General features: G+C 56.9%; 55 protein-coding genes (2 of these 55 running past the window's edge). 25 read left to right on the forward strand and 30 right to left on the reverse strand.

Annotated features, from left to right (window positions below):
- Positions 1-314, reverse strand: partial view of a uroporphyrinogen decarboxylase/cobalamine-independent methonine synthase family protein gene (locus tag BMZ01_RS05495; RefSeq protein WP_092285263.1) — the 5' portion only. 706 nt of this gene lie to the left of the window's left edge; the window shows 314 of its 1,020 coding nt (coding positions 1-314); its start codon is at positions 312-314; its stop codon lies beyond the left edge, outside the window.
- Entirely contained in the window at positions 311-1,411 is a 1,101-nt protein-coding gene (gene mnmA, locus BMZ01_RS05500; protein WP_092285405.1) for a tRNA 2-thiouridine(34) synthase MnmA, read from the reverse strand. The genes BMZ01_RS05495 and mnmA overlap by 4 nt, the downstream gene beginning before the upstream one ends.
- A gap of 117 nt (positions 1,412-1,528) precedes the next feature.
- Between mnmA and BMZ01_RS05505 the strand changes: the two genes are divergently transcribed.
- Positions 1,529-2,422 carry a spermidine synthase gene (locus BMZ01_RS05505; protein ID WP_177180075.1) on the forward strand — a complete coding sequence of 298 codons (894 nt, stop codon included), beginning with the start codon at positions 1,529-1,531 and terminating at the stop codon, positions 2,420-2,422.
- A 7-nt stretch (positions 2,423-2,429) separates the two neighbouring features.
- On the opposite strand, the gene BMZ01_RS05510 is transcribed toward BMZ01_RS05505, so the two are convergent.
- Both BMZ01_RS05510 and BMZ01_RS05515 read right to left on the reverse strand, forming a co-directional pair.
- A complete protein-coding gene (locus BMZ01_RS05510) occupies positions 2,430-5,171 on the reverse strand; it encodes a bifunctional lysylphosphatidylglycerol flippase/synthetase MprF (protein WP_092285265.1) in 2,742 nt (913 codons plus the stop codon).
- Between the two features lie 53 nt (positions 5,172-5,224).
- A complete protein-coding gene (locus BMZ01_RS05515) occupies positions 5,225-6,496 on the reverse strand; it encodes an alpha/beta hydrolase (RefSeq protein WP_092285266.1) in 1,272 nt (423 codons plus the stop codon).
- A 115-nt stretch (positions 6,497-6,611) separates the two neighbouring features.
- On the opposite strand from BMZ01_RS05515, the gene BMZ01_RS05520 reads away from it, so the two are divergent.
- Positions 6,612-7,277, forward strand: coding sequence for a lipase family alpha/beta hydrolase (locus BMZ01_RS05520; RefSeq protein ID WP_177180076.1), 666 nt, complete (start codon positions 6,612-6,614; stop codon positions 7,275-7,277).
- Between the two features lies 1 nt (position 7,278).
- Here the strand turns inward: BMZ01_RS05520 and BMZ01_RS05525 are convergent, their stop codons facing one another.
- From BMZ01_RS05525 to BMZ01_RS05545, 5 genes are all read right to left on the reverse strand, one after another.
- A complete protein-coding gene (locus BMZ01_RS05525; RefSeq protein WP_092285270.1) occupies positions 7,279-8,433 on the reverse strand; it encodes a cysteine desulfurase family protein in 1,155 nt (384 codons plus the stop codon).
- Positions 8,434-8,435: 2 nt separating this feature from the next.
- Positions 8,436-9,395: an electron transfer flavoprotein subunit alpha/FixB family protein gene (locus BMZ01_RS05530; protein WP_092285272.1), complete on the reverse strand. Its 960-nt coding sequence runs from the start codon at positions 9,393-9,395 to the stop codon at positions 8,436-8,438.
- A 69-nt stretch (positions 9,396-9,464) separates the two neighbouring features.
- The gene (locus BMZ01_RS05535) at positions 9,465-10,271 is read right to left on the reverse strand and encodes an electron transfer flavoprotein subunit beta/FixA family protein (RefSeq protein WP_092285274.1); all 807 of its coding nucleotides are present in this window, start codon (positions 10,269-10,271) and stop codon (positions 9,465-9,467) included.
- Between the two features lie 144 nt (positions 10,272-10,415).
- Entirely contained in the window at positions 10,416-11,276 is an 861-nt protein-coding gene (locus tag BMZ01_RS05540) for an NUDIX hydrolase (RefSeq protein ID WP_177180077.1), read from the reverse strand.
- A gap of 305 nt (positions 11,277-11,581) precedes the next feature.
- Positions 11,582-12,385: an ABC transporter ATP-binding protein gene (locus BMZ01_RS05545; protein WP_177180083.1), complete on the reverse strand. Its 804-nt coding sequence runs from the start codon at positions 12,383-12,385 to the stop codon at positions 11,582-11,584.
- Positions 12,386-12,534: 149 nt separating this feature from the next.
- On the opposite strand from BMZ01_RS05545, the gene BMZ01_RS05550 reads away from it, so the two are divergent.
- From BMZ01_RS05550 to BMZ01_RS05560, 3 genes are all read left to right on the forward strand, one after another.
- Positions 12,535-14,592, forward strand: a complete 2,058-nt coding sequence (locus BMZ01_RS05550; RefSeq protein WP_092285280.1) for a maltotransferase domain-containing protein — start codon at positions 12,535-12,537, stop codon at positions 14,590-14,592.
- 266 nt (positions 14,593-14,858) lie between these two features.
- Complete coding sequence (glgB, locus tag BMZ01_RS05555; RefSeq protein WP_092285282.1) at positions 14,859-17,063, forward strand: 1,4-alpha-glucan branching protein GlgB; 2,205 nt, start codon at positions 14,859-14,861, stop codon at positions 17,061-17,063.
- A gap of 909 nt (positions 17,064-17,972) precedes the next feature.
- Positions 17,973-18,989: a Fic family protein gene (locus tag BMZ01_RS05560; RefSeq protein WP_244887593.1), complete on the forward strand. Its 1,017-nt coding sequence runs from the start codon at positions 17,973-17,975 to the stop codon at positions 18,987-18,989.
- Positions 18,990-19,117: 128 nt separating this feature from the next.
- On the opposite strand, the gene BMZ01_RS05565 is transcribed toward BMZ01_RS05560, so the two are convergent.
- The gene (locus BMZ01_RS05565) at positions 19,118-20,701 is read right to left on the reverse strand and encodes a peptide ABC transporter substrate-binding protein (RefSeq protein ID WP_092285286.1); all 1,584 of its coding nucleotides are present in this window, start codon (positions 20,699-20,701) and stop codon (positions 19,118-19,120) included.
- Between the two features lie 648 nt (positions 20,702-21,349).
- Here BMZ01_RS05565 and BMZ01_RS11535 point away from each other — a divergent pair.
- From BMZ01_RS11535 to BMZ01_RS05590, 5 genes are all read left to right on the forward strand, one after another.
- Positions 21,350-21,664 (forward strand): lactococcin 972 family bacteriocin, encoded by a 315-nt coding sequence (locus tag BMZ01_RS11535; protein ID WP_092285409.1) that lies wholly within the window; start codon positions 21,350-21,352, stop codon positions 21,662-21,664.
- 294 nt (positions 21,665-21,958) lie between these two features.
- A complete protein-coding gene (locus tag BMZ01_RS05575; RefSeq protein WP_092285288.1) occupies positions 21,959-22,402 on the forward strand; it encodes a hypothetical protein in 444 nt (147 codons plus the stop codon).
- A gap of 936 nt (positions 22,403-23,338) precedes the next feature.
- A complete protein-coding gene (locus tag BMZ01_RS05580) occupies positions 23,339-24,355 on the forward strand; it encodes an ATP-binding cassette domain-containing protein (RefSeq protein ID WP_223845822.1) in 1,017 nt (338 codons plus the stop codon).
- A complete protein-coding gene (locus BMZ01_RS05585; protein ID WP_092285290.1) occupies positions 24,352-25,101 on the forward strand; it encodes an ABC transporter permease in 750 nt (249 codons plus the stop codon). The genes BMZ01_RS05580 and BMZ01_RS05585 overlap by 4 nt, the downstream gene beginning before the upstream one ends.
- Positions 25,094-25,870, forward strand: coding sequence for an ABC transporter permease (locus BMZ01_RS05590; protein WP_092285292.1), 777 nt, complete (start codon positions 25,094-25,096; stop codon positions 25,868-25,870). Before BMZ01_RS05585 ends, BMZ01_RS05590 begins: the two co-directional genes overlap by 8 nt.
- 54 nt (positions 25,871-25,924) lie before the next feature.
- Here BMZ01_RS05590 and BMZ01_RS05595 read toward each other — a convergent pair whose 3' ends face one another.
- Genes BMZ01_RS05595 through BMZ01_RS05620 form a run of 6 tightly spaced genes read right to left on the reverse strand, consistent with a single transcriptional unit; the run spans position 25,925 to position 29,103 of the window.
- Positions 25,925-26,809: a tetratricopeptide repeat protein gene (locus BMZ01_RS05595; protein ID WP_092285294.1), complete on the reverse strand. Its 885-nt coding sequence runs from the start codon at positions 26,807-26,809 to the stop codon at positions 25,925-25,927.
- Between the two features lie 52 nt (positions 26,810-26,861).
- On the reverse strand, positions 26,862-27,167 hold the full coding sequence (locus tag BMZ01_RS05600) for a thiamine-binding protein (RefSeq protein ID WP_092285296.1): 306 nt from the start codon (positions 27,165-27,167) through the stop codon (positions 26,862-26,864).
- A 38-nt stretch (positions 27,168-27,205) separates the two neighbouring features.
- On the reverse strand, positions 27,206-27,508 hold the full coding sequence (locus BMZ01_RS05605) for a hypothetical protein (RefSeq protein WP_092285298.1): 303 nt from the start codon (positions 27,506-27,508) through the stop codon (positions 27,206-27,208).
- A 49-nt stretch (positions 27,509-27,557) separates the two neighbouring features.
- Positions 27,558-28,250 (reverse strand): endonuclease NucS, encoded by a 693-nt coding sequence (gene nucS / locus BMZ01_RS05610; RefSeq protein WP_092285300.1) that lies wholly within the window; start codon positions 28,248-28,250, stop codon positions 27,558-27,560.
- 25 nt (positions 28,251-28,275) lie between these two features.
- Complete coding sequence (locus tag BMZ01_RS05615) at positions 28,276-28,824, reverse strand: DUF2550 domain-containing protein (protein ID WP_223845823.1); 549 nt, start codon at positions 28,822-28,824, stop codon at positions 28,276-28,278.
- 45 nt (positions 28,825-28,869) lie between these two features.
- The gene (locus tag BMZ01_RS05620; protein WP_092285302.1) at positions 28,870-29,103 is read right to left on the reverse strand and encodes a hypothetical protein; all 234 of its coding nucleotides are present in this window, start codon (positions 29,101-29,103) and stop codon (positions 28,870-28,872) included.
- 509 nt (positions 29,104-29,612) lie between these two features.
- Here BMZ01_RS05620 and BMZ01_RS11355 point away from each other — a divergent pair.
- The 6 genes from BMZ01_RS11355 (at position 29,613) to BMZ01_RS11460 (ending at position 33,553) form a co-directional block, all read left to right on the forward strand.
- On the forward strand, positions 29,613-29,876 hold the full coding sequence (locus BMZ01_RS11355) for a hypothetical protein (protein WP_244887594.1): 264 nt from the start codon (positions 29,613-29,615) through the stop codon (positions 29,874-29,876).
- A 28-nt stretch (positions 29,877-29,904) separates the two neighbouring features.
- Positions 29,905-31,389 (forward strand): molybdopterin-dependent oxidoreductase, encoded by a 1,485-nt coding sequence (locus BMZ01_RS05630; RefSeq protein WP_092285306.1) that lies wholly within the window; start codon positions 29,905-29,907, stop codon positions 31,387-31,389.
- Between the two features lie 13 nt (positions 31,390-31,402).
- Positions 31,403-32,116: a hypothetical protein gene (locus tag BMZ01_RS05635; RefSeq protein ID WP_092285308.1), complete on the forward strand. Its 714-nt coding sequence runs from the start codon at positions 31,403-31,405 to the stop codon at positions 32,114-32,116.
- 72 nt (positions 32,117-32,188) lie between these two features.
- The gene (locus BMZ01_RS05640; protein WP_092285310.1) at positions 32,189-32,476 is read left to right on the forward strand and encodes a CBU_0592 family membrane protein; all 288 of its coding nucleotides are present in this window, start codon (positions 32,189-32,191) and stop codon (positions 32,474-32,476) included.
- Positions 32,477-32,506: 30 nt separating this feature from the next.
- The gene (locus tag BMZ01_RS05645) at positions 32,507-32,770 is read left to right on the forward strand and encodes a CBU_0592 family membrane protein (RefSeq protein ID WP_092285312.1); all 264 of its coding nucleotides are present in this window, start codon (positions 32,507-32,509) and stop codon (positions 32,768-32,770) included.
- Positions 32,771-32,869: 99 nt separating this feature from the next.
- Positions 32,870-33,553: a TetR/AcrR family transcriptional regulator gene (locus BMZ01_RS11460; RefSeq protein WP_092285314.1), complete on the forward strand. Its 684-nt coding sequence runs from the start codon at positions 32,870-32,872 to the stop codon at positions 33,551-33,553.
- A gap of 186 nt (positions 33,554-33,739) precedes the next feature.
- Here the strand turns inward: BMZ01_RS11460 and BMZ01_RS05655 are convergent, their stop codons facing one another.
- The 14 genes from BMZ01_RS05655 to rho form a co-directional block, all read right to left on the reverse strand.
- Positions 33,740-34,114, reverse strand: coding sequence for a F0F1 ATP synthase subunit epsilon (locus BMZ01_RS05655; RefSeq protein ID WP_092285316.1), 375 nt, complete (start codon positions 34,112-34,114; stop codon positions 33,740-33,742).
- A 12-nt stretch (positions 34,115-34,126) separates the two neighbouring features.
- Positions 34,127-35,578 carry a F0F1 ATP synthase subunit beta gene (gene atpD / locus BMZ01_RS05660; RefSeq protein ID WP_092285318.1) on the reverse strand — a complete coding sequence of 484 codons (1,452 nt, stop codon included), beginning with the start codon at positions 35,576-35,578 and terminating at the stop codon, positions 34,127-34,129.
- 3 nt (positions 35,579-35,581) lie between these two features.
- Positions 35,582-36,571 (reverse strand): F0F1 ATP synthase subunit gamma, encoded by a 990-nt coding sequence (locus BMZ01_RS05665; RefSeq protein WP_092285320.1) that lies wholly within the window; start codon positions 36,569-36,571, stop codon positions 35,582-35,584.
- 55 nt (positions 36,572-36,626) lie between these two features.
- Positions 36,627-38,270 (reverse strand): F0F1 ATP synthase subunit alpha, encoded by a 1,644-nt coding sequence (atpA, locus tag BMZ01_RS05670; protein WP_177180084.1) that lies wholly within the window; start codon positions 38,268-38,270, stop codon positions 36,627-36,629.
- Positions 38,271-38,338: 68 nt separating this feature from the next.
- Positions 38,339-39,163, reverse strand: coding sequence for a F0F1 ATP synthase subunit delta (locus BMZ01_RS05675; RefSeq protein ID WP_092285324.1), 825 nt, complete (start codon positions 39,161-39,163; stop codon positions 38,339-38,341).
- Between the two features lie 5 nt (positions 39,164-39,168).
- Positions 39,169-39,732, reverse strand: coding sequence for a F0F1 ATP synthase subunit B (locus tag BMZ01_RS05680; RefSeq protein ID WP_092285326.1), 564 nt, complete (start codon positions 39,730-39,732; stop codon positions 39,169-39,171).
- A gap of 26 nt (positions 39,733-39,758) precedes the next feature.
- The gene (locus BMZ01_RS05685) at positions 39,759-40,001 is read right to left on the reverse strand and encodes an ATP synthase F0 subunit C (RefSeq protein WP_092285328.1); all 243 of its coding nucleotides are present in this window, start codon (positions 39,999-40,001) and stop codon (positions 39,759-39,761) included.
- Between the two features lie 115 nt (positions 40,002-40,116).
- The gene (atpB, locus tag BMZ01_RS05690; RefSeq protein WP_092285330.1) at positions 40,117-40,986 is read right to left on the reverse strand and encodes a F0F1 ATP synthase subunit A; all 870 of its coding nucleotides are present in this window, start codon (positions 40,984-40,986) and stop codon (positions 40,117-40,119) included.
- 375 nt (positions 40,987-41,361) lie between these two features.
- On the reverse strand, positions 41,362-41,787 hold the full coding sequence (locus tag BMZ01_RS05695; protein WP_092285332.1) for a Cg1360 family ATP-synthase-associated protein: 426 nt from the start codon (positions 41,785-41,787) through the stop codon (positions 41,362-41,364).
- Positions 41,788-41,831: 44 nt separating this feature from the next.
- A complete protein-coding gene (locus BMZ01_RS05700) occupies positions 41,832-43,013 on the reverse strand; it encodes an MraY family glycosyltransferase (protein WP_092285334.1) in 1,182 nt (393 codons plus the stop codon).
- Positions 43,014-43,673: an L-threonylcarbamoyladenylate synthase gene (locus BMZ01_RS05705; RefSeq protein WP_092285336.1), complete on the reverse strand. Its 660-nt coding sequence runs from the start codon at positions 43,671-43,673 to the stop codon at positions 43,014-43,016. It lies immediately after the preceding gene.
- 42 nt (positions 43,674-43,715) lie between these two features.
- Positions 43,716-44,555 (reverse strand): peptide chain release factor N(5)-glutamine methyltransferase, encoded by an 840-nt coding sequence (gene prmC, locus BMZ01_RS05710; protein ID WP_092285338.1) that lies wholly within the window; start codon positions 44,553-44,555, stop codon positions 43,716-43,718.
- A complete protein-coding gene (gene prfA, locus BMZ01_RS05715; protein WP_092285340.1) occupies positions 44,555-45,628 on the reverse strand; it encodes a peptide chain release factor 1 in 1,074 nt (357 codons plus the stop codon). The genes prmC and prfA overlap by 1 nt, the downstream gene beginning before the upstream one ends.
- Positions 45,629-47,383, reverse strand: a complete 1,755-nt coding sequence (rho, locus tag BMZ01_RS05720) for a transcription termination factor Rho (RefSeq protein WP_092285342.1) — start codon at positions 47,381-47,383, stop codon at positions 45,629-45,631. It lies immediately after the preceding gene.
- 501 nt (positions 47,384-47,884) lie between these two features.
- On the opposite strand from rho, the gene BMZ01_RS05725 reads away from it, so the two are divergent.
- From BMZ01_RS05725 to BMZ01_RS05760, 9 genes are all read left to right on the forward strand, one after another.
- Positions 47,885-49,627 (forward strand): long-chain fatty-acid--CoA ligase, encoded by a 1,743-nt coding sequence (locus BMZ01_RS05725; protein WP_092285344.1) that lies wholly within the window; start codon positions 47,885-47,887, stop codon positions 49,625-49,627.
- A gap of 65 nt (positions 49,628-49,692) precedes the next feature.
- Positions 49,693-50,883 carry a GTP 3',8-cyclase MoaA gene (gene moaA, locus BMZ01_RS05730; RefSeq protein ID WP_395890530.1) on the forward strand — a complete coding sequence of 397 codons (1,191 nt, stop codon included), beginning with the start codon at positions 49,693-49,695 and terminating at the stop codon, positions 50,881-50,883.
- Between the two features lie 60 nt (positions 50,884-50,943).
- Positions 50,944-52,257: a molybdopterin molybdotransferase MoeA gene (locus BMZ01_RS05735; RefSeq protein ID WP_092285348.1), complete on the forward strand. Its 1,314-nt coding sequence runs from the start codon at positions 50,944-50,946 to the stop codon at positions 52,255-52,257.
- 18 nt (positions 52,258-52,275) lie between these two features.
- Positions 52,276-52,788, forward strand: coding sequence for a cyclic pyranopterin monophosphate synthase MoaC (gene moaC, locus BMZ01_RS05740; RefSeq protein ID WP_092285350.1), 513 nt, complete (start codon positions 52,276-52,278; stop codon positions 52,786-52,788).
- A gap of 14 nt (positions 52,789-52,802) precedes the next feature.
- Entirely contained in the window at positions 52,803-53,384 is a 582-nt protein-coding gene (mobA, locus tag BMZ01_RS05745; RefSeq protein WP_092285352.1) for a molybdenum cofactor guanylyltransferase, read from the forward strand.
- 369 nt (positions 53,385-53,753) lie between these two features.
- Entirely contained in the window at positions 53,754-54,560 is an 807-nt protein-coding gene (gene modA / locus BMZ01_RS05750; protein ID WP_092285354.1) for a molybdate ABC transporter substrate-binding protein, read from the forward strand.
- Positions 54,561-54,673: 113 nt separating this feature from the next.
- Positions 54,674-56,632, forward strand: a complete 1,959-nt coding sequence (locus tag BMZ01_RS05755) for an ATP-binding cassette domain-containing protein (protein WP_092285356.1) — start codon at positions 54,674-54,676, stop codon at positions 56,630-56,632.
- A 256-nt stretch (positions 56,633-56,888) separates the two neighbouring features.
- Positions 56,889-57,092: a hypothetical protein gene (locus BMZ01_RS11155; RefSeq protein ID WP_177180078.1), complete on the forward strand. Its 204-nt coding sequence runs from the start codon at positions 56,889-56,891 to the stop codon at positions 57,090-57,092.
- A protein-coding gene (locus BMZ01_RS05760; RefSeq protein WP_177180079.1) for an Ig-like domain-containing protein crosses the window boundary here: on the forward strand, positions 57,073-57,443 show its 5' portion. The gene runs 346 nt beyond the window's last position; only the first 371 of its 717 coding nucleotides appear in the window; it begins with the start codon at positions 57,073-57,075; the stop codon falls past the right edge of the window. Before BMZ01_RS11155 ends, BMZ01_RS05760 begins: the two co-directional genes overlap by 20 nt.

Genomic DNA, 57,443 nt, shown 5'->3' on the forward strand with positions numbered 1-57,443 from the left:
ATAACTTGGGTTTTTAAGCTAGGAAGCCTTGTTCCCCAGGTTTCCTCGCAGGCATCCAGGTCAGCTTCTAGCAGGTCCCAGCTTCGGCGAGTAAGCAGTTGGGGGCGATCACGTAAGACCCAGGCGCGTGGCCCGCGGTCAATGCTGAGGTGGCGTATTATCGCTGCGCTTCGGCCCACCGCATCCGCGCCGAGGCCGCGTTCGCTGAGCTGCGGCAGGTGCGGGAAATCGGGGGTTTCCCCGGTGATGATATCGGCGGCTAGGTGAATATCGGTGCCGGGGAATTCACCAATCCCATAGGCCCGCACACTCATTCTTGGCTGCTTCTTCCGGTGGCATTAATGGTGCCTGAGCCCACCACAATATCGCCGAGGTCATCATCGGCTGGAAGGTAGAGCACCGCGGCTTGGCCTGGGGCCACGCCTTCAAGCGGCTGGTGTAGCTCCAGGGTTAAAGAATCTGCCGCACGGTCCACGGTGGCATGGCAGGGTGCTAACCCACCATGGGCACGTACCTGCACGGTGCACTCAAATTCTCCATCCATAGCTGGGTGTAAATACTTCAGGCGATCAGCATGAATGCGGGTAACAGCCAGGTGTTCGCGCGGGCCCACGGTAACAGTGCCGCAGGTGGGGTCCACCGCGGTGACATAACGGGGGCGGCCATCTTTAGCAGGGGTTTTAATATCCAGACCTTTGCGCTGACCAATGGTGTAGCCAAAGACATCGGTGTCTTCTTTCAGCACGGTGCCTTCGGCGTCTTTGACTACCCCAGGGCGCACCCCAATGGTGCGGCCTAAAAAAGCGCGGGTATCCCCATCGGGGATGAAGCAAATGTCATAGGAGTCTGGTTTATTAGCCACCGGGAACCCATGGCGGGCGGCTTCCTCGCGGATCTGCGGCTTGGGAGTATCCCCCACCGGGAAAAGGCAATGGTCTAATTCATGGCGGCCGAGTACCCCCAGCACATAGGACTGATCCTTCTTCGGATCCTCGGCGCGGCGGAGGTGGCCTTCATCATCAATCCGGGCGTAGTGTCCGGTGACAACCGCATCAAAACCTAAGGCGATGCCGCGTTCCAAAAGGGCGGCGAACTTAATGCGCTCATTGCAGCGCAGGCAGGGGTTGGGGGTTTCACCACGGGCATAGGAGTCCATGAAGTCGCCGATGACTTCGCGGCCGAAGCGTTCGGAGAAATCCCACACATAAAAGGGGATGCCGAGGATATCGCAGACGCGGCGGGCATCCGCGGAGTCTTCTAATGAGCAGCAGCCGCGGGAGGATTCCCGCACTGCGGCGGGGTCCTTCGATAGTGCAAGGTGCACGCCAATAACGTCGTGGCCGGCTTCAACTGCACGGGCTGCAGCTACGGCTGAATCCACTCCGCCGCTCATGGCCGCAATCACGCGCATGATCTGCTTCCCTTCCTCTTTCATATCCTTAGGGTTTAGTAACGGCGTGTCAGTGTACCTTCGTGGCCTCAGGGGCACATAGTCAGTGCCACCTGCGGCTTGTTAACCTTAAGCCCCATGGCCAGAAGATCGCGCGCCCACAAACATAACGCCGCACCGCAGTCACGTATTCCACTTAATGAAGATATCCCCATTGATACTGGCGTGGCTCGTGTGGAGGAAGATCCTTATCGCAGCGGTGGGCTGATTCTTTATATCAATGGGGTGCCCTCTTCGCATGTGGTAATCGGTGATCCACAGGCCCTGGAATTTGAGTACATGCGGTGGATCGCTGCGCTAATAAAAATTTTGGTGCATGCCCGCGAGGACTTGGTGGAAAGCTCCTTGAAGATCACGCACCTAGGTGGGGCGGGGTGTTCGCTGGCGCGCTATTTCGCAGACCTCTACCCGCAGTCGCGGAATACGGTTGTGGAATTAGATGCCAAGCTGGGGGAATTAGTGCGCGATTGGTTTGATATCCCGCGTGCCCCACACGTGAAGATCCGCGCAGCAGAAGCACGGGAGGCGACGGAAAATTTTTATCCCGCTAGCCGCGACATCATTATTCGCGATGTATTCGCCGGGGATAAAACCCCGCGCTCGCTGGCGACCGTGGAATTCTTCCAGGCGGTGAAGAAGTCGCTTAAGCCTACTGGGGTGTATGTGGCTAATTGTGGGGATCATAAGGAATTGCATGGTGCCCGCGCGGAGCTTGCTGGGTTGCGGGAAGTATTTGCCCATGTTGGGGTGGTTGCGGATCCTCCGATGCTTAAGGGGCGACGCTATGGCAATATCATTTTGATTGCTTCGGATGGGGAGATCCCAGCTGAGGATAGTTTCTTGCAACGCAAACTCGCCGGTGAGCTTTTAGGCGGTGCCGTGCCGGCGCAGTACCACGGGGATTCTTGGGTGAAAAAATTTGTGGGCCAGGCGAAACCTTGGCGTGACAAGGCGCCTGACCCACAGGGCTAGGGAAGAATTATTTCTCGGAAGTCGCCAGCATCTTCACGGCTTTGACGGCATCGCGCGGGGAGAAATCCGGCAGGTAGCAACCAGAGATCGCAATACCGATCTTCGGTAGTGCCAGCTCATCGTTGTAGCAGAGGAACCAATCATGGTGCTGGGGGTGGAACTTATATTTCGAAGCCGCCAGCGAACGGAACCCATAGAGCGGTTCCATTAGCTCCCCAAGTTTTTCTAGCCCCTGGTCAAGGAGCTCCGGGCGCAACACCGAAGGGATCTCCTCAGTGAGCATCGGGGTGTTATCTGCTTCCGGGTTGCTAGCGGCGAGCTGGTGCTCCGCTGGCTTGGCAGTGTCGGTGCTTGGGGCTTCTTTACTTGGTGCCTGAGTTCGGGCGAGCGGCGCGCCGGAAAGGGATACCCATTGCAGGCCTAATTCCGCGGCTTTCACTGCTGCTTCAGCCAATAGGTACTCGATTACGGGGCGGAAGCCTGCGGTATTGCGGCGCATAAAGTCCAGGGTGTAGCCCACAATCTGCCCATGCTCATAGACCGGCAACCAGCTGGTGACGCCGTGGACTTGGTTTTCTTCATCCACCGCCAAAAGCAGCATGGTGTCAGGGTCTTGAAGCTCCTCAATGCCACCTAAGGTAAAGCCCATTTCCGGTAAGGACTTATCAGCCACCCATTCTTCCGAAAGGGCAATAATGCGATCCTGTAATTCCGGGCTAGTGTCTGCCCAACTCAGCCACTCAGTGCGGATGCCCTCTTTCTTGGCGCGGTTGCGGGCGGTGCGAATATTTTGGAATTTCTTGCCCTTGAACTCAATGGCGTCGGTGCTTAGCACGGATTCTTCTGCCACCCGCACGCGATAATAACCACGGTGCAGGGCGCGGTTTCTGCTAAATTCCTCGCGCACCGAATACCAGGCCACATCCCAGCCTTGGCCGCTGGCAAATTTTTCAAACTCATCAGCCAACTGCGCCACCAAGCGCTGGGTATCTTCACCCACCAAGGCGGAATCGTGGAAAGGCTTATGGCTAGCAACGGGTTCACCAACGGTGACGGCAATCCCATTACGTACACGGTAGGCAACATAGCCGCGATCGTCTGAAGCAAACCAATAGCGGTTATCTGGCCACACCGTCATCCAGGACAAATGGTCACCACTACCGCGGCGGAGTAATTCCCTAGCGCGGTCGCGGTCTCTTTCTGCTGAGGGGTCCGGCACGCTCATGAGCATGAAGTACAAGGCCACCGCAATCGGCAACCACAACAGGTTGGTCACCCAGGCACTTAAGGTCAAGGTCAATGGGGTTTGGGCTACCAGGGCATGATCCAACATGGTGGCAAACACCGGCGGCAACCAGATGCCGGGGAGGTCTTGTAATAACAACCCCACCGTGGCGGTAGGCCGGAAGCTGCTTTTCACCGACAACCCCACGAGGATCCACACTGCAGCGCTAAAGGCTTGGGCGATGACAAACCACAATGCGAACCAGCTAATACTTTCCAGGCGGATCGGTACCCGGAAATAATGCCGGGTGGTGATCAAGGTCAGCAGGCACACAATCCAGGGCAGGCAGATGAAGCAGCCCAAAAGAACCCAAATATGAAGATCAAGGCTTTCGCCGCTGACAGTGGCATTGCGTTGCAAGGTAAGATACAGCTGGCTCATGGCCACACCCATGGTGACTAGCTGCGCCACGATGGCCAACCACCATGCCACATGCCGTCCGCGAGCTAAGCCCCAACAGATCACCGCCTGCACAATCAGCGGCATGAGATTAGCAATCGCTGCCCCTACCCCACTGAATTGGGAGTTGATCAACGCATTGCGGCAGGCCTCTGATTGTGCATCAGCGGTGCACACAACTTGGAGGTATTCCAAGGATACTTCCGGCTCCCATAAAAACGCGGTGGTCACTGAGAAGGGTCCATCGGCAAGGGGGTTTAAACCGGCGATCACGGGGCCGAAGGCAACCAGGAAACACAGCATGGCTACTAGGTTGCGGCCTTCGCGGTGGGATACGTGGCGGCCAATCAGCGGCAGCGGTTCTTTGCGCACCACCATGCCATCTAAAAGACCAAGCGCTACCGCCACAGCCGCTAGAACATCACTAAGGTTCCCGGAGTAGAGCACCATTGCGGCTACCAGTACCCCAAGGATGAGGCGCACGCGGCGACGCCACAACAGCGGCATGCGGCTCGTGGCAAGAGCCGCGGTACCTAAAATCCAACCCATGGGGGTCAGCAGGAATTCCTTCATCAAAGCCCCGCCCCAGAAATTCAGGCCGCTGCTATCTACCAGGTGTACCCCAACCATGACGATCGGCACGCCAATAACATGCAAGCCGAAGGCGGTAATAGCAAAGCGCACGCTGCCTAAAAGGCGTTCCGCGGGCACTGCGAAGATAAGGGCGGCGATGGTGGCTAGGATCGCCCCGGAGTGCAGCCCAGTGGATAAGGCGCTGCTAAAAAGATGCCAATCGAAGATCTTAAAGGGCATGCTCATTCCCAGGGCTGCCCACATGTTTTCTGGGTCAGGTCCAATGAGTGCGCGTAGCAGCCACATCACTGCGATAAGGGTGATGGTCACTGGGGTGCGCAGCACTTGGCCTAGGAGCCACTTCAACCCGAATACGGTACTGCGGTAAATCTCTTTGAGGGGGCCGGGCAGGCTGATTGTCTTGGCTGCAGGCTCCGCAATACTCGTAGTATTCACTGGATTCTCGGAAGTCATCTGGGTCTTTTCGTTCATGTTCTGGGGAAGAAAAATATAGCGGAAAGAAGCGTTACTCGGAGGATCGTCGATTAGGGGTTAATGCCGCCACGGCGCACCACCCAATCCAGGTTTTCTCTAAGAGCCACCCGCCACACCTCATAGGAGTGCGCGCCAGGCACGGTGGTGAACTCGGTGCGCATGCCCACCTGCTGGGTGAGATCATTGAGTTTGGCTAGTGCCTCACCGGAGGATTGATCGCGTTCACCGGCAACAAAACGCCCGGCGATACCGCGGAAGCGTTGATCTTTATCGGCTGCTGCGCGGGATAAGATAGTAGCCGGGTTGATCGCTTCGAAGGCCTGCTCACTGCCGCCGAAGAAGCGGTCCAAGGTTTCCTTGTGGCTCCCGATGGTTGGTTCGGCTTGACCGGAGAAATTCAAGAAACTGCCATAGGCCCGTGGGGAGTTAGTCACCACCTGTAAAGCGCAGGTGCCGCCGTAACTTAAACCACCAATGGTCCAGGAACGTTGATCAGGGTTAATCCGCGGGAAATGTTGATGGATAAGTTCTGGCACATCACGCGAGAGATAGGTCTGCACCTGGTCTTCTGGCCCATCAATGCATAAGGGGTTGGCGGTTAAAGAGCCAGTGGCATCGACGCTTACTATCACCGGGGCAATGCCATCGTGTTGAGCTTGGTAATTATCGGCGGTGATTTCTCCTTGGCCATTGGAAAACCATTGCATGGGTTGCCCGGGGTTTCCTGCCATAAGTACCAACACCGGGAGTCTGAGTTCCGGTTTAGTCCAATAAGCGGGCGGTACATACGCCACCGCATCCCGGGCTTTGAAGCCAGAAACCTCACCAGTTGCCGGAATTCTCACCAAAGCACCGGCTGCCTCGCCATCAATAGTCGGAGGCAGGGAAAGTTTTTGGAATTCTTGGTAATCCATCCGCACTGCCTGGGGTGCAGGATGTAAAGACGCCAGGGTTGGGTATTGCTGGTACACCAGATTCGCGCATCCCCACGCCGCGGCAATCGATAGCACTGCGGGCAGAATCAGCCTGATCCGCCAGCCGCGCACCACAAGGGCGCTCAGCACCACAAAGGCAGAAGCCGCGCTGGCTAGATAAACCCGAAGCGGTACGGGGTCTGGGAAGGGGCGCCAGATTTTTTCTAAAACTAGCCACACCACCGCGGTGAGCGCTAGGGAAATAATAAGCGTCCAGCTAGTGCGCGAGCGTTTTTCAGGGTCAAAAAACCCGAGGGCGGCAATCAGTGCGCAGATAGTCACGGCGCTAACTAGCACTATCGCTGCGGGGGTATCCACTAAAGAAATGGAACGGGCAAATTGGCTCACGCCATCCGAGCCTAAGGCAACAACAGCCCAGCTTAGGCACGGAAATGCACTTCCCCAGGAAACTCACAGCAAGCTCTGGGCACACCGCCACGTTGAAGACGCTAATCTCAGAAACATGTCCTGGATTACCCGGATTCCCACACATTTACCGCTACCGGATCCCGTTCCTTGGGATAAGGCGCACCGGATAGTGGTGGTTTTGCATGGTACCGCCAGCTCCCCGGGTATTTTCCGAAGGCTCGCCCGAGAAATGCGGGCAGATCACGTACGTGTCGAAGGGGTCCCCTACGCGGCTGCCGGTACTGGGGATTTACACCGCGGGATTGAAGAGGTAGCCGAAAAGGTCAATGAGATTATTGCCAAAGCACAAGGCCGCCGCGTAGATGTGGTGGGGCATTCTCTGGGCGGATTAATGGCGCTGCGGCTTTTGCATCGCCGCCCACATATTCGCCAACGCATCACCACCTTAATTGGTTTGGGGGCGTGTTGGCGTGGGGTGCCCACCATGCGCGCACGTTGGGCGGAGTGGATGGTGCGTTTGATCGGTGGGAAGGCTTTCACCCAAATCAAACAACCCCTCCCCTTTAGCCCGCAATTACCAGAGGGTGTAAAGGTGGTGTCGGTGGTTTCTGATGCCGATACGGTGGTGCCCGCGGATTCTGCCACCTTGGGCACGGTGGTTCCCATTAGTGGGGTGAGCCACCGCAAATTACCGGGAGAAACTGGGTTGATCCGCAGGCTCTTGGATCTACCCTCAAAAAAGCACGCGCACCAGGACTAGATTAAGCCATACCTGCTGCGCGGGCTTGTTCCACAATGCCGGGAAGTACCGCCAACAACTGATCAACCTCAGCTTCGGTGGTGGTGCGCCCCAAACTAAAGCGTACTGCCCCCCGTGCATCTGCTTCACTTACCCCCATTGCTAAAAGCACATGGCTGGGGCGATTCACCCCTTGTGAGCAGGCCGAACCAGTTGAAGCAGCAATTCCTTGGGAATCGAGCAGCATAATCAAGCTATCGCCTTCAGCACCGCGGAAGCAGATATGCACATGCCCGGGAAGCCCCTCACCACTGTCACTATCAGCACTGATGGTGAGCACATCCGGGATGCTCGCCTGAATACCGTGCAAAAGCCGATCGCGAAGTACTCGGCGGGAAGCTGCTTCTTCTACTTGTTCGGCGCAGGCTTCTTCTAAAGCAGCCGCTAGGGCGGCGGCAGAGGCCACATCGGAGGTGCCGGGGCGCAGCCCACGTTCTTGGCCACCGCCGTGTAATACCGGTAAGGGGGCTGGGGAACGTTTGGCTAAAAGCACCCCAATTCCACGGGGACCACCGAATTTATGGGCGCTTAATGCCAAGGTGGTGGCACCCAATTCATGGAAATTCACGGGAATGTGGCCCACTGCTTGGACGGCATCGATATGCACCGGCACACCATATTCTTGGCCCAGGGCGCATAATTCTTTGACCGGTTGGATTCGGCCAGTTTCATTATTGGCCATCATGCAGGCAATAAGTGCAGTGTCTTCGGGGAGGTGTTCGGGCACCTCAATAACTCCACAATCTCGCGCTGTGAGGAAGTCGGTGCGGGCCCCCTCAGCCATCAGGGTGCGCGCAGGTTCGAGCACTGCGGAATGCTCGATCTCGGAAAGCGCAATGCCGGGGCGTGGGGTGTCGCCTTGGCGTGCCCGCCATAGCCCCGTGAGCGCCAGATTATCGGCCTCGGTGCCACTACCTGTGAAAATAACCTCCATGCGGTCCGCGCCTAAGCAGGCGGCGATGCTATCGCGGGCATCTTCGAGGACCTTGCGGGCGGCGCGTCCGGCGGCGTATTGCCCGCCGGGGTTCAGCAGTCCGCTGTGGTGGACCCAGGTGTCGCGCGCGATGTCGCGCATGGGGGTGGTGGCGGCGTGGTCGAGGTAAATCTGAGTGTCCATAGTTAGGCTTTGCGTTCGCGAATTTCGCGGGCTAATTCGGGTGCCAAATCATGGACGTCGGCAACTACACCTAAATCCGCAATCGACATGATGGGGGCATCTTCATCATTGGTTACCGCAATAATCGTGCGGGAGGTTTGCATCCCGGAGGTGTGCTGAATAGCACCGGAAATACCCAGGCTAATATAAAGATCCGGCGAAATAGTAACGCCAGTTTGGCCAATTTGTAGGGCGCTGGGGCAATAACCCAAATCCACGGCATCGCGGGTGGCACCTACTGCAGCACCCATGGAATCGGCTAGGCCTTCCACCAATTCTGCGAAGCCTTCGGCCGAGCCCACGCCGCGGCCACCGGCGATCACGGTTTTTGCTTCCGCCAAGTCTGGGCGGTTGCCGCGCTCAGCGGGGCTAAAGGAGGTGATTTCCACGTTCTTTTGGTCCGGAGCGGGCAGCTCAATGGCCAGCAATTCGCCAGCACCCGGGGTGGCTGCGCTGGCCTCAATGGCGCCGCGGCGCACGGTATAGACAGGGCTTTCGCCACCGACGGCGGTATCCACGGCAATGGTGTCGCCGAAAATGGACATGGTGGCGCTGCGATCAGGGTTAATGCCGGTGACATCCACCAGCACACCGGAAGCCACGCGGGCGGCAACGCGCCCAGCGATCTCATTGCCGGCGGCGGTAGCGGAAATAAGGATCGGGCCCGCTTCACCCGCAGCCAGGGAGCTCAACGCATCCACTGCGGGGAGGATGAGGCGGCGGCTAGCGCCTTCAGCTTCAGCGGCGATAATGCGGGCCGCGCCGAGGGCTTGGAGTTCAGGTTGGAGGGCGGCGGCGGTGCCAGGTTCGCCGACGACCACCGCGGTGGCTTCGCCTAAACCTTGGGCGAGGGTGAAAAGTTCCGCTGCGGCGGAGTCAACGTGGCCATCATTGTGGTCGATGAGAATATAAACAGTGCTCATGGTTTTCCTTCAGGGGGCCTTTATCAGGCCTTCGGGGTTTTGAGGCGGGCGTAGTTCTGGAGGGCGTGCTTAAGAGAGCAGCTTTCGTTCTTCCAGGAAATCGACAATGGCCTTCGCGGTGGCGGCGGAATCATTGTCGCGAATCACTTCACCAGCCTGCCGCTCCGGGCGGCGCGCAGCATTGGTGACCACAGTTGCGGCGTGGGCTTGGCCAACCTGCTCGGCAGCCACCCCCAGATCAGCGATGCTGATAGCGGGGATCTCCGTTTTCTTCGCTGCCATAATGCCCTTGAAGTTGGGGAAACGTGGGCGATCAGCCTGATCGGTGACCGTCACCAGCGCGGGCAACCCGGCGCGTAGTTCATAGCTGCCTTCATTGCTCACGCGGGTACCGCTAATGCTGGCAGCCGCGGGATCTACCTGCATGCTGGTGAGGTGCGTAAGCGCAGGCAGCTGCAGGTATTCGGCGATAATGCCCGGCAGTGCACCGGTACCGGCATCGGAGGAAGCATTACCGGCAATCACCAGCTGCACATCTTCTAAGGAGTTAATGGCATTGGTCATCGTCCAGGCGGTGGCCAGCACATCAGAGCCTGCTAGGGCATCATCGAGCACATGCAGGGCGGAATCTGCGCCCATGGCAATGGCTTTACGCAGGGCTTCTTCGGCACCCTTGGGGCCAATGGTGATGGCGGTGACGCTATATCCGGCATCGGGGTGCGCTTCGCGGATGCGCAGGGCTTGTTCCATCGCGTACTCATTGATTTCGTCGATCACCGCATCGACATTTTCCCGGTCAAGGGTGTAATCATCCTTGAGGTCCTTGGTGGACCAGGTGTCCGGCACATTCTTCACAAGTACGGCAATGGTGGGCATCTCGGACATTCACCTTCACAAAATTAGGGTTCAAATACTTCAGGTTTGCTTAACCGCCATAGTCTAGCCTCCCCAAGCACTCGACGTTAAGACCCCCGTGGCCGCCGTCACAATACCGCTGATACTGCTGCCCTAATCCGCTGCTTAGTCTTCGCGCAGGTGTGGGGGAATATATTCGATTCTTTCGATCCGCTTGGTGGTATAAAAATCTCGGTATTTCGGGTCATCCACGGGATCACCAATAACGGGGCGCATATCAGCGAATTCCGCGCCGGCTAAGGCTTCTTCCACGGTGCGATAATTAGTTAATTCCTGTAATTGCGCCCACGTGGGAATCACAAATCGCACTAACCCGGCGCGCCACCCATCAAGTAATAGTTGGGGTGGGAACCACCCGGCAGAATCCGCCTCCGAACAATCCCCATCGGGGTACTGCCCTTCTGGCACGGCGGCAATAAAAGAGAAGGTATCAAACCAGGTTCCGGAATTAGACGGCCCCACCCACCTGGCCCAAGGCCGCAGTAAATCCGCATTTACCCGCAAATTATTATCACTTAACACATCGGTGAGCGAGAGCCGGTGACTTTCTAATCCGAGCCTTTCCACGTGATAAGAGTTCGCATCATCGACGGTATTGCCATCAGAATCAATAGCTAAAAGCAGCCCTGTTTCTTCAAATAGTTCCCGAACAGCCGCGAAAACTAAGGCATGCCCTTTTTCCTTCGTCGCCCCCATTCGCCGCGCCATCGAAATAACCGAAGGCCCCGCCCACAAGTCACCAGAATCCCAGGTTTTCTCGGGATAATCACGGTCATCTACTCCCCCACCCGGGAAAACAGTTATCCCCGGGTAATTCCGCATGGTGCTGACGCGTTCTTGCATCCACACTTCTAATCCGGATTCGCCATCGCGAAGTAATAAAACAGTCGCAGCTAATTTGGCGCCGCCTAGGCCCTCTAGGTTGGGGTGTAATTCATCAATCACGGGGCCTAGGTCACCTCCCATGTGGCCGCGACTTTCCGCTATTTCGCTGACTCCCCGCCGACGTGTTCACGCCCACTACTGCATTCTAGAAACCGCAACGCATAGTTTTGGTGAGTCAGACCCATAGTTATGTACGTACGCTTCAGAGTGTACTTCTCTTGGCTCGGCGGCTTAAAGGTATGTTCCCCCTTAGCGTTGAGCTTATTTCCGAGATCCGCCTCCCGAAGCTAAGGAAAAAGGGCATAGCCTCAGCAAAAGTGAAGCTATGCCGCACCTTAGGTTGTTTTCTACGCGAAATTGCTAGGCTATGCCAGCTGCGCTGTGATCTAGCGAACTCGGCGGGCGAAATAGCGCTCGCCAATGCGATCCACCTGAATGGGTTGGTGGAAAGTTTTTGTGAGATTCTCGCTAGTTAAGACAGTATTCAACAGCCCTTGGGCAATAATCTTGCCTTCGTCAATGAGCATCGCGTGGGTAAACCCAGCGGGGATTTCCTCCACATGGTGCGTGATCATCACAATCGCCGGGGCATCCGGGTCCATCGCAATATCGCTGAGGTAACCCACCAGGTCCTCGCGGCCACCCAAATCCATCCCGGCGCTAGGTTCATCCAAGATCAACAGCTCGGGGTTAATCATCAGCGCACGGGCCACCATCACGCGTTTGCGTTCACCTTCAGATAGAGTCCCCCAGGTGCGATCCGCCAAATGCTTCGCCCCTACTTGCTCTAGAATCTCATCGGCTTGGGCGAAATCTAATTCCTCATATTCTTCCCGCCAGCGCCCTAAAACAGCATATCCAGCGGAGATAACAAGGTCCGCGACTTTTTCCTCCGCGGGGATGCGGTTACCTAGCGCGGCGGAGGAGACACCAATCATGGCGCGCAGGTCGCGCATATCGGTTTTGCCGATCTTTTCACCCATGATGTATGCCTCCCCGGTGCTAGGGAACTCTTCGGCCGAGGCCATCCGAATAAGCGTGGTTTTACCAGCCCCATTAGGGCCAATAATTACCCAGCGTTCATCTAGTTCTACCTGCCAATTCACCGGCCCCACAAGGGTGCGGCCATCACGGATGAAGCTAACGTCACGGAAGTTAATGAGGAGATCCTGGTTATTCACATCCTCCATCATGCGCCATCGAGCGGGCGCATGTGGTGAAGGCACGCGGAGCTGCTGGGACAAGGGGGCCTATCCGCGCGGCACTGCTAAAACTTCAGTCGGCACACTAGCCTAGAAAGTGCCCTCCCCGCAGCCTCCTAAGTAAAGGTGAATCAGGCGTGAACCGCGAAGTAATCGGAAGACTAGGTATCGATGATGTCCGCCCCAGCATTTCTGGGCGCAGGCTCCCAGCAAAAGCAGTGGTAGGTGAGGTTGTTCCGGTTACTGCTTTGGTGTGGCGTGAAGGCCACGATGCCATTTCCGCCACCTTAAATGTCCAAGGTCCCACCCCAGCTGATGGTTCTAAACCCACCCGCTATGACCTGACGATGACCCAAGATGCGGTAATTGAAGATCGCCAGCACGCCATCTTCACCCCAGATGAGCCCGGCCGCTGGCTTTTCCGGGTGGATGCCTGGTCAGATCCCATGGCCACCTGGATTAATGCGGTGAGCAAGAAGATTGCCGCCGGCCAGGATGCCGCTGAGCTTGCCAATGATATGTCTCATGGGGCGGAGCTTTTTAGCACCGCTGCGCAGCAAGCCGAAGATCCCCACGATGCCGCGCATCTGCGCAAGATCGCCGCTGAGCTAGCGGATAATGCTTCCCCACGTTCGCTTATTGAACGTGTCCAGGATGCGCTCTCAGATGAAACCCAAGCTGTGGTTGCCCAGCACCCGGTGCGTGAACTTTTAACCCGCGGTGATGTCCACGAGGTGATGGTGGAACGCCGCGATGCGCTGGTGAATTCCTGGTATGAGCTCTTCCCGCGTTCCACCGGCGGCTGGGATGAGGAAGGCAACCCGGTGCACGGCACCTTCGCCACCACCGCTAAGGCCCTAGATCGCGTCGCCGCAATGGGCTTTGACACGGTGTATTTCCCGCCGATTCACCCGATTGGCGAAATCAACCGCAAGGGTAAGAACAACACCTTGGTTGCCGAACCCGGCGATGTGGGTTCCCCCTGGGCCATTGGTTCTAAAGATGGTGGCCATGATGCCACTCACCCGCTACTTGGCAGCGAGGAGGATTTCCGGGCACTGGTGCAGCGCGCCGAGGAACTCGGCCTAGAGATCGCTTTGGACCTCGCCTTGCAGGCCGCCCCAGATCACCCCTGGAGTGTCAATCACCGCGACTTCTTTACTGAGCTTGCTGATGGCACCATCGCTTTCGCGGAGAACCCGCCGAAGAAGTACCAGGATATTTATCCGCTGAACTTCGATAACTCCCCGGAGAAAATCGAAAAGGAGATCCTGCGGGTGGTCCGCCACTGGATTGATCTGGGGGTCACCACCTTCCGCGTGGATAATCCTCACACCAAGCCCGCTGATTTTTGGCACCGCCTCATCAATGATGTGCACGAAACGCACCCAGAGGTCATCTTCCTAGCGGAAGCCTTCACCCGCCCGGCGCGCCTTTATGGTCTAGCAAAAGCTGGGTTCTCGCAGTCCTATAGCTACTTCACCTGGAAGACCACCAAGGCTGAGCTGATCGAGTTTGCTGAAGAGATCACCGCGAATGCGGATATTTGCCGCCCGAATCTCTTCGTCAATACCCCGGATATTCTGCATGCTTCCCTTCAGCATGGTGGGCGCGCCATGTTTGCTATTCGTGCGGCCTTGGCATCCACCTTGTCCCCGCTATGGGGCATGTACTCCGGCTATGAGCTCTATGAGCACCGCGCGGTAGCCCCGGGCAGCGAAGAGTACTTGGATTCGGAAAAGTATGAGCTTCGCCCCCGCGATTTCGAGACTGCCTTGAAGAATGGGGATTCCTTGGAGGAATATGTGCGCTTGCTCAACCACATCCGCAAGGAAAACCCGGCGTTGCAGCAGCTGCGCAACCTCACCCTCCATGAAACCGATAATGATCAGATCCTCGCCTACTCCAAGGTGGATGCTGCTTCCGGTAATGCGGTATTGGTGGTGGTGAACCTGGATCCGCGTAACCCGCAGGAAGCTACGGTGTTCGTGGATGAAGAGGCCGTTGGCCTTGACCACGGTTCGCACTTCGGGGTGCAGGATATGGTCACCGGCGCTGCTTATACCTGGGGTGAACGCAATTTCGTGCGGCTAGCTCCGCAGCGCGATGTCGCCCATATTTTCCGCTTGCCGGATGTGCCCGCGGATCGTCGCGCAGCTCTTGCCTTCCGTGAGGTGCACGACTACCGCGCCTAATACCGCCGCCTAGGCTAAACTTAAGAATCCTTCCTTATCCACAGGGAGGATTCTTTTTGCTATCGCCGTGCCTATTCCCCGCGTCTTGTGGCTGTAGCTATTGCCAGTAAGAAACCCGTAAAGGGGGTAGTTGTTTAGCCCCACCATGCAAGCTACGCTGCTGGGATCGTGTAGCGCGCTATGAGGTCAGGATCACACCAGGTAAAACGAGCTAAAGTCTAAAGTGACCCGGCTTTACACTTTGATAAAGGATCGGCCCCACGATTATGACATCCGCTGACACCCCACACAACGGCACCCCGAAGATCGATCCCGCCCTTCTCATCCCCGAGGATGAACTCGGACGGCTCATGGTCTGCCAGCACCACAGCCCCCACGATTTTTATGGTTGGCACGCCACACCCACGGGAAGTGTGATCCGCACCCGACAATTGGGTGCAGAAAAGGTCGAAATCCTAGCCGAAAATGATGCCATCGAAGCCACCCCCATCGGCAACGATATTTGGGTAGCCCCCTTCGAATCGCACCACTCTTTTGATTATCGGCTAAAAGTCACCTGGCCTGGTGCCGAACCCGCCATCCTCGCAGACCCCTACCACTTCCTGCCCACCCTTGGCAGTTTGGACCTGCACCTCATCGGTGAGGGCCGGCATGAACGTCTGTGGGAGGTACTTGGTGCGAATACCCGCAGCTATGACACCGCGTTAGGCACTGTGCATGGCACCAGCTTTGCGGTGTGGGCACCGAATGCTCGCGGTGTAGCCGTCATCGGTGATTTCTGTGGTTGGAATCCTTCGCAGTACCCCATGCGTTGCTTGGGCTCTACTGGTGTGTGGGAGATCTTCATCCCCGGCGTACAGGCCGGCGAGCGCTATAAGTTCGCCATCCACACCGCCGAGGGGCATCGCCGCGATAAGGCTGATCCGCTGGCGAAGGCCACGGAATGCCCGCCCGCTACCGGCAGCATCGTGGTGGAGTCTGATTATCACTGGGAAGATACCGTCTGGATGTCCCAGCGTCCCACCAAGGCGTGGGATAAAGAACCCATGAGCATCTATGAGGTGCATCTGGGTTCCTGGAAGAAGGACCTCGATTATCGCCAATTGGCTGAGGATCTGGTTCCTTATGTGAAGGAACAGGGCTTCACGCACGTGGAATTCATGCCCGTTGCCGAGCACCCCTTCGGTGGTTCTTGGGGTTACCAAGTGTCTGGCTATTATGCGCCGAGTTCGCGTTGGGGTCGCCCCGATGATCTTCGCCAATTAATTGATACTTTCCACCAAGCCGGAATTGGCGTGATTATCGACTGGGTTCCCGCGCACTTCCCCAAGGATGATTGGGCGCTGGCACGTTTCGATGGCCAAGCCCTCTACGAGCACCCCGATTGGCGCCGCGGTGAACAAAAAGATTGGGGCACCTATGTCTTCGACTTCGGCCGTAATGAGGTGCGCAACTTCCTAGTCGCCAATGCCTTGTATTGGCTAGAGGAATTCCACGTTGATGGTTTACGCGTGGATGCGGTGGCCTCCATGTTGTACCTGGATTACTCCCGCGAAGATGGCGAATGGCTGCCCAATGAGTTCGGTGGCCGCGAAAACCTCGATGCGGTGCGTTTCCTCCAGGAGCTCAACGCCACCGCGCACCGCGTGCACCCCGGTATCCTCACCATCGCTGAGGAATCCACTTCCTGGCCTGGTGTTACCGCCATGACCTCTGCCGGTGGTTTGGGCTTTAGCTTGAAGTGGAATATGGGGTGGATGAATGACACCTTGGAGTATTTCTCCTTAGACCCCATTCACCGCAGCTATCACCACAATGACATCACTTTCTCCATGGTGTACGCCTACTCCGAGCATTTCGTGCTCCCCTTCTCCCATGATGAAGTGGTCCACGGCAAGGGCTCGCTCTGGGCCCGCATGCCCGGCGATACCTGGAATAAAGCCGCTGGTCTTCGCACCCTCTACGCCTATATGTTCAGCCACCCCGGCAAGAAGCTGCTCTTCCAGGGCCAGGAGTTCGGCCAGATCCAAGAATGGTCCGAGGAACGCTCCTTGGACTGGTATGACATGGACGGCTGGGAAGGCGAATATCACCGCGGTATCCAGGCGCTTTATCGCGATCTCAACCGCGTCTACCGTGAACACCCCGCCCTGCACACCCAGGACGATGAGCCCGCTGGTTTCCAGTGGATCCGCGGTGATGACGCCGCCAACAATATCCTCGCCTACCTGCGCTGGGGTGTTGATGGCGAAGCCGTGCTGGCAGTCATGAACTTCGGTGGCACCTCCCAACCGCACTACACCCTCGATGTTCCGTGCGCAGGCACCTGGGAGTGCATCCTCAATACCGACGCCAGCGTCTACGAAGGCGCCGGCAATGAGCTGCCGATCTTCACCTCCACCAACCCCGATCAATCCCTCACGCTGCACATCCCGGCGATGAGCGCACAGTTCTACCGCTGGCAAGGCTAGGGCGGTGCGGTCGGAGTTTTCGGAACTACCACTGGTCTCAGGGCTGGAATCAGCGCAACGGATCAGGAACGCAACGAGTAGGAGGGTATTGTGAAGTCCTCTAATCGGACCATGATGAGGATTAGCTGCGGCCTTCCTTGATTTGTTCCTTCATGGCACTCCTTTTACTGGTGTTCTTTCCGAGCGGAAGACCCATCACCACATGGCTTATCGTCTCAGCGCTTTTCATAGCTGGCATCGCTATGTTGATCTATGGCGAAGTGAGAAGCAAAAAAGAAGCTGTATAGCACTCCATCGATGTCGGTCTTAGAAAGCCCAGAGCAAGGGCTTTCCCCGAGATCAGCGGCCCAACATAGGCGCGTCCCCACACAGGCGGGTTCCCTCCCGCACGTGGAGCCGCGCCTTATTGCATACCCAACGCGACATCCCCCATCCCCCACCCCGCCGAATAATACCCGCTCACCACACCAGACTTGTCGAAATCCGCTCCCAGAATCGACACGTCCGAAGAACATGTACACGCCATAAACATATCGGCGCGACATGTCGAAATAACCGCCTGAAATCAACATGTTCTTGGGACATGTCCACCCAATCAACATGTCCGCGAATCATGTCGAAAAACATGATGGAAATCGCTGCATTTGTCGGATGCGGGATCGACTGTCTGAAGGAAGAAGCATTCGAGGTTAGCGGACAGCCTGCGAGCGTGAGTAGCTGATGGCTGTCACCTGTGAATAGTTCCACCGCTCCTCTGGGTTATCCACATAGTGTCCTTGGTTTCGGTTGGAACCCCGGGCCATCTCCGCGAACTCTGCCTAGGGTGAACTTATGCGGAATCAGCCGAATGAGCCTTATCAAGACCTGCCTCCCCTATCGCCGACTGCGGAGGTGGAGACTTATGCAGTTTTGAAAGCCAATATTGACGCAAGCCGTGCGTTGGCGCGTTTGGCTGGGGCGTGTCGGCGATTAGCCGATCGAGATATGTTGCTGAATGTGATTCCACTGATGGAAGCCCAGGCTTCCAGCGAGATTGAAAATATTTTCTTAACCCAGGAGGAGCTGTTTCAGAGAGGAAATCACGCTCTTCCGGGTGGGTCTTCGTCGGTGAGGGAGGTACTGAGATATCGGGATGCGTTGTTATCGGGTGTTCAGTTTTTAAAGCGCGGCCCATTAGGTATGGAAACGGTACTGGATCTCGGGAACATTATTGCACCGGAAAAGGGGCGGGTGCACACGTTTCCGGGGACTTTTATCGGCAATCCGGTTACGAAGGAACGCGTTTACACCCCGCCTCAGGGAGAAGAGGTGCTGCTGAAGCACTTATCTGCGTGGGAAAATTTTCTCCATGATGATCATGGCATTGATCCGCTGATCGCTATGGCGTTGGCGCATTATCAATTCGAGGCTATCCACCCGTTCTCGGATGGCAATGGGCGAACCGGACGTGTGCTCAATATTCTGCTGCTCATCGAGGCGGGACTGTTAGAACTTCCCGTGTTGTATCTGTCGGGATATATCGTCCGGCATAAAGACACCTATTATGAGCGCCTCAACGCAGTTACCCGGGAAGAAGCCTGGGAATCGTGGATCCTCTTCATGCTTGGTGGCATCAGGTCAACAGCTCAGTGGACCTTGGAGCTGATGGAAACCAGCGAAGAGCTCAGGGCTGAGATGGAAGAAAGTATCCGCGAGGTGGGGAACCATCTTCCGGCTGCGGAGCTCACTCGTTTGTTGTTCTCACAGCCTTATCTGCGGATCGAGAATGTCGTGGAAGCCGGGTTAGCGAAGCGCCAAACGGCCTCGGTGTGGCTAGGGAAATTAGTGGAAGCGAAGCTGATTGGGGTGGAGAAGCTGGGCCGCCAAAAAGTGTTTATCAACCATCGGCTAGTGGATGCACTATTTCATACACCACTGCCAGAATAGGAGGGCAACGCAGGTAAATTTTTTGCAATCTCGCGTTTTCGGGGGCTTGTGGCGCGGCATGCCGAAGGCCCACGCGCACCATCCTCACTTTGGGTGCTTGCGTGGGCCCTAGGGTCTCGAATAAAGCCCTATTTGGAGGCTTTGTTTACGGCGTAGTACTCCGGGAGCCCCTTCCAATTGAAGGTCACATCGCTAACGTGCTCGGACCAGCCTCCCACGATGTTCGGGTAGAAAAGCGGGATGGCGGGTAGGTCGCGAAGCAGATGCTCTTGGGCCTGGTTGTAGATCTTGTTGGCCTCGGCGGTGTCCTTGGCTTGGGCGGCTTTGTCGAGCAGCGCGTCGAACTCGGGGTTGTCGTATTGCGCGTCATTAGAGGGGTTGCCTTTGCGGAAATTGGGGCCCAGGAAATTGCCTAAGCTGGGGTAATCCGCGAACCAGGCGGTGCGGTAGGCGCCTGGCATGTGGCCGGTACGGTACTCGTCGCGGAAGCTCTTGAAGTCTGGGTAGGGGTTGCCGGTGGCGGAGATGCCCAGAACATTGGTGATGTTATTGGCGACCGCGTCGGTCCAGGCTTGGTTATCGCCATCGACGTTGTAGTTGATGAGAAGTTCGCCGCTAAACGGCTGGATTTGATCGGCTTGTGCCCAGAGTTCTTTGGCCTTTTCGGGGTTGTACTCGAGGTTTTCGACGCCGGGGATATTGCCATCCCAGCCATCTAGTGCCGGGGAGGTGAAGTCGCGGGCTGGGGTGCGGGTTCCGCGGAAGATCTTGTCGTTGATCTCCTGACGGTTGATGGCCATGGAGACCGCGCGGCGACGGAGGTTGCCTTCCTCGCCAGCGAAATGCTCCGTATCCCAACGGATAGACATTTCCAGGTACATAGCACCCGGCTGGTTGACGGAACGGCCATCGAGTTCTTGCTCGTAGGTGTCGAACGCGGAGGAAGGAATGAGGTCGAGGACATCGAGTTCGCCGGCAAGCAGGTCCGCGTAGGCGGCGTCGGGGCGCTGGTAGAAGACATAGCGCAGGCCATCATTCTTCGGGGTGCGTTCGCCCGCATAATTTTCATTTGGGACCAGTGAGAGCGACTCGTTGTGGCGCCACTCGCTGAACTTATAGGGGCCATTGCCAACGGGATTTTCGCCAAACGCAGCCATATCTTCGAAGGCAGCTTCCGGGAGTGGGAAGAAGGCGTTATAGGCCATGCGGGAGATGAAAGACTCGTCCGGATCGCTCAGCTCGATGCTGAAGTGGCGATCATCGAGGACTTTGAGGCCTTCGAGTTCTTTTACCCCGGATTCGTAGCCCTTGATGGGTTTGAAGAAGCTGGCGGTGAGCTGCTCGTGTTCGACTGCATAATTCCAGGCATCGACGAAGCTATGGGAGGTCAGCGGGCTGCCATCAGCGAAAGTGAGGTCCGGTTTGAGGGTGACCTGGTAGGTGCGGTCGCCTTCAAGCTCGATATTTTCAGCCAGCTCGTTGTGGACCACGCCGTTGGCGTCGTGGTAGACCAAGCCGGAGTAAAGCATATTGACCACACGGCCACCACCATTTTCATTGGTGTTGCCGGGGATCAGGGGCTGTTGGGGTTCGGTGCCATTGACGGTGACGAAGTTGGGTTCAGCGGAGGCTGAGGAGCAAGCTGTGAGCGTGCCGGCTCCTAGGGTGAGCAGGGAGAGCGCTGTGAGGGCTTTCTTCCACTGATGTGCCATGTTTCACTAATCCTTTTAATTATGTGGGTGGTCACTATTTTTGTGTGGACTGAAGCTTAGCAAGGTTTCGGGTGCCAATGTGCCGAAATGGGGAGGGAAATGTGAGTGTGGTTTCATGCCGGGATTGACGAGGCTGATTCTCAACGGGAGGGATACTCCAGCGAAGGGTAATCAGTCGATGAGTGCACGTAGGGTTCGAATGCACCAACCATTTAAGATCTGGCGGACATTACATCGATGACTGGAGTCCACCTAATGGGGCAACAAACCACAGTAAGGAAGAGATTCATAACGAAGATATACCCCCGTACGAGGTAGTCCTTGCATTTGTATCGACACCACAACTGAGCAATGGTTAGCCCTCCCTTCAGTCACTTATTACTGAGTGACTAACTCCGGAAACCAAGTGTCCCAAAGCAAAAAAGGGGCGGACCGCACCATTCTGTCCAGGCCCACTCTAGAGGCCTCCAAGCAACATAAGGAGAACCGATAACTAAGGTCATCAACTTTGCGGCAGCCGCCGCACTCGCCGCAGCAATGGTTACTGCGCCGGCCGCCAGCGCTCAAGCGCTGCCCCCTTCAGATTCCTCACATGCAGCCAGCTACACCGTGCTTACGTGGGATGAGTTGGGCGATCCCACCTCAGGAATGATCGAGATCGATCTCGATAAGATCTCGAGCGAGGTTCCATTCGGCCCTGGCGCAGTTCCATTGGGCGTCCCGTACGGAACGCATACGGAAAACGTTGGCGGCGGAACATGGACTTACGGGGTCACGTGTGACACCACATCGCAAAAGCGGTGTTTTTCGAAATGCATGCACGCTACGAAACACCATACTGCAACAGCTGTCATGGCCAACCAAACCGAAAGGCGTTCAGCAGGTTCAGGCCTCTGGGCCAGCGCCTCAGTGACCGGTGGGTTACGCGCAGGTACTTGTAACGCTTACTGGTCCACCAATTAAAAGTGCCACTTTAACAGTTATTTGACGTAGGGAATTATATTCACTACGCGACTTTTTAATTTCCCTAAAGGGTGCGTTCATGACAAATAAGCCATATTCCATTCCCCAACTCCTAGCGTATGTTTTAGCGGTTATTGTGCTGGCATTTGTTGCTACGTGGGCTGACTACACGGGGCAGCCATTCTTTCTGGCCGTGGCGTCATTCGCCTGGCCATGGTTGTGGGGGGGGGATTCGCCGCCCCGCTTGTATGTAGATCGTGGCCCCCGGTAGCAGTCGTGATTCTTGGTGGTCTTATGACCGGCCTTGGATTGGTAGTCAACGTATTCTTCGACATGGCGATTCTGCCCGACCAGGCAGGTACAGCCACCCCACTAATGAAGAGCGTGGCATGGATGATTGCTGGTTGTTCTGTGGGAGCTGCGATGGCAATCCTTGGTGTGCTTGCTCGGAGAAACGGCTGGTGGTCGGTGGCGGGGACTACCGTCTTCGGCGCTTGTGTCGCTTATGGCTACTACTGGGAGTACACCAGGAACTACCGCCGGCACTTCGAAGGAAAACCGTTGTTAGAGAACCTTGGAGACTATCCGCAGTGGATATGGGCCGGGGCGTTGGCGATCATCAATATCCTCGCCCTCGTGTGGATAGCCCGGAAGGGCTGGACTAGATCACGAAATAACAAGACGGAACTGGTGGATACTCACACCAGTTCGGCCTTGGCACCTGCGAGTACGGATTGATGGAGCGCAGTATTTCAGCATCAATTGCGCGACGCTGAGGTCCTCGCCTACAGCGTGGGGTATGGAGCGCTAGAGGAAGTGTAGGTTGCGCGGATCGAGGCAATCTAGGGACTTAGTCCTTGAAGATGCCGAGGAGTTATTACCTTTACCTGCCGTCATTCTTTTCGGAAGCCGGTTGTATCTCCGGGTCCTTGGAGTTCTTCAACTTGAGTGATTTGACGAAATATACGGCCGCGACGATTATCGCGATAATTGACCCAAAAAGAAGATGCTGAATAAGACATCGTAGAGCGGAATTGGTGGGCTCGGGACAGGGGCTGCGATCACGAAGCTCAAAGAAACAACTCTTCCGTCAAATATAGGTTGTGGCCATACAAATATATAAGCCCACTGCCGTCAAGGGTGACATGTCGATTTTCATATATCGGACAGTGAGAGCAATAGGCACCTAGTTCCTGGTGCCCAGCGATTTAGGCCCTGCGCTGTCTTTAGATGCGTTCTTGCTCAGAAGCACCAGCCCCACCATGCAGCACACCCCGAGGCGCCGCGATGATGTAATTCGCGTCCAAGCTGTGAGGTCAAAGGAAATGACCACCTGGCTAATTCCCATTCGGTCTTGCCGCTTTGTAGAGCTGCGATTGCGATGCCGCCGAGCGCCTTACTTCCCCCAACAAACCAGTCAGACCTCGTGGTTGTGGCAGCCCGCACTGCTTCAGTTGGCGGCTTGCCACCGAAGAAAACCAGTGCATCCCCACACCCTCCTACGCACCCCCGAGCGCTAGGTACTGATAGCGCAGCGGCGTAGTATTTTTTACTTAGGTAACGCTGCACTAATTTCCTTGTGATGTCGTTGTAGTTACGGTCGTGCGGCCGCTGCTTCCCACGAATGCTATTCCCGCCATCCTGGATGAGATTAATGAACAAGGAGTCCTCTTTTTGAGTACTAGAACTGACCTGGTCGATATCGTCCAGGTAGAAAACCTGACCTGTGAATTAGGTGGTAAGAAGATTCTGCATGGTGTGGATCTACGGATTCCAGCCGGACGTATCCACGCCATACTGGGTGCTAATGGTGCCGGCAAAACCACCTTGGTGCGGGTGCTATCAACAATCCTCCCACCAGCTGGGGGAAAGGTAATTATTAATGGCCATGATATGGCGATCGACCCGGCGGGGATCCGTGCCTCCATTGCTTTAACTGGGCAATATGCGGCAGTGGATGAGGAACTCACCGGCAAAGAAAATCTGGTGTTCTTCGGCCAACTCGCGGGGCTTAATAAATCTGCAGCGAAGACTCGCGCTGAGGAATTATTGACGCAGTTTTCTTTGACTGATGCGGGTAAGCGTCGCGTATCGAATTACTCCGGCGGTATGCGCCGCCGCCTCGATATTGCGTGCTCACTGGTGGTTCCCCCTACCCTACTATTCCTAGATGAGCCCACCACCGGTTTGGATCCGGCCAGCCGTAACGATGTCTGGGACATGATTGAGAACCTCGCTGCCTCTGGCACCGCCATTTTATTGACCACTCAGTACCTCAATGAGGCGGATCGCTTGGCTGATCGCATCTCCATTCTGGCTTCCGGCAAGCTCATTGCCGAGGGCACACCCAGCGAATTGAAGAAGCAATATGGCAGCTCTTATTGCGATATTTCCTTCCGCACCGCTGAACAAGCCCAGCAATTCAGCGAGCAATTAGCGCGCACCGATAATGGCATTGATGATGCCAGCGTGATTGATGGCAGCACCGTGCACTTCGAAGCTCCGCGTGGCCACCGCGACCTGGTGGATGCCCTATTGCTCTGGCACGGCAGCCAAGATGACATTATTGACGCCGGTTTAACCCCACCAAGTTTGGACGAGGTGTACTTGGCGCTCGCCGATGAAGGCGATGTGGCACACCAGGAAGAACGCGCTGCCCGCAAGGCCGCTGAGGAGGGGCCGACGCAGTGAACGCCATAGCAGCGATTTGGTATCGCGATGTATTGCGCACGGTGCGCAATATCGGCGTGGTGATTTCCGCGCTTTTAATCCCCTCTATTTTCCTAGCCAGCTTCTACGGGGTGTTCGCGCATGCCGCGGAAGCCCTGGGCTTTGACTACGCCAGCTTCCTACTCCCAGCCGGGTTATTGCAGGTGCTCATTTTTACCGCTGGTGGTTCTGCTCTAGCTTTCGCCCGCGATGCTGAAGGTGGGGTGCATGACCGCATTAAAACCCTGCCGGTGAGCACCTCCAGCATTATTATTGGTCGCCTACTTGCAGATATCACGCGTTTTACCTGGTCTGGTGCGGTAGTGGTGATTGTTGCACTATTGCTCGGAGCGAAGCTTCCTTCGGATGCAAAAAATCTGGTGCTCTGGCTACTGCTCTTTTATGTCATGACCATCGTGGTTTGCGCTGCGGTGGATGCCTTAAGCCTTAGCTCCAAGCACCCGGTGTCCACCGCCATGGTGGTGCAATCGCTCACCATCGCGGTGGTGATGTTTTCCACCGCCTATGTGCCCGGCATCGTATTAACCGGCGCGATCGGCAAGGCTGCGCAACATATGCCCTTTTCCTCCATGTTGGATACAGCACGCGCTTTGCAAGCCGGGGTGGAAGCTGGCCGCGATGGTTGGCTCAGCATCGCCTGGCTGGCCCTTTTTGGTGTTCTAGCGATCTGGGGATTGGCGAGGAATCTGAGGAGGAATCATGGCTAATTACATTGGCGTTCACGGTGGACGACACATCACCCGATTGCTCCATGACCGATCCTTAATGCTCAATACCCTGGTCATGCCGATTGTCTCGGTCTTGATCGTGGTGGGGCTGTTTGGTGACTTCATGAAAGCTAGCCAAGGGCTAGAAGAACTCGACCTTATGCCAGTAACGGTCATGTTTATTATTTCCGCCCAATTGATGAACTCGCAGTCCGTAGCGGCTTCCTTGGTAAGCGAACGCCAACGCGGAATCACCGATCGTTTCTTCACGACTCCAGGAGGTATTACGCCCTATGTGTGGGGTACCTGGTGGGCGGTCTTCCTGCGGCTTTTTGTTGCTGGTTTAACCGGTCCGATTATCACCACGATTATGGGGATGCGGCCATCGCTTCCCGCCCTAGGGTGGTTGCTCTTCCTTAATATCTTGGTAGCTGCGACGATCTCTATCTTCGCAATCGGGTTTTCTTCCTTGGTGAAGGTCCCGGAGGCGACCATGATTATGACGCCCTTTGCCTTCATTTTGATGTTTCTCTCGGCCGGCATCGTGCCTACTGAAAGTTTCATCTCCGTAGTCCAGCCGCTGGTGCGTATTAACCCGATTACGCATGCGGTGCGAGCCGGGATTGCCTTGGATGATGGTCCTTTGGCGCAAGTACTCGGGGTGAAAGAGGCTTTGCCGGAGCTCACGATCGCAGTGATCTTCTTTGCCGTGATCTTGGTGTTCTTCGCCTTCATTGCCTTCCGCAAAGCGAAGAAGAATTGGCTGTAGTAGGCAAAAGATCAGGGGAGCCGCTCAAGGCGACTCCCCTATTTTCTTGGCTGTTTAGAACAGTGCGCTGGCCATTTTGGTGCGTGCGGCAATCACGCGGGGATCAGCATCATCGAAGAGCGTGAACAGATCCAAAAGACGCTGGTGTGCTTCTTTCTTCCGCGGACCAGAGAACTGCTCCAGCAGATAGTCGAAGGCCCACTCTAAATCCCCTTGGGTAATAGCAGTATCGGCAGCCACAAAGGGATCAGCATCGGCGCCTTCTTGCTTGCTCAAGCGCTGCAGCATCTCTGCGGTATGGAGGGCGGAAATAATGTCCTTATCCGCTGGCTTTTTGGCCAAGGCCTGCTTGTAAACCTCAATAGCTTCATCGAAGCGAGCATTATTAAGGTGCTCGGCTGCCTCATCGAGCAGTGGATCTCCCGTGGGGGCCTCAGCAGGAGAAGCTGCTGGGGCCTCGGCACCCGCCAAAGAAGGGCTAATGGCGATCACCAGCTGCTCACACCACTGCTCTAACGCCTCACGCGGTTGAGGTCCGGCGAAGTGTGTCACTGGGCGACCAGCGGCCACTGCCACCACTGTGGGGATGGCATTGATACCAAAGACCTGCGCTAATTCCGGGGAGGCATCGACATCAGCGTGGACGAAGGCGAGATCGCCATTGCGGGCAGAAATAATTTCTTCTAAGTCCGCCTGCAAGGTTTCGGATTCTGGGGCACGAGAAGAGCCTAAGAGAACCACCACCGGCACGCTTTGTGAGCGTCCGAGCACCTCCGTTTCTAGGTTGGCGGTAGTCAGCTCCACGCTTGGTGCTGCGCTACCCGGAGCTTCTGCGCGAGCCCGGGCACGCTCTTCAGCTTGAGCGCGGGCTTCCGCCCGGGCTTTCACTTCGCCAAGATCAATGGCTCCGCCGCTCATAAAACGATCAAGGGTGCTCATAATTGTGCTGTGTGCTCCTTAAGAAAATTTTTTCGCTGGGTAGAGACTCTACTTAGTCTTGAGCCAAGCGCTTCTCCACAGCCTCGACCTTGGCTTTGATCTGGCCGCTATAGCCGGGGCGGATATCGGCCTTGATCACCAATGAGGTTCGCGGGGATACCTCGGCCACTGCCTCGGTGGCGCGCTTGATGACATCCATGACTTCATCCCATTCACCTTCGATGAGAGTGAACATGGCGTTTGTTTCATTGGGAAGCCCCGATTCCCGGACGATGCGTACTGCCTCGGTGACAGCATCGGCCATTTCGGCATCCGCGGTGGGAGTTTGGGTGGGGGCCACAGAAAAAGCAACGATCATGGCACCCCAGGGTAGTCATAGTTGGAGGTATTTGGCGGCTATCGACGTTCCCAGCAGGCGGTATGCCAATGCCGGCGGTCTTCTGAACCGCGCAAGGAATCTCGGGGCCAGGCGACAATGTGTCGAATCCCGGGCGGAATATCTTGGTTGCAGCCCGGGCAAATATAGTATTTCTTCGCTGCGCTAGCCCCCATGCGTCGGACTAAATATGGCGCACCATAATCCCAACTAGGCCCGGTTTCTACTTGGGTTCCCAAGAAGGCAGCGCCATCATCAGGAAGGCGGCGGGGTTCCCAGACTGCAGCGCTCCGGGCACGCTTCGAGGCACCCTTTTTGGGCATGCCTCTTCGCCCGGAATGATGGTTCCTGCGCGGCATATATAGACCCCTCCTAAAACAGCCGGAGTTCCCGGGACTCGATGCCACGTAGCTCGTCATAGTCTAAGGTCACACAGCGAATCCCGCGGTCCTCAGCTAAGGTCCGGGCTTGGGGTTTGATTTCTTGGGCGGCGAATACTCCCAAGACAGGCTTGAGCAGCTCATCGCGGTTCAATAGCTCCAAATAGCGGGTCAATTGCTCCACGCCATCAATACCGCCGCGGCGCTTAATCTCCACAGCCACAGTGGTTCCTTTTTTATCGCGACAGAGAATATCAACGGGACCAATCGCGGTGGGATATTCGCGACGGATAAGTGAGTAGCCTTCACCGAGGGTCTCGATGTGCTCGGCTAATAACTCCTGCAGGTGGGCTTCTACGCCGTCTTTAGTCAGGCCCGGATCTTCGCCGAGTTCATGTTCTAGGTCATGCTCGATTTTCTCAATGGTGATGCGCAGCTGCTCGCCTTTTTTATTTTCCACCACCCACAGGATCAGTCCGGTTTCTTCACCATCCTGATCAGTAATGGGGCTTCCCTTCAAGGTACATGGTGGGGTCATCCAATTCAGCGGCTTATAGGCGCGGTCATCAGCATGGATAGACACCGATCCATCGGCTTTGAGTAAAAGAAGGCGGGTAGCCATCGGTAGGTGGGCTTCTAATCGACCCACATAGTCAACACTGCAACGTGCGATTACAAGACGCATGGCGACTAGGATACGCAGCCGAGTTTTAGTACGCGCCTCGGCCCTTATCTCGCATCGCTTGTTCGCGGCTGAGCTTATCTCGCAGCGCCCAATAATCGACGCGTTGCTGCCTAAGATCTGGGGCTGATTCCACCCACGCCCGCAAAGCCATTTCCCCGTGCGCTTCCAACCCCACTTCGTAGCGCTTGCCCCCCACTGCTTCCTCGTGGTGTTCCCCCTGATGCTCCCCCACCGAGATGGTTAAGATTTTGACCTCATCTGGCATGAATTCTGCTTCAGATTCACTCAGCCCGCGTGTCCCCAAAATTTCTACTTCACGGCGGTCCAATACCAGGTTCGCCCAGGGCCTCAGCGAGCGAAGTTTGAAATACTCCAGGGTTTCGCCTTCATACCTCAACGTTCCGTGTCGCCACCCATGGTTCCCGCTCGCCGGTAACTCTCGCATAATCACATTCGTTCCCCGCGAGCGCAGGCTAAAAAAACGCCACGCGGCAGCCGCGACCGAAGCCACAGCCACCGCGAGCACCAGCACGAGGCAAATCCAAAATAACCAAGATACGAGATTGGGTGACACGAAGCGCTCCAAGGCTCAGGGAGGTCAGGGTGAGGGAACTGAAGGCTAGTTGAGGGCGTTAGAGATATCTGCAGATAATACGTCGCTTATCGCGCCAGCCTCAAAAATTCGGATCTCAAGAATGATCGAGCGCAACCTTCGGCTTACCCCCTGGGGGCGTTCCCGCAGCCGAATGAAGCCTTCCTCCCCGGTGTATGCAGTGATCACCTCAAAGAAGTATCTCCTATTAACGCAATAGGAAATATCCGATTTTTCACTAAAAATGAGTGTGACCTGCACGATTAGCCCCGGTGACCTTGAACACAGGTGGGTACCCTTGTACGCCCGAACATGTCCGATCGTACAGAATCGGGAAGTAGTACCTATAGCCCTCTCAACAGGACTTATAAGGGTGGGGCAATTCTAAAAAATGCATGTGACCTGCTTTTATGTACAGACGTACAGGTTACCAATCATTTCGGTATCCCCCCTGGTGGACGTTAGGATAAGGGCAACTAACGAGCTTATTCGTTTGGTTTTTCACCACACTCATCCATACCCGGAGGCTAAGCATGTCAACTCCCTATGTTGTAGGGACGCCCAACGCCACCGAGGACGTGTTTCTACACGTCAAGCCGGGACGTCGACGCGCCCCCCTACTTCGTTATTTCCGGTTCAACCTCCCCCGGTTAACGAAGCTCGTACTGATGGTAATTATTGCCGTCATCGGAGGTTCTGTAGCCTACACTGCTTTGTCCAACCATCTTCCCTTTGCCCATGCTGATATAGCTCTGTGGATCGTCGTAGCCATGGCGATTCTCTATCTTGTTGTTGCCGCAGTCACCAAGCTGCGGATCTGGGACGCGGGAAGCCTCATCGCTATCTGCGCGGTGTTGATCTACATCGGCGGCCTCTTCGGAGATGCCCCCTACGTCTGGAATGGCGCCAGCATCCAACAAGCAGCTATTTGGAACATCATGATGATGGCCTCTGTGGCCTACGTGGTTCTCAACGCGCTGGTTCTTTATGGGATGTTCGTTGTCTACCCGGACGACCAGAACTTCACTGACTAGCCCCTAGACCTCAAGAAGGAACCACAACATGGAATTCGGATTCCCCTGGTGGATCAGGGCAGAACACTTCCTCAACATCATCTTCATTACCTTCTTCATTCGCTCGGGTATCGAGATTCTCGGTACTTTCCCGCGTCTGCACACTTCCGAGCACACCCCTGCCGGTAAGCAGTGGGCGCAGTTCACGATTAAAGAGAAGAAGAAGCACAAGTACTACTCCGTCGGCAGTGAATACGAGGATTACTCCCCGATCATCTCGCTGCCCGGCCGCGGCCTGCTCGGACAAGGTCGCTACTGGCACTTCATTACGGTCGCTGGTTTCGTTACCTGCACCGTCATCTACTTCGCGCTGCTGATCTTCACAGGTCAATGGCGTCGCTACGTGCCCAACAGCCTGGATGTCTTCCCGCAGGCATTCAACGACATGATGACCTACATGGCGTTCCAAATTCCGGAACACATGCCTGGCATGCCTTTCAACGCTGTCCAGCAGCTCTCCTATGGCTTTGTCATCTTGCTGCTCGGGCCCTTCATGATCTTCACCGGTTTCATGCAGTCCCCGGCGGTGGCCAACCACTGGCCGAAGCTCACCAAGGCTCTCGGCTCGCGTCAGGTCATTCGCTCCCTGCACTGGTGGGGTCTGATTGCTTACCTAGCCTTCATCGTCATCCACGTGTTCATGGTTATCGCTCACGGCTACGGCCACGAGGTTTCCAAGATGGTCTTCGGCCACACCGAAGCCCCCACCGCTGCCGCGATTATCTTCACCATGTTCTTGACCTTCGTGGTCTTCCTACATGTGGTTGCTACCAAGACCTCCTTGAACAATGGCCGCCTGGTCGAGAAGCTGAACAACATTGTTGTTCGCCCGCTGACCCGCCGCCTGATCAAGCTGGAATCTCGTCAGTTCATCACTGATGATCGCATCACCCCGAACCACCGCGCTTCTGGTCACGCACCGGAAGCAGATACCTACAAGGCTTTGGTCGCGCATGGTTATGCCGATGACTTTGTCCTAGAAATCGGTGGCTTCGTGGAGAAGCCGATGTCGCTGACGCTCAAGGATCTCCATGAGCTGGCACAGGGCCACACCCAAACCACGCTGCACCACTGCGTCCAGGGCTTCAGCTCGGTCGGTAAGTGGGAAGGCATCCCGGTACACGCTCTGCTCGAGCTGGCCAAGCCGCTGCCCGGCGCGACCGACGTGATCTACATGTCGCACCAGCGTATGGGCCGCGATGACCCGCTATATTCCGAGAGCTGGTACTACGACTCCAACTCGATGCTGGAAGCCAACCAGCCGCAATCCCTGATTGCCATTGGACTGAACTCCGATGAACTGCCCATCAAGAATGGTGCCCCGGTTCGTCTCCGCGTGGAGACCTCCACCGGCTTCCGTTCCGTGAAGTGGCTGGAGCGCATCGAAGTTGTCAATCGTTACGACATTATCGGCAAGGGCCGTGGTGGTTGGTTCGAGGACAACGACTACTACGACCGCATGCAGATGATTTAGGAGACGCGAGAAAATGTATCCCATTCATGAGGACATCATCCTCACCCCGGAACAACAGAAGCTCGTGCTCGACTACGTCCGCGAAGTTGACTTCCACCTCCCCGGTGCCAGCGCCGAAGACTTCACCGAAGTCATCCCGCGCGCTCGCTACGGTGGCTGGGACTTCATGAGCGAAGACCTGGAGTCCTACCTCGTTGGTCTGAAGTGCACGAAGCCTGGCTTTGAAGATCAAAACACCTTCATCCGTATGTCCTATGGGCAACTCATGGGCCAGCCGGATGCTGAACGCCTCCCGGTTAATGACCCGGTTTTGGCTAGCGATGACATGCGCATGCAGCGCTGGCGCGATACCCCGACGGGTCCTTCCCGCACGGGTGTGGATGCCTATGCCACCACTGATGGCAGCGTCCCCGGTGTCGATCTGGATCTACGCATGATCCACGACACCCTCTCGGACATCCTCGACTTTGATCGTCGTGGATTGACCAGCGAAGACGTCGGCTACTTCGACCTCCAGGTTGACTGGGGTGTCATGTTGGCCGGTCGTTACCCGCGGTTGAAGCACTTCGAAAAGGAAGGCCGGCTCAACGCTGATCAGGTCGCTTCTTTGAAGGAATTCGAGCGCCGCTGCGGTGAAGCTCAAGAAGTGCTCGATCACCACGAACTCCCCAAGTTGGATCGTGTGTGGGAACCCGAGCGCCGTCGCCACCAGGCTCACCACAGCTAGAGACACAAAGTCCCACCGTGAGCTGCGAAACCTCGCAGCTCACGACACTCTCACAATAGGAAGAGATTCCCTATGCCTTTCGCACAAGCCGTTTCCCTGATCGGTTCCGTGATGTTGCTTGGCGCCTACGGTCTGCTGAACCTTGGAAAGTTCACCCCGCAGTCCTATGGCTATCAGTGGATGAACGTCATCGGTGCTGCCGGTCTGACGTACTCCGTTATCGAGCCTTTGAACGTCGGTGTGTTCATCACCGAGCTGATCTGGACGCTCATCGGCCTGGTCGGTGTCTTCAAGATCTGGATGAAGAATAAGAAGGACGCCCAAGCCGGCGTCACCACGACCACCTCCCCCGCTGTCTAACACGACTGCTCGATCACTCTAGGAGCTTCCATGCCTTACGCATCAGCTATCTCTATCATTGGCACCGTGTTCTTCCTCGGCGGATTCGGTGCACTTAACTTCGGGCTCTTGAAGTCCACCAGCGTCACCTACCAGATGGCTAACTTCTTGGGCGCTGTCTGCTTTACCTACACCGCCATTAAGCCGGTCAACTACGGGTTGTTCATCACCGAGTTCCTGTGGGCCTGCTTCGGCATCTACGGTCTGTACAAGATCTTCACCTCCAAGGACAAGAAAGCTGCAACCGTTAGCTAACTAATTCTTTCGGAGCTAATAAAGCCCGAACTACCCCCGCATTCGCGCTAAAGGTAGTTCGGGCTTTAGTTTTCCAATTTGGCAGGTAGAGTTTGCCTTATGGTCAATGAAAACCGAAATCCCGAGGATTCTCCTGCTATTTCAGAAAGCTGGGAGATCGGCGCTTATAACGCGGCGGATAATGCCCGGCCGAAGCCCCGTCGCCGCGACCCACATCGCCGCGACCGCATTATTGATGCGGCCCTGGAGGTTATTTCCCGGGATGGCATAACCGGTGTTTCGCACCGCCGAGTAGCCCACGAGGCAGGCGTTCCGCTCGGCTCAATGACCTACTACTTCTCCGGTATCCATGACCTGCTCATGGAGGCATTCACCCGCTTCACAGATCAAGCGGTGGCGGATTATCGCCAGCAATTTGTTGATTGCACCACCTTGGAGCAGGCGCGTGCCGCCATTGTGCGGATTTTGACGGACTCTTCCTACATGGATCCCCACAATATCATTATCGGCTCTGAGCTTTATTCTCAGTCCACCCATGATCCGCGCTTCCGCCCCATCCTTTTGGCTTGGATCCATCGTTGTCGGGACGCCTTCCGCATCTACTTCGATGAGCCCACCACCTTCATCTTGGATGCGATGGTGGAAGGGGTATCCATGCACCGTTCCCTGGAGCAAGATATTCACTCCGCGGAGCTGATCGCCTCCGCAGTGGAACTCCTTACCCCGGAAAGCTCCTTCATCTATGACCCAGCTAAGGCCCCCGCACCCACAGCTGAGGACTAGAGCAATAAAAATCCCGCCCTCTTAAGGAGGGCGGTTTTTTCTATGCCAATCTCGCACCTAATCCCCGCTATATGGTGCGGCAAACCGCTCCCCGCGGCACTCCCCTGCCCCGGACTGATACCCCTGGCGCGGGTCTCGGGAATGCAAAACACCCCATGCATGCACATGGGGTGTTCAGCGAAGCTATTACTTGGCCATATCGGCGCGAACGAGCGCGCGGCGCTTAGCTTCTGCGAGATCGCGGGTGTGCTCATCCTCGGACTTGAGGCCGGCCTCAATGGTGGAGCTATCCACCTCATCAGCCCACAGAGCGTATTCCGCGAGGATAGTCACCTTATCGGTAGACACCGAGAGGAAGCCACCTTGGACCGCGGCGACAAGCTTCTTGCCTTCGGTGGGCTGAATGGTGACCACACCGTTCTCGACCAGCTGGCCGAGCATCGGTTGGTGACCCTTAAGCACGCCGATCTCACCCTCGGTGGTCTGCGCGGTAACCATGCTGGCCTGACCCGACCAGAGCATGCGCTCCACGGAGACCAGTTCCACAGTGATGTCAGCCATGCGTGTCTCCTCTTAGTTGCTGCCGGTGATCTTCTTGTACGCAGCTTCGACGTCATCGAGGCCACCGAGACCATTGAAGGCCTGCTCGGGGTAGGCATCGAATTCGCCATTGCAGATGCGTTCGAAGGCGTCGATGGTGTGCTCCAGCGGAACATAGGAACCAGGCAGACCGGTGAACTTTTCGGCGACGAAGAAGTTCTGGCCCAGGAAGCGCTCGATACGACGAGCACGCTGGACGGTGATCTTATCCTCTTCGGACAGTTCATCCATACCAAGGATGGCGATGATGTCCTGGAGTTCCTTATTCTTCTGCAGGATACCGATGACGCGCTGGGCAACCTCATAGTGACGCTCGCCAACGATCGAAGGCTCGAGAATACGAGAGGTCGAGGTCAGCGGATTCACGGCGGGGTAAATACCCTTGGAGGCGATACCACGGTCAAGTTCGGTGGTGGCATCCAAGTGCGCGAAGGTGGTAGCCGGGGCGGGGTCGGTGTAGTCGTCGGCAGGCACGTAGACGGCCTGCAGCGAGGTAATCGACTTGCCCTTGGTGGAGGTAATGCGTTCCTGCAGCACACCCATTTCATCAGCCAGGGTGGGCTGGTAGCCCACGGCAGAAGGCATACGACCCAGCAGGGTGGATACCTCAGAGCCGGCCTGGGTGAAACGGAAGATGTTGTCGATGAACAGCAGCACGTCCTGGTGCTGAACATCGCGGAAGTACTCCGCCATGGTCAGACCCGAAAGGGCCACACGCATACGGACTCCTGGCGGCTCATCCATCTGACCGAAGACCAAGGCAGTGTCTTGGAGCACGCCCATTTCTTCCATTTCCAGGTGGAGGTCCGTACCTTCACGGGTACGTTCGCCCACACCGGCGAAGACGGAGGTACCGGAGAACTCACGGGCAATACGGGTGATCATCTCCTGGATGAGCACGGTTTTACCCACACCGGCGCCACCGAAGAGGCCAATCTTGCCGCCCTTAACGTAGGGGGTGAGCAGGTCAATGACCTTAATACCGGTTTCGAGGATCTCAGTCTTACCTTCGAGCTGGTCGAAAGGCGGCGGATCGCGATGGATACCCCACTGCTCACCATCGCGGCCCAGACCGGGCTCATCGAGGCAGTCGCCGAGGGCGTTGAAGACGTGGCCCTTGACCACATCGCCCACGGGGACGGAGATCGGCTTGCCAGTGTCGGTGACCTCGGTACCGCGGACCAGACCGTCGGTGGGGGCCATGGACACTGCGCGCACGAGGTTATCACCGAGGTGCTGGGCAACCTCGAGCACGATGGACTTGGCGACTGCTTCGAGGGTGACCTCGACAGTCAGCGCGTTGTACAGGGCCGGTAGCTCGCCGCGGGGGAATTCCACGTCGACGACCGGACCGATGACACGCACGACGCGGCCGGCGGTGGTTCCCGCCTGCTGCGTGTTCTGCTCATGGAGAGCTGTAGTCATAATCTAGTCACTTTCTCCGCTTTCGGCGAGCGCGCCAGCGCCACCGACAATCTCTGTGATTTCCTGGGTGATCTGCGCCTGACGGGCCTGGTTGGCCACACGCGAGAGGTCTTTAACCAACGCTTCTGCGTTATCGGTTGCGGACTTCATGGCGTTGCGACGAGAAGCAGACTCACTGGCACTGGCTTCTAGCAGCATGGCGAAAATGGTGCGGGAAACATACTGCGGAAGCAACGCATCCATCAGAGTTTCTGCATCAGGTTCGAAGTCGAGATCAGCTGTGATCTCGCTGCTAGTTTCCGGCTTACTGAGCATGCCTTCGCTGAAATCGAGTTGCTCATCTTCGTAGACCGGCTCGATGGGCAGCACTTGGTGTGCCCGTGCGGTCTGGGTGAGCATCGATTCGAACTCGGTATACACAACATGGAGCTGGTCAAACCCGCGGATGGTTTCTTGACCAGGTTCCAGGTTCAGCCCTTCACGGTTTTTCACCGTTCCTTGGGAACCAGCGGTGAATCCGTCAATCAGGTGGCGGCGCACATTATGGGTGGATTCCCAGGTGGGATCCTGGGAGAAACCAGTCCATGCGCCGGCGACCTTTTCACCGCGGAAGCCGTAGTAACCTACGCCTTTACCGCCGGTGACATAGCGAACGACCTCATATCCCTTTTCTTCCAGCAGCTTCTCTAATTCGGCTGCCTTTTTGAATACGTTGTGGTTATAGCCACCGCACATGCCGCGGTCCGAAGACACGACCAGCACTGCGGCAACCTTGCCATTTTCGCGCTCGCGGAGCATCGGGTGATCCAGGGAGCTGGCAGCGGCTAGCCGTTCCATCACATTCTGGACCTCGTGGGCGTAGGGGTGCGAAGCCTCCACCCGGGCCTGAGCTTTGGTGATGCGCGAGGTTGCGATCAGCTCCTGGGCCTTGGTGATCTTCTTAGTGGAGTTAACGGACCGAATGCGGTCACGTAGTTCGCGAAGATTCGCCATTGGTTATGCGCCTCCCTTCTTTAACGTAGACGAGTCAGTAACAGGCATCATTGCCTTACTTCGCCGTCGTCTTGCGGGAGACGCTCAGCTGATGCTTACGCACTTCGGAGTCTTCCAGGGCGTCGACTTCCGGTTCATTAATAACCGGGGTGCCGTCGGTGGTCTGGAAGGAACGCTTGAAGGTGTTAGCACCGGCGAGCAGGGTTTCCTTGGACTCGTCGGAGAGTGCAGCGCCACCGTCGATCTGTTCATAGACCTCCGGGTGGTTGGCGTGCAGGTACTCCTGCAATTCCGCTTCGAAACGACGGACATCTTCAACGGGAACGGAATCGAAGACGCCTTCGTCAGCAAGCCAGATGGACACGATCTGGAATTCCACGGGCTGCGGGGAGTTCTCCGGCTGCTTGAGCAGCTCGACCAGACGCTGACCACGCTCCAGCTGAGCCTTGGAAGCGGCATCCAGGTCGGATGCGAAGGTAGCGAAGGCCTCGAGGTCACGATAAGCAGCCAGGTCCAGACGTAGCGAACCGGCGACCTTCTTCATGCCCTTGGTCTGTGCGGCACCACCAACACGGGAGACCGACACACCAACGTTAATGGCGGGGCGGACACCCTGGTTGAACAGGTCCGACTCCAGGAAGACCTGGCCGTCAGTAATGGAAATGACGTTGGTCGGAATGAAGGCGGAGACGTCATTGGCCTTGGTTTCAATGATCGGCAGAGCGGTCATGGAACCAGCACCCAAATCATCCGAGAGCTTGGCAGCACGCTCAAGCAGGCGGGAGTGCAGGTAGAAGACGTCACCAGGATAAGCTTCACGGCCCGGCGGGCGACGCAGCAGCAGGGAGATGGCGCGGTAGGCCTCGGCCTGCTTGGTCAGGTCATCGTAGATGGCCAGGACGTGGCAGCCCTGGTACATCCAGTGCTGGCCCAGGGCGGCACCAGAGAAGGGTGCGAGCCACTTGAAGCCGGCGGAGTCAGAGGCCGGGGCGGCCACAATGGTGGTGTAATCAAGGGCGCCATGCTCTTCCAGGGTGCGACGCACCGCGGCGATGGTGGAGCCCTTTTGACCAATGGCGACATAGATGCAGCGGACCTGCTTGGTCTTATCGCCGGAGTCCCAGTTCGCCTTCTGGTTCAAAATGGTGTCGATGCAGACCGCGGTCTTACCGGTCTTACGGTCGCCAATGATCAGCTGACGCTGACCACGGCCGATCGGGGTCATGGCATCAATGGCCTTAATACCGGTCTGCAGCGGTTCCTCAACAGGTTGACGCTGCAGCACCGAAGGTGCCTGCAGTTCGAGGACACGGTCCTCTTCTGCTTCAATCGGGCCCATGCCGTCGATCGGCTGGCCCAGGGGGTTAATAACGCGGCCGAGGAATTTATCGCCGACCGGGATGGACAGGACTTCACCTGTCCGCTTGACCTCGTCGCCCTCCTTCAAGGACTCGAAGTTACCCAGGATCACGACACCAATGGAGTCGGTGTCGAGGTTCTGTGCGACGCCGATGACGCCGCCCGGGAATTCAAGGAGCTCATTCGCCATAACCGACGGGAGGCCCGAAACCTGGGCGATACCGTCAGCTGTCGAAATGACCACGCCGACCTCCTCACGGGAGGCCTCCGCGGAGTAGCTCGAGGTGTAGTTCGCTATCGCGCTACGGATCTCATCGGAGGAGATCGTCAGCTCCGCCATGTTCTTCCTGCTCTCGGTAGATTCTTCCAGCATTGTCTAATAATTATCGCGCTGCAATTTCAGCAACTCTAGGCGAGGTTAGCCCGCAAGCGTTCCAGCTTGCCGGCGGTGGAACCGTCAATAACCTCATCGCCTACCCGGATGGTCATGCCACCGAGGAGGCTGGGGTCAACCTCGGAGTGGATGCTCATCGCGCGACCATAGATGCGTCCCAGCTTCTCGGCGAGTGCCGCCTGCTGTCCTTCATTGAGCTCCGTCGCGGCAGTAACCTGCGCGATGGTGCGACCCTGCAAACCGGCGGCCGTTTTGGCCAGGTTGGCAATGTCATCAATGGGGTTGTGTGCGGGACGGCCAATCGCCTGCAAAGCGAGCGCCTCAGTAACCGCGGTGACCTTTCCGTACAGCACGCTGGCAAGCAAAGAGCGCTTGCGTTCGGCTGTCGCGGTGCGGTCACTGAGCAGCTGGGTCAGGCTCGGTTCCTGATCGAGGATCCGACTGAGGCGGAAGAGTTCATCTTCCACCTGGCCAAGCTGGCCCTGTTTCTCCGCGGCGCGCAGGAGGCTGCGACGGCCCAATTCGACAAGTCCGCTACGGAACTCGCGCGGGGTCGACCAAACTTCAGTCGCCGCTGCCTTGAGCACATTCAAGGTGGAGCCACTCACACGGCCTCCAAAAACGGCGTCGATCAGCCCGGTGCGCTTGTCGGCGGGTGCCGCAGCGTCCGCCACGGCAACGCGCAGTGCGCGGTCGCCGTCGAGGATCTCGACGACCTCGAAAAGTTCATTTCCGACGGTTGCGCCTTCGGCAAGGGCATGCTCTTCCCCAACGCCACTCAAGGTGGTGTCCAGGTTGGTGCTGGCCTTTGCTAGTGCGTCACGGCTCGCTGCGTGCATGTCGCTCACTTTCCTGCCGGTGCCACGGTGTCGAGGTCAGCCAGGAAGCTATCGATCGTCCCGGAACGCTTCGTGGCGTCGGAAAGCTCCCCGCCAAGGAGGCGCTCTGCCAGGGTGATCGAGTTCTGGCCCATCTCGCGGCGAAGCTCGGCAACGACCTGCTCACGCTGGGCCTGCAGCTGCTTCTCACCGGACTCGATGATGCGTTGTTGCTCTTCGGTGGCCTTAGCCTTGAATTCAGCTTCGATAGCCTTCCCGCGTTCGCGGGCCTGCTCACGAATTTCAGCGGCTTCGGCACGCGCCTCAGCAAGCTGCGCGTTGTACTTCTCTAGGGCGGACTTGGCTTCGGCTTGTGCAGCCTCAGCGCGTTGAATTCCACCGTTGATCCGTTCTTCGCGCTCAGTCAGGACTTCCTGGAACTTCGGAAGCACAAACTTCCAGAAGATAAGGAGAATGATGATGAGCGCGATGGCAGACCAGACGATGTCGTACATCGGCGGTATAAGCGGGTTATTACCCGATTCCTTCGGGAGGTTACCCCCCTCCGCCAGGTACAAGATGTTCGTCATGAGTCAGTCACTCCCGTCCCAGTGAATTAGAAGAGGAAGCCGGCGACCACGGCGATGAGGGCGAGAGCTTCGGTGAAGGCGATGCCCAGGAACATGGTGGTACGCAGCTGGCCAGCCATCTCCGGCTGACGGGCCATGCCCTCAACGGTCTTGCCGGCAACGATGCCGATGCCGATGCCGGGGCCGATGGCGGCCAGGCCGTAGCCGACGGCGCCCAGACCCTTGTAGGTCACTTCAGCGGCCTCAGCGGCAAGGATGATCTCGTTCATGAAAGTCGTTCCCTTTCTTGGTGCCCACCGCGTAAAAATTTCGGTGTCTCTGCGGCGGGAGGAATATGGGGTGTTTTTAGGGTGTACAGGTGACCGCGCTCGAGGTTCGCGAGCGTCAGTGTGAGTCCGCGTTCAGCGACAGTTCGATATACACCGCGACCAGGAGGGCGAAGATGTATGCCTGCAGGAAAATGATCAGGCACTCGAACAAACTGAACAGCACTCCGACGATCAACGTCGCACCACTGACGAGGGTCCAGGCGTTGAGCTGCCAGAAGAAGAAGTTCGTGGCAGAAAACAGCAGAACCAGAATCAAGTGGCCGGCGAGGAAGTTCGCCATCAAACGCAAGGTCAGCGTGACCGGGCGCATGACGAAGGTGGAGAAGAACTCAATCGGAATGACCAGGAAGTGCAGGAGCGGCGGGAGGTTCGGAACCACCAAGGAGCACTTGATGTATTTACCGAGCCCATAGCGCTTGGCGCCTGCATAAATCATGGTCAGGTAGCCAAGGATTGCCAGCACTAATGGCATACCGATGCGCGCATTTGGCGAAACGTTCAGACCTGGAATGATCGTCGGCAGATTCATCATCAGGACGGTGAAGAAGATGGTCGCGATCACCGGCAGGAACCGGCGGCCTTCCTTCTTCCCCAGGATGTCCTCGGCGATGTGGATGCGGACGAAGTCCAGTGCGAGTTCCGCGAAATTCTGGACACCACGCGGAACCAGCTTGGGGTTTCGCATAGCGACCACGAAGAAGACCGCGATGACGATGGTCATCAGGATGCGGATGAGCATCAAACGATCCAGTGCGAACCAGCCATTGGCAAAGTCGGTTAACCAGAGGTTGACCGGCTGCCCATTGGTCACATGCCCCGGGAAAAATTCTTCGTCCAAGTTGGGGGAATGGAACTCCCCACTTAAGGACAGGTTTATAACGCTCAGCGTTCTCTCCCGTGTTCGGGCCGCGGGGAATGGGGGCATCCCCTACGGTGCGATGGACATCAGTGTGCACGCGCCACTACCCCGGACTCCGTCGCACATCAGCGGAGTAATGACGGGGGATTAACCTTGAGCAACTAGCCTGTAGTCACGTCGTGCTAACCCGCATGAGACTTTAGCAGGTCTAAGTGGGTATTTCTGCGTTCCCCCCGGGGTAACAAAGCTAGCTTCTAACTGGATCGAATTTTGTTTGGTGTTCCAGCCCAGTAGCGGGCATATTCCCAGGTCTGTAAGTTCCATCACAACTTATGGCTGTGCTCACATTTGGGGGTATTGTCCACCCCTGTACAGGCGTGCCAAGCACAGAGAGTCCGCAGCATGCGCGCCCTGAAGTATTTTCTCAAATGGGGGTCTGAGCTACTTATTGCTACGCGGGGTTACATAGGTGACATTGGCGGTCATAATCCCCCAAGTTTCGGTTCCCAGCACCACAATCAGCGCCAACATGATGGTCACCCCCAGCGCATAGCGATCATAGAAGCTATAACGCTGCAACGTATGCACGATCACAAAAAGCACAACGATCTTCACAAGCCAACTACCCATCACCACGGCGATGGTCGTCGTCGGACTGGTCTTCGCAGTCGCCTGCACAATCAGCGCAGTGGCGAGCACAAAAATCCCGCCAATCAGACTGCCCAGAATCCCGCCCCACATACCCGGGGTTCCCTTAGCTAGGCTCCACGCGGCGATCGAGAGCACCGCCAACATCAGCAGTGCTAGCGCCCCCAGGCGAATGCCGCGGCGCAGTGGGCGAGAGTGGTCATCATAAATGGAAGTCACGCACGTTACTCTAACTGACTTGCTTGCTCTATCCGAGATCGTGGCTAAGGGTGGGCAGGATCCTGACTCAGGCTATGTTCCCCCGGTAGCCGCACCGTTCCGCGCATGACGGGGATCAGTGTGATTCCCACCGCGAAGATAGCGGCGATAATCGTGCCCACAATCGCATAGGCCGGTGGTACCAGCGAGAAGGCCACCGCGCCGAGTGCTACTACCCCAGCCCACATATAGAGCAAGAGCACCACGCGGCGGTGCGTATGCCCCATGCGGAGCAGGCGGTGATGCAAGTGTTGTTTATCAGCGGTAAAGGGGGATCGCCCGGAGGCTAGCCGGCGCACCACCGCCAAGATGAGGTCCAGCACAGGAATGAAGACCACCGCCACCACCACAATGATGGGGGAAATCAGCGCCACCACATCGGCTACCCCATACAGCGCGGCATTAATTTTCCCAGACGCCGAGGTACTGGCCGCTGCTAATAGCAACCCAATCAACATGGATCCGGTATCGCCCATAAAAATCCGGGAGGGCTCGAAATTATGGGGTAAGAAGCCAGCACAGATTCCCACCAGCGCAGCCCCAATAATTGCGGGCGGGTAGGCAGAGACCGTGCCGCCTTGGTCATAAAGAATGGTGAGCGAAAAGAGCAGCACCGATAGCCCGGCGATCATGCCTAGCCCAGCAGCTAAGCCATCGAGGCCATCGACGAAGTTGATGGCGTTCATCAACATGACGGTGAAGAAAGCCGTCAGGATGGTGGACTGGACTTGGTCGAGCACCAAGGTGGTGCCGTGTTCCCCGAAGGGCAGGTAGAGCAGAGTCCAGCTCAACCCCAGCACGCTCATCACCACGGCCGCCAAAATTTGGCCGATCAGTTTAGTAATCGCATCGAGCTCATAGAGGTCATCAATAATCCCCACAATCACGATGACGAACCCAGCCCACACCACCGCATTCATTTCTGGGGTGATGGGCATAAAACCGCGGGTTAAGGCAGGCAGTTGATTAGCCAGGAAGACGGCCACTAAAAAGCCGATGTACATAGCTGCCCCACCCATGCGTGGGGTGGGTTGAGTGTGCACATCGCGTTGGCGGATCTCTGCGACCTGTCCGGCGCGCACTAATACGCTACGCACCACCCCGGTGCACAGGTAGGTTGTTGCGGCGGCGACAAGCAGTACCAGCCCCAATTCTCTTAGCGGAACACCTGCTACCGCGACGCCCATTTAGGGGGTACCTCTTAGCGCATCAGCAGAGCAGCCGAGCACCTCCGCAATAGCTTCTGCGGAAATAGCGCCTTCGCGTAGCAGCCGTGGGATGGGCCCGGAAAGATCAATGATGCTCGAGGGTGTTCCCACTGGGGCTTGGCCACCGTCAAGGTAAACGCTCACTGATTTACCTAATTGGGTTTCCGCTTCTTGGGCGGTGGTAGGTGGGGTGTGTCCGGAAATATTGGCGCTAGATACCGCCATGGGCCCGGTACGCCTTAAAAGTTCAATGGCAATGGGATGTAGCGGCATGCGCAACATCACGGTGCCGCGGGTATCGCCCAGGTTCCATTGCAAACTGGGCGCTTGGGGCAAAACGATGGAAAGCCCACCGGGCCAAAAGGCTTCTACCAAGTCCCGTGCTGCTTGGGGGTAGACCGCCACCAAGCCTTGGATGGTGTCCCAGGATCCCACCAACACCGGTACCGGCATATCGGGACCGCGGTGCTTAGCCGCTAAGAGGTTAGCGACAGAGTAAGTATTGAAGGCATCGCAGCCGATCCCATAGAGGGTATCGGTGGGGAGCACGACCAGCCGGCCGGCTTTAACGGCGTCGACGGCGGCGGTGAGCGCGAGTTCGCGATTGCGTTCACCTTCGCAGGAATAGGTCTTGCTCACGTGCTTTGTTCTCCTGAGGATTAGTTAGCTGGGACAACGCGCCTAGAGTTTACTCCTTGCGATAAGGAAGCGGGGCCTTCCGGTGAGATCCTTGATAGTACGGATCTGATCAAAGGTCCCGGCGGCTGCTTCCACACAGCGCTGAGCTGTGGATTCATCATGTTCCATGCCGAACCATCCGCCCGGCACCAAGAGCGTCGCGGCCAAGTCGATGATCCCGGGGATTAGCTCCATCCCATCGTCCCCGCCGAAGACTGCATGGGGTGGGTCAAAATACACTTCAGCTTCTAAATCCGGGTTTTCGGGCACATAGGGCGGATTAGACACCACCATCTCTACTTTCCCAAAGAGTTCTGCCGGGAAGGTCGCTGGATCGGTGGCATCCCCCACCAGCAGGTCCACGCGATCTTCTAGCCCGAGGGCTGCGCGGTTTTTTATGGCCCACTGTGCGGCACGGGAATCTACTTCTACTCCGGTGATATGGGTTTGTGGTGCGGCATGCGCGAGGGAAAGTGCGAGCGTTCCGGGACCGCTGCAGAGATCCACGATCTCGGATAGTTGCTTTTCTTTAATTTCGCGAAGCGCTACATCAATCAGAACTTCGGTTTCCGGGCGCGGGATAAAGGCACCGGGGCCAATCTGTAGTTCGATGCCCGCGATATGCGCGCGGCCGAGGATGTGTTGGAGGGGTTCGCGGGTGCAGCGGCGCGCCACCATCTCCTGGAAACCGGCGGGCGTGGCGGCCTGAAGGTGAAAGAAGAGTTCGGGTACGCCAATCCCCAGAAGTTCAGCGGCGATGAGCTTCGCATCAACTTCTGGGGAGGGCACTCCGGCGCGGGCGAATTGTTCGGCCGCCCAGCGCAGTGATTCTTGAAGGCGCATTACTCCGCTTCGAGGCGTGCTTCGCGTTCAGCGGTTTGCAAGGCGGTGAAAAGATCATCCAAATCGCCGCCGAGCACAGCATCCAAATTATTGGCTTTAAAGCCAATGCGGTGATCACTAATGCGGTTTTCCGGCCAATTGTAGGTACGGATGCGCTCCGAGCGATCCATGCTGCGCACCTGCGCGGCACGCCCCGCGGCGGCCTCAGCATCCGCCTTTTCACGCTCGAGTTGCTCCAACCGCGCAGCCAGCACCTGCATGGCGCGGGCGCGGTTTTGGATCTGCGAGCGTTCCTTTTGGCAGGTCACCACAATGCCGGTGGGAAGGTGCGTAATCCGCACCGCGGAGTCCGTGGTGTTCACGCCCTGACCGCCCTTACCGGAGGAGCGGTAGACATCCACGCGAAGATCCTTATCATCGATCTCCACCTCCCCTACCTCATCGGGTTCTGGGTACACCAGCACCCCGGCAGCGGAGGTTTGGATGCGGCCCTGGGATTCGGTGACGGGCACGCGCTGCACGCGGTGCACCCCGCCTTCGAATTTGAAGACGCTCCAGGCGCCATCGCGGGAGGGCTGACGCGAACGGATCGAAAGCGTCATATCCTTCACGCCACCGAGGTCAGACTCTGAAAGACCCAGGATTTCGGTAATAAAACCATGCTTTTCGGCATAGCGCTGGTACATGCGCACCAATTCACCAGCAAACAGTGCGGCTTCTTCGCCGCCGGCACCGGCTTTGACTTCCATAATGATGTCATCAGCATCATGGGGGTCGCGCGGGGCCAGCAGATCCGCGAGCTTTTCTTCTAGCTCTACCGCGAGGTTTTCCAGCCGCTTGGCTTCATCGGCGAATTCATGGTCCTCGTGAGCCATTTCGCGGGCGGCTTCGAGGTCCTCACGGGTGGCGCTGAGTTCGCGGTGCACGTTGATGATGGGCTGGAGCTCGGAGTAGCGCTTGGCGACTTTGCGGGCAGCGGTGGCATCATCATGCAGCGCGGGGTCGGCGAGCTGCTGCTCCAGGCCGTGATATTCAGCAAGAATATCGTCAACGGCGGAAACTTGATTAGCCATTTAGGAGTAATCCTCCTCATCATCAGGCATGGCCATCGGCGCGGAGCTGGCGATTTGGTAGAGGAATTCCGCGTTATTCTTGGTCTTCTTCAGCTGCTTGATCAGCAGATCAATGGCCTGCTGATTATCCAGGGCCGAAAGAATCCGGCGCAGCTTGTGCATAATGCGGACCTCTTCAGGGGCCAGCAGCAGCTCATCCTTGCGGGTACCGGAGGGATTGACATCCACGGCCGGGAAGACGCGGCGCTCAGAGATCTTGCGGTCCAGTTTCAGCTCCGCATTGCCCGTGCCCTTGAACTCTTCGAAAATAACGGTATCGCCGGCGGAACCGGTTTCCACCATGGCGGTGGCGATAATGGTCAGCGAACCACCATTTTCAATATTGCGGGCAGCACCCAAGAAACGCTTCGGCGGGTAGAGCGCGGAGGAATCCACACCACCAGAAAGGATGCGTCCCGATGCCGGGGAAGAGTTATTATAGGCGCGTCCCAGGCGGGTAATGGAGTCCAGCAGGACCACCACATCCTGGCCTTGTTCCACCAAGCGCTTGGCGCGCTCGATGGCCAACTCCGCCACTGCAGTGTGCTCGCTCGGCGGGCGGTCGAAGGTCGAAGCAATAACCTCGCCCTTGACGCTGCGCTGCATATCGGTGACTTCTTCGGGGCGTTCATCCACCAGCACCACCATGAGGTAGCACTCGGGGTTATTGGTGGCGATCGCGTTGGCAATATTTTGCAGGATCGTGGTCTTACCGGCCTTCGGCGGGGAGACGATCAGCGCACGCTGCCCCTTACCGATCGGCATGATCAGATCAATAACGCGGGTGGACAGAATCTTCGGATCGGTTTCCAGGCGCAGCCGCTGATTGGGATAGAGCGGGGTGAGCTTGGAGAACTCCGGGCGGTCGGTGGCCTCTTCGGGCTTGACCCCATTGATGGTGTCCACGCGCAGCAACTTATTGAACTTCTGGCGGTGACGACCCCCAGTGTGGTGCTGGCCTTGACCAGGTCGAGTCTGACCAGTAATGGCATCGCCGGAGCGTAACCCAAAGCGGCGTACCGTGTGGTGATCCACATAGACATCCACCGGGCCGGCATGGTAGCCGGAGGTGCGGACAAAGCCGGAACCATTTTCTTGGATATCAATAATGCCGGCGACTAGCTGCAGGTTTTCTTCGCTTAAGTCCTGCTCATGGTAGTCATCGCGGCTGCGGCGATCATTACGATTATGGCGGCGCCCACGGCGATCATTACGGTCATTGCGGAAACGCTCATTGCGGGCCGGGCGCTCATGGCGCTCATTTCGGTCGTTTCGCTCATTTCGGCGGCCGCGGTCCTCGCGGTGCTCTGGGGCTTCCTGGGTTTCCGCAGGTGCATCCTGGGATTCTTGGGCGGCGCGGGCCTGTTGTTCTTGGCGCTTGCGCTCCTGGCGGGCGCGATTCCGGCGGGCCCGGCGCGCTGCCGAGCGCGACTCATAGCGGGCATCGGCCTCGGAAGTATCTTCTTCCTTTGGTTCAGCCTTCTTCGGTTCAGCCTTTGGTTCAGCCTTTGGCTCAGCCTTCTTCGGCTCAGCCTTCTTCGCCGCCGCACCGCGGGTGGAGGGCACTTGCCCGGTTTGGATGGCGTTAATTAATTCCCCCTTACGGAGGGTAGAAATCCCTCGTAGCCCCATCCCAGCGGCCATTTGGCGCAGCTCAGGCAACCTCAATTTACTGAGGTCCTGATGACCGGTTGCGGCGTTATTCGTGTCGCTCACAGATGTCCTTTCATTAACTGTGGTTGCGCATCATTTACTTGTGCACGCGAGGGGGAAGTGCCCGGAGTGTGACTTGTGGGTCGATGCTCACCACACGCGTCAAGCTAACTTTCCACACCTCAGAAGAATTTTGTGCGCAAAAAACCGCGCCACTGAGTGCAGAGATGTGAAAAGAGATATGCCCGAATTCCTGTGTCGGTGATCTAGGACGACCATCAATTCGGTCGCGCTAGAGAAGAGCTAACAATCATGTCATCGCCCAAAAAGGCGGCACAGTGATCGCCATCGAGTCGCCCGAATCTTAACATTCGGTGATCGCGTAATAGTGTACCGCAGTACGAGCTAAGTTTGAATACTTGGGGTGCTTTCCGAGATCAACTTTCCAAGCCCCCAACGTTTCTGCAGCTCACAAGGGGTGCAGCAGATGCCGCGCCGAGAATACTTCACCCGGCGCGAGTAGCTAGAAAAGAAAACCCCGTCACTTACTATAGGGTTAAAAGCATGCTCTCCACCATGCAGGATCTACCCCTTTCCATCTCCCGGATCCTAAACTACGGCTCCACGGTGCATGCCAACACCACCATCACCACCTGGAGCCCGGAGGGACTAGGCAGCTTCGAGGGGCTTCACCGCACCACCTTCGCGGAGATCGGCGCACGCGCCGCCGCCCTAGCCCATGCCCTTCATAATGATCTGGGTATTAGCCGTGGCGATCGCGTGGGGACCTTCCTTTATAACTGCGCCGAACACATGGAAGTGCTTTTCGCCACCGCCTGCTCCGGCGCTATTTTCAACCCTCTCAACCGCCGGCTCATGGATGATCAAATCCGGCACATTATTAACCACGCCGAAGATCAGGTCATCATCGCGGATCGCCGCTCCGCCGAGCAGCTTGGCCGCATTATTAGCCAAGGTGAAGGCTGCCCGAAATTACGCGCCCTTATCTTCATCGGCCTCAATGATCTTTCCCAGGTCCGTAAATTTCTGCCCGAACATATTGACCTCTATTCCTATGAGGCCCTATTAGATGGTCAAGACACCGTCTATGAGTGGCCGGTGATGCCCGAAAACACCCCGGCCGCGATCTGTTATTCCACTGGCACCTCCGGGGCACCCAAAGGCGTGGTGTACTCCCACCGCTCCATTTACCTTTATTCCATGGGGCTGCGCACCAAAGACTCGCTCGCAGTCGCCCACGGCGAAACCTTCTTGTGCTGCGTACCCATCTACCACGTACTCAGCTGGGGTGTTCCCATTGCCGCCTTCATGTCCGGTACCCCCTTGGTCTTCCCCGGTGAAGATCTATCCGCCCCGCAATTAGCGCAGCTCATTAAGCTCACGCACCCTCGGGTCGCCCATGGTGTGCCCACCATCTGGATCCAGCTGATGGTGCATTATCTCCAAAACCCCCCAGAGCGCATGAGCCTCACCGAAATTTTTGTAGGCGGCTCCCCCGCCCCACCGATTCTCATCCGCATGTGGGAAGAACGCTATGGCGTGGATGTGGTGCACGTCTGGGGTATGACCGAAACCTCCGCCATCGGTACCGTCTCCCGCCCACCCACCGGTGCATCCGGTGAGGCACGCTGGGATTATCGCATCTCCCAGGGACGCTTCCCCGCTTCCGTAGAATACCGCGTCGTCAATGATGGCAAAGTGGTATCCCGCACCGACCGCAACCAAGGCGAAATCCAGGTCCGCGGCAATTGGGTGACCGGCAGCTACTACCACTCCCCCGAAGAAGAAGCCCATGGTGCTGCCGCCACCTTCCGCGGCGAGCCAGTAGATGACGCCGAAGAGCTCTTCACCGAGGATGGTTGGCTACGAACCGGGGACGTTGGTTCGGTCACCAATGATGGCTTCTTAACAGTCCACGACCGCGCACGCGATGTAATTCGCTCTGGCGGTGAATGGATCTACTCCGTGCTCCTAGAAAACCTCATTATGGACGCCCCGGAAGTAGTCGAGGCAGCCGTGATTGGCTACCCAGATGACAGCTGGGGTGAACGCCCACTCTCGGTCACCGTGCTGCGCGAAGGCGTTGAACCCAGCCGCGAAACCGCCGAAGAGCTGCGCAATCACCTGCGAGCCAACCTACCTAGCTGGATGCTTCCAGAGTATTGGACCTTCGTGAAAGCCATCGATAAAACCTCGGTCGGAAAATTCGATAAGAAAGACCTCCGCAAGCACCTACGTGCCGGAGAATACGAGGTCATCGCATTGCGCGGACCCGGAAAGCGCTAAATCGTTATCAAGTTAGTTGATAGTACCTTGGTTTTCCGGTGTCGGATCCCTACCATGTACTAGCAATGACGATTCTTTTGCCCCTCCGGCCGGTCCACCGAAACGCCCCGACACCCGATAAGGGTGATGCGGGTACTTCGGCGTGCTCGCCTAATAAAGCCCCAGCCAAGGTGCTCATTAGCGAAGATATTGTCCCGCCGAATATGCCCCCAGCCGACGCCCAGGGCAAGCGACAACTCATTGATCGCTTCGGTCGCGTGGCCCGTGATCTTCGGGTGAGCCTGACTGACCGCTGCAACTTACGCTGCACCTATTGCATGCCGGCCGAAGGTTTAGAGTGGCTCCCCCGCGAAGACACCCTCAACGACGAAGAGGTCTGCCGCCTCATCAACCTCGCCGTCACCAAAATGGGTATCCGCCAGGTGCGCTTCACCGGTGGTGAACCACTGCTGCGCAAAGGCCTAGAAGATATCCTGCGCTACACCAAAACACTGCGCACCGATGAAGGCATTGCCCCCGGCACCGCGCTGACCACCAATGCCCTAGGCCTGCACCGCCGCGCCCAAGTTCTTAAAGGAGCCGGCCTGGATCGCGTCAATATTTCGCTCGACACCATCGACCCACAGCTTTATGCACAGCTAACCCGCCGTGACCGTTTAGGTGATGTGCTCAAAGGCATTAAGGCCGCGGCGGAAGCCGGCCTTCATCCGGTGAAAGTCAATGCCGTAATTATGCCCGGGTTCAATGACTCCGGCATCGTCGAATTAGCCACTTGGTGTTTGACCCATAAGGTTCAGCTGCGCTTTATTGAACAGATGCCGCTAGGCCCCCGCGATAAATGGGATCGCAGCAAGATGGTCACCGCCGATGACATCCTCGCCGAACTCCACACCGAGTTCCACATGAGCCCAGCTATCGCCCCGCGTGGCTCCGCCCCAGCAGCTTTGTGGGACACCGAAGGTATCAGCGGCGGCAAAGCCGAAGGGCTTTCCGGACAAATTGGGGTCATCGCTTCAGTGACGCACCCCTTCTGCGGAGACTGCGACCGCACTCGCCTCACCACCGATGGTGCTATCCGCAACTGCCTCTTCTCTCGTAGCGAAACCAACCTGCGTGATCTCATGCGTGCTGGCGCTAGCGATGATGAGGTGATGGAGGCCTGGGCTGGTGCCATGTGGGCGAAGAATGCTGGCCACGGTATCGATGATCCGCATTTCTTGCAGCCAGATCGCCCCATGTCCGCCATTGGCGGCTAAAAGAGGTTATTGCTCACCTTTAAAGTATTGTGCACCTAAAGAGCGGTAGACTCCCCTGCAATGCCTAAATACCTAGAAAATACTGAAACTCCCCTGCTTTTAGAGGATCATTTACGTTCCATCTTAGGGCAATGCAGCGCACCAGCACCGCTTCATCTGCCCATCCAAGACGCCGCAACTCGCGGATTAATCTTGGCTGAAGATGTTCATGCGAAGCTCAATGTACCGCCCTTCCCTAACTCAGCGGTTGATGGTTATTTATGCCGCCGCGCAGATCTCAGCGAACTGCCCTGTTCTTTAGTCGTTGATGGTGATATCCCGGCCGGCGCCTACCTCAACGAAGCTTCAGAACCCAGCGCACCGGCGCCCGCAGCAGGACATGCCTACCGCATTATGACCGGCGCCCCGGCGCCTGCGAACCCAGCTGAGTTCTGCGTCATCCCAGTTGAGCACACTGATCAACCCCGCGGCCCACAACCGCTTCCCAAGCAGGTAGAGATCCGCGCTTTTGACCCCGAGCGCCCCCATATTCGCGCCACCGGTGATGACACCAAGGTTGGCACGCTCTTATGCGAAAAGGGCTCACGACTTGATTCCGGCGCTCTAGCCGCACTGATCTCCACCGGTGTTAATGAAGTGGCGGTGTATCCACGCCCACGCGTCGCCGTGGTGTCCTCTGGTGATGAGCTGGTTGCCCCAGGAGTATCACCCAAGCCCGGGCAGTTACCAGATTCCAATGGTCCGATGGTGGCCGCCATCGTCGCCGATCATGCCCGCAGCATCGAGGTCCTTCATGTGGCCGATAGCCCCGAGGACCTACGTGATCTCCTCGATGAATTAGTACAACGCGTTGATTTGATCATCACCACCGGCGGAGTATCTGCTGGTGCTTATGATGTGGTCCGTATGGTGGGTTCTACCGCCGATATCCGCTTCTACCCGGTTGCCATGCAACCAGGAAAACCCCAAGGTGCCGGACGGTGGCGGGGACCTGATAGCGCCGCGGAAGCACAATTACTATGCTTGCCCGGCAACCCGGTAGCCGCATTTTGCTCCGCGTATCTATTCGCCGTACCCGCTCTCGAAGCACTCTCGGGAGCCAACCCAAGTACCGAGCCCTATGTTGCTGGTACCGTCCCCGCCATTGCAGACGCTCCCATCCCCGCTCCACGAGAAGGATGGGCACGAGTGGTTCCGCTGCATGTCACCGTCGGTAATCAGCTTTTAGTAAGCCCCTTTGCCCCAGGTGGGCGCGGTTCACATCGGGTCGCCAGCTTATCTGGAGTTGGTGCTTTAGCGGTCTTAGCAAGTGGTTCTTCGCAGGTAGAAGCAGGCGATATCATCCCGGTTCGACTCTTGCGCTTACCTCAATAGAAATTCTAGAAAGAAGTTATGCCTCACTCCCCTCGTTTTACGCACCTCAATGAAGCCGGCAGCGCCTACATGGTGGATGTCACCGCCAAGAACCCCACCGTTCGTAATGCCACCGCGATTGGTGAAGTGGCCTGCTCCCCGGAGATCCTCGATGCCCTCAAGGAAGGGCGCGTACCCAAGGGCGATGTATTAGCAGTCGCCCGTATTGCAGGTATCTCTGCTGCAAAAAAGGTTCCGGATCTCCTTCCCCTGGCCCACACCATTGGGGTGCACGGCTGCGCTGTCGAGGTGGAGATTAAAGATGACCACGTGGCTTTAGAGGCTACTGTTCGTACCGCCGATCGTACCGGCGTGGAGATGGAAGCACTCACCGCCGTCACCGTTGCCGCCCTAGCCATCGTGGACATGGTTAAGGGAGTCGACCGCACGGCTTATCTACGTCGCTGCGGGATTATCGCTAAATCCGGCGGGCGCAGTGGAGATTGGTCCCGGGAACTCCCGGAACTTAAAGAAATTCTCACAGACGAATAAGCCTGGTAATACCGATGGATGTCATTATCGTTGCCGGCGGTGAAGGACGCCGCATGGGCGGGGTTGATAAAGCCAGCCTAAAACTCAACGGCATGCGTTTTATTGACCATCTACTACACGATCTCGCCAGTATTACTCATAAAAGTGTAATTGTGGTAACTCCACGAAAAGATCTTGAGCTTGGCGAGAATGTGCTGCGTTGCTCCGAAGAACCCCCGCTCGGCGGCCCGGTTGCCGGTATCGACGCGGCAATGAAACTGTGTTCCGCGGACTATGTGGCAATCATTGCGGTGGATGCCCCATATTCAGCGCGAGCGCTAGCGCCGCTAACCGAAAAGCTTCTCCAGAACCCGCAGGCTTCTGCTGCCGCGATCGACTCCGAAGGCTTCCTCCAACCGCTTTGTGCGGTGTGGAAGCGTGTTGATTTACTCCAGGCGATTCGCTCCGTCGCCGCAGCCGCCGGTGGGAGCGTTCGCGATCAATCTGTGCGCGCGGTGCTGCGCAGCGCGCCGGGAGAGGTACTCCCGGTACCAGCCATGGGCGTGGAGCAGGACGTCGATACTCCGGCAGATTTGGACGCTATTCAGCGTCCATAGAGATGATCTTTGTTGTGGGATATGCCGCTTTCCCCCCTGCTCAGCGTCTTGCGCTAGCTGGCTTGGCTTTAAAGCTTTAGTGTTACGAATCTTGCTAAAGTTGCTTGATTAATCGACGGGTCTCATGCGAAATCGCCGATTCTCAGCCACGCCACAAATGTACACCCGTACTAAAGCCGCTAATAGTACATGCCAGTTTTAACCTCCAAGAGTGTTCGCCAACACATTTTGTACGTGTTCTGTCACAACTTTTTAATCTCTTGCGGCAGCAAAGAATACAAATACTAGCTAGGCTCGAAATAGTTCATTCGCGAGAATGGCTCACCTTTATTTGTACTATCTTAATGGGAAAGGAATCTTCCCCACACCATGAACGCAAAGCGTTTCACCGTACTTCTTGGCTGCGCTGCCCTCAGCTTTGGCATGATCGCCTGCAGCCCTTCCACCTCGACGACTGACTCGACTGCCGCTTCGGATGCAGCTGCCTCGAAGGACCAATCTGAGGCAGTAGAACTGACCGTTCTCGGTGCCGCATCAACCCGCGTCCTCAATGATGAGCTTTCTGCCCAGGCCGCGAAGCTTGATCAGCCACTGGAATTGCAATACGTCAATGCCGGATCCTCGACCCTGGTTCAGCAACTGGCTGATGGTAGCCCCGGAGATCTGCTGATCACCGCTGACCAACGCAATATGGATCGCGCTGTGGAACAGGGATCCGTTAAGGAACCGGTGGTTGTGGCCACCAACTCCCTAGTGATGGTGGTTCCGAAGGGTAATCCGGCTGGTATCAAGGGCTTGGATGAGTCTTTGGATAACGCCAAGCTGGTGCTCTGCGATGAGCAGGTTCCTTGCGGCACCGTGTCGAAGAAGCTGCAGGACAAGAATGGCGTGCAGCTTAAGCCCGTGTCCCTAGAGCACTCGGTTTCTGATGTGCTGGGCAAGGTTGTCAGCGGTGAAGCGGATGCAGGCTGGGTCTACCGCACCGATGCCGCCGCTGCTGGCGACAAGGTCGAGGTCATTGACATCCCCGGCGCTGAAGAAGAGCCGAACTCCTTGGTTGCAGCGGTTACCGCCAACACCCCGCATCCGGATGAAGCAGAAGCTCTGCTGAAGCTGCTGCGTTCTGATTCCATGCGAACCGAATGGGAGAAGCGCGGCTTCACCCCCGCTAACTAAGTACATCTTGAGGCAGTGTTTCCCGAGTTCAAGGCACGGGAAACGCTGCCTTTCGCTTAGGCTAAGCCCCACCACTCCTTTTAATGAGCAATAGAAAACAGCAGAAACACATTATGAGCAAGCCATTTCGCCGGGTCACCACTGGAGTACCCACCACCATTATTCTGGTGAGCCTCATTGCCTTAACCGTCATTATTGGCCCACTTATTGCCCTGGCTATCCGCGTGCCCTGGGATAGATTCACCGAGGTGCTAAGCCAAGACGCCACCAAGGATCTGCTCATTATTTCCCTGAGCTCAGCTGCTTGGGCGACAGTGTGCACCCTATTACTAGGCGTTCCTTTAGCTGCCTGGTTGAGCAGCCTGCAACGTGGCGGCGAGTTCGTGCGCCTCTTCGTCCTGCTGCCGCTTGCCATGCCACCGGTGGTGGCTGGTTTGGCTTTGAGTGCGGCTATTGGCAACCGTGGCCTGACTGCCCCACTGCTGGAGGCCTTAGGTTTGCGCTTCGCCTTTGCTTTCCCAGGTGTGGTTGTGTCGCATATTTTTATTGCGCTGCCGTTTGTTGTGGTCTCGGTGGATTCGGCACTTCGTCAGATCGATGAAGAAGTGAAAGCTTCGGCCAGCGGTGTCGGCATGAGCAACCGCGCAATCTTATGGAAGATCACCATACCTGCGATTGCTTCAGCAATTGCCACTGGCGCTGGTTTAGCTTTCGCACGTTCCCTTGGTGAGTTTGGCACCACTTTGACCTTTGCTGGGTCACTGCCCGGAGTTACCCGGACGATGCCGCTAGGTATTTATCTTGAACGCGAGATTGATCCGGACCGCGCTTATGTCCTGGCTGCCATGCTTATTATTTTGGCCTTCATTGTCCTGGCCGTGGCATCACTGCCAATTTTGCTCCGTCGTCGGCCACGGGAGGCGGCACGCAGCGTTGGAGATTTCGATGCGGAGAGGTTGCGCGAACTTAGTGCTCCTCAAAGCGGCGCGCTGGATGTGCGGGTGCGTTTCGGTGAAAGTAGCGAAGACACCTACTTTCCGGCAGGCACAACTACCGCGATTGTCGGTCCTAATGGTGCCGGCAAAACGACTCTGAGCAGCATGATCGCTGGGCGATTGCGCGGCATGAACGTGAAAATCGGGGATCGGGTAGTTGATGGAGAAGGCACTTATATCCCAGCGCGGGATCGCGGCGTGGTGTTATTGACCCAAAAACCCGGACTACCGCGCACCACTACGGCGCTTGGTGCGGTCACTATGGCTACCCGGGATAAAGATCTCAGCGCGAAGCTTTTGGAAGCCGCTGGCCTAAAAGACCTTGCTGATGTGCCGGTGACAGATCTTTCTGGCGGACAGGCCGCACAGGTTGCGCTAGTGCGTGCACTAGGAGCCCGGCCTAGTGTGTTGATTTTAGATGAGCCACTCGCGGCAATCGATGTTGCCTCCGCGTCACGTTGGCGGCGCCTACTTCGCGCTGCCAGTGGGGAGCGCACGATCATTTTGGTGACCCACGACATCATCGATGTTGCTGGGCTATCAAACCAGCTGGTGGTAGTTGAAGCTGGCCGTACGGTTACCCAAGGCCCTACCGATGAACTTCTACAGCGACCTCCGACAAGTTTCCTCGCGCAGCTTGCCGGCGTGAACCGGCTCGCCGGAAAAGTGAGCGGAATAGACGATGGTCTAGTCACTTTGAATGTGGGGACACACCACCTGGATGGTTTTATGGCCGAGGATCTTCCGGCAGGAGCACTGTCCAAGGGTGGTCCCGCTCTTGCGGTGTTCGATCACCATGATGTGACTCTGCGTATACCTACGAGCACATCAACAAACGAGAGCTACCGAGTTTCAGCGCGCAATATTCTCCCAGCCCAGATTCTAGATATTGATGGCAGCGGACAGGTCGGTCATAGCCTGATTACCTTGGAGCTAGAAGGTGGCGAGTTGATCCGAGTGCCCTTAACCCATAGGTCCGCTGTTGATATGCGCTTAGAACCAGCAATGACTGTCGAATGCCTCATTAAGGCAACCAATATCGCCATCTATCCTCAGCACCAGGCTGCCCTGAAATAGCTCAATGGGATTACCTTAAATCCATTTCAGGGGTGGCAAACAGTCGTGTGAGATTTTTCATAGCATCATAAGGTGCAGCTAAATTGCGCGAGAAAAGCCTCTTTACATGCAGTTTCATTAAGGAGTAACGAATCAACCCCTCCGCTCCACACTTGTTGCCCCTATCTACCAACTAGATTGCCTCGTGGGGACAACTCGAACTGTTGCGATTTATCTTGCTCTATTTCGTTCCGAAAAGAATGAAGGTGTGTACTTCTTGAAATCGGATCGTCTCATTGCGTTGTGCGCCAGCGTAGGCCTGACCTTGGACCTAGTTCCGGCAGTGGCATATGCGGTGTCGGACCCCGTTCTCTGCGCTATCGCTCCGGCCGAAAATATTTCGGCTTTCTCGATTCCTGAAGGCTATCCAGTTCATGCGGGTTGGCGACCACAGCATCCCAATGGAATCAAGCCCCATTGAAACGCAGCAAGGGGATCCAAGCGACCCAGAAGTTCCCCTCCAGTTTGAAGCGGGCGTACCCATCGTTGAGTTATTCATTCCGTACGTTTATGACGGAAACTTCAACCCGGTTCCGGAAACCTGGAAAGTGCCCACAGTCCTGGGCGACGTAGAAGAGGGTCAAATCACGCGACGAGCCCCAGAGGACTATCCGGAGGCATTCACCACCCACGGCCCCCGAGGCACCACCTGTACAGCTGACACTGTGGCGCCTAAGCCCGAGCACAACCGCGAATTGCACATGCGCACTGAAGTCGAGGATGTGATCTTCACTGAACCTGCGCCTGTCCACCTAACTACCACCGTTGGTGT

It is taken from the genome of Corynebacterium spheniscorum (assembly GCF_900113445.1).
In the GTDB taxonomy this organism is placed as follows: domain Bacteria; phylum Actinomycetota; class Actinomycetes; order Mycobacteriales; family Mycobacteriaceae; genus Corynebacterium; species Corynebacterium spheniscorum.

Bases quoted from the DNA above. Each gene is read 5' to 3' on its own strand.
- mobA (WP_092285352.1), top strand. From the start codon at position 52,803: ATGGATGTCATTATCGTTGCCGGCGGTGAAGGACGCCGCATGGGCGGG.
- BMZ01_RS05605 (WP_092285298.1), bottom strand. From the start codon at position 27,508: ATGCCCAAAAAGGGTGCCTCGAAGCGTGCCCGGAGCGCTGCAGTCTGG.
- BMZ01_RS11535 (WP_092285409.1), top strand. From the start codon at position 21,350: ATGATCGAGATCGATCTCGATAAGATCTCGAGCGAGGTTCCATTCGGC.
- BMZ01_RS05735 (WP_092285348.1), top strand. From the start codon at position 50,944: ATGCCTAAATACCTAGAAAATACTGAAACTCCCCTGCTTTTAGAGGAT.
- BMZ01_RS05665 (WP_092285320.1), bottom strand. From the start codon at position 36,571: ATGGCGAATCTTCGCGAACTACGTGACCGCATTCGGTCCGTTAACTCC.
- BMZ01_RS11460 (WP_092285314.1), top strand. From the start codon at position 32,870: ATGGTCAATGAAAACCGAAATCCCGAGGATTCTCCTGCTATTTCAGAA.
- mnmA (WP_092285405.1), bottom strand. From the start codon at position 1,411: ATGCGCGTGATTGCGGCCATGAGCGGCGGAGTGGATTCAGCCGTAGCT.
- BMZ01_RS05635 (WP_092285308.1), top strand. From the start codon at position 31,403: ATGTATCCCATTCATGAGGACATCATCCTCACCCCGGAACAACAGAAG.
- glgB (WP_092285282.1), top strand. From the start codon at position 14,859: ATGACATCCGCTGACACCCCACACAACGGCACCCCGAAGATCGATCCC.
- BMZ01_RS05535 (WP_092285274.1), bottom strand. From the start codon at position 10,271: ATGCCCACCATTGCCGTACTTGTGAAGAATGTGCCGGACACCTGGTCC.
- BMZ01_RS05575 (WP_092285288.1), top strand. From the start codon at position 21,959: ATGACCGGCCTTGGATTGGTAGTCAACGTATTCTTCGACATGGCGATT.
- atpA (WP_177180084.1), bottom strand. From the start codon at position 38,270: ATGGCGGAGCTGACGATCTCCTCCGATGAGATCCGTAGCGCGATAGCG.
- BMZ01_RS05655 (WP_092285316.1), bottom strand. From the start codon at position 34,114: ATGGCTGACATCACTGTGGAACTGGTCTCCGTGGAGCGCATGCTCTGG.
- BMZ01_RS05645 (WP_092285312.1), top strand. From the start codon at position 32,507: ATGCCTTACGCATCAGCTATCTCTATCATTGGCACCGTGTTCTTCCTC.
- prmC (WP_092285338.1), bottom strand. From the start codon at position 44,555: ATGCGCCTTCAAGAATCACTGCGCTGGGCGGCCGAACAATTCGCCCGC.
- modA (WP_092285354.1), top strand. From the start codon at position 53,754: ATGAACGCAAAGCGTTTCACCGTACTTCTTGGCTGCGCTGCCCTCAGC.
- moaA (WP_395890530.1), top strand. From the start codon at position 49,693: ATGACGATTCTTTTGCCCCTCCGGCCGGTCCACCGAAACGCCCCGACA.
- BMZ01_RS05595 (WP_092285294.1), bottom strand. From the start codon at position 26,809: ATGAGCACCCTTGATCGTTTTATGAGCGGCGGAGCCATTGATCTTGGC.
- BMZ01_RS05600 (WP_092285296.1), bottom strand. From the start codon at position 27,167: ATGATCGTTGCTTTTTCTGTGGCCCCCACCCAAACTCCCACCGCGGAT.
- BMZ01_RS05525 (WP_092285270.1), bottom strand. From the start codon at position 8,433: ATGGACACTCAGATTTACCTCGACCACGCCGCCACCACCCCCATGCGC.
- atpD (WP_092285318.1), bottom strand. From the start codon at position 35,578: ATGACTACAGCTCTCCATGAGCAGAACACGCAGCAGGCGGGAACCACC.
- BMZ01_RS05630 (WP_092285306.1), top strand. From the start codon at position 29,905: ATGGAATTCGGATTCCCCTGGTGGATCAGGGCAGAACACTTCCTCAAC.
- BMZ01_RS05755 (WP_092285356.1), top strand. From the start codon at position 54,674: ATGAGCAAGCCATTTCGCCGGGTCACCACTGGAGTACCCACCACCATT.
- BMZ01_RS05510 (WP_092285265.1), bottom strand. From the start codon at position 5,171: ATGAACGAAAAGACCCAGATGACTTCCGAGAATCCAGTGAATACTACG.
- BMZ01_RS05640 (WP_092285310.1), top strand. From the start codon at position 32,189: ATGCCTTTCGCACAAGCCGTTTCCCTGATCGGTTCCGTGATGTTGCTT.
- BMZ01_RS05530 (WP_092285272.1), bottom strand. From the start codon at position 9,395: ATGAGCACTGTTTATATTCTCATCGACCACAATGATGGCCACGTTGAC.
- prfA (WP_092285340.1), bottom strand. From the start codon at position 45,628: ATGGCTAATCAAGTTTCCGCCGTTGACGATATTCTTGCTGAATATCAC.
- atpB (WP_092285330.1), bottom strand. From the start codon at position 40,986: ATGCCCCCATTCCCCGCGGCCCGAACACGGGAGAGAACGCTGAGCGTT.
- BMZ01_RS05675 (WP_092285324.1), bottom strand. From the start codon at position 39,163: ATGCACGCAGCGAGCCGTGACGCACTAGCAAAGGCCAGCACCAACCTG.
- moaC (WP_092285350.1), top strand. From the start codon at position 52,276: ATGCCTCACTCCCCTCGTTTTACGCACCTCAATGAAGCCGGCAGCGCC.
- BMZ01_RS05540 (WP_177180077.1), bottom strand. From the start codon at position 11,276: ATGGGAGGTGACCTAGGCCCCGTGATTGATGAATTACACCCCAACCTA.
- BMZ01_RS05685 (WP_092285328.1), bottom strand. From the start codon at position 40,001: ATGAACGAGATCATCCTTGCCGCTGAGGCCGCTGAAGTGACCTACAAG.
- BMZ01_RS05725 (WP_092285344.1), top strand. From the start codon at position 47,885: ATGCTCTCCACCATGCAGGATCTACCCCTTTCCATCTCCCGGATCCTA.
- BMZ01_RS05520 (WP_177180076.1), top strand. From the start codon at position 6,612: ATGTCCTGGATTACCCGGATTCCCACACATTTACCGCTACCGGATCCC.
- nucS (WP_092285300.1), bottom strand. From the start codon at position 28,250: ATGCGTCTTGTAATCGCACGTTGCAGTGTTGACTATGTGGGTCGATTA.
- BMZ01_RS11355 (WP_244887594.1), top strand. From the start codon at position 29,613: ATGGCGATTCTCTATCTTGTTGTTGCCGCAGTCACCAAGCTGCGGATC.
- BMZ01_RS05590 (WP_092285292.1), top strand. From the start codon at position 25,094: ATGGCTAATTACATTGGCGTTCACGGTGGACGACACATCACCCGATTG.
- BMZ01_RS05700 (WP_092285334.1), bottom strand. From the start codon at position 43,013: ATGGGCGTCGCGGTAGCAGGTGTTCCGCTAAGAGAATTGGGGCTGGTA.
- BMZ01_RS05565 (WP_092285286.1), bottom strand. From the start codon at position 20,701: ATGGCACATCAGTGGAAGAAAGCCCTCACAGCGCTCTCCCTGCTCACC.
- BMZ01_RS05545 (WP_177180083.1), bottom strand. From the start codon at position 12,385: ATGGAGGATGTGAATAACCAGGATCTCCTCATTAACTTCCGTGACGTT.
- BMZ01_RS05680 (WP_092285326.1), bottom strand. From the start codon at position 39,732: ATGACGAACATCTTGTACCTGGCGGAGGGGGGTAACCTCCCGAAGGAA.
- BMZ01_RS05505 (WP_177180075.1), top strand. From the start codon at position 1,529: ATGGCCAGAAGATCGCGCGCCCACAAACATAACGCCGCACCGCAGTCA.